The organism is Sphaerotilus mobilis (assembly GCF_004216565.1).
Taxonomy (GTDB): domain Bacteria; phylum Pseudomonadota; class Gammaproteobacteria; order Burkholderiales; family Burkholderiaceae_C; genus Sphaerotilus; species Sphaerotilus mobilis.
Genome location: NZ_SGWV01000011.1, coordinates 55415 through 112029 on the forward strand (window position 1 = coordinate 55415; position 56615 = coordinate 112029).

Below are 56615 nucleotides of genomic sequence, written 5' to 3' on the forward strand. Positions count from 1 at the left end.
CGCCAGAGCCTCGTCCAGCCGGACGACGGCTTCGACCTTCAGCAGCGTGTAGCCCGGGATGGACAGCTCGCCGCCGAGGTTGAACAACTCGTGCTGGATGACGACCAGCAGCTCGCGCACATCGGCCGGCAAGGGCTCGGCCAGCAGCACGCCAAGCTGCGAGTTCAGCTCGTCGACATCGCCCATCGCGGCGATGCGCAGGTGGTTCTTCGGCACGCGCTGGCCGTTGCCCAGGCCGGTGCTGCCATCGTCACCCGTGCGGGTGCTGATCTGTGTGAGTCGGTGTCCCATAGGCCGACATCGTAGCGCCGGCACAATGCCCGTTTTCTGGAGAGCTGGAGAGCACCCATGGCCACGATTGCCGACTTGACCGACGCCGAGATCGGCGAACTCGATGACCTGCTGGCCGCGATCCCGGAGCCTCTGGAGGCGCTGGACGTGGTCATGCTCGATGGCTACCTCTGCGGCGTGCTCGCCCAGCCCCGCGTGATCGATCCGGCGCAGTGGCAGCCGCCGGCCTTCGACTGGAACTTGCTCGGTGCGGCGGAAGCCGCTGCTGCCGATGCGCCGGCCGGCAGCGTGCTGACGCCCGACACCGCCGGCTGGCACAGCGCCAAGCACGAGCGCCTGCTGCAACTGGTGATGCGCCGGCACGATGCGCTCGCGCAAGGCCTGATCGACGGCTGGTTCGACCCGCTGGTGATGCAGCCGCTGGACGACGACGGCAACCCGCTCAAGGGCAAGGAAGCCATGACCGCCGCGCTCGCGCCGTGGGTGATCGGCTTCGAACACGCGCTGGAGCATTTCCACGACCTCGAATCGCTCGATGCGCCCGAACTGCCGGACCTGCTGGCCTGCCTGTGGCGGCACCTGCCCGAGCAGAGTGACGAGGAGCGCGCCGAGTCACAGGCGCTGGACCAGGAACATCCGCTGACCTCGCTGGACGCCGCCATCGATGACCTGGTGGGCAACGTCGTCGAACTGGCCGACCTGGCCCGCGCCGCGCGCGTCAAGGTCGAGACGGTGCGCCGCGAGCAGCCCAAGGTCGGCCGCAATGACCCGTGCCCCTGCGGCAGTGGCCGCAAGTTCAAGGTCTGCCACGGCAAGGACGGCACCTGAGCGTTCAGGCCATGCGGGGTTCCACGGATCCGGAGCCCCCCTTCAACTTGACGATCATCAGAACACCCGCTTGGGGTGATGACACACTGAGCACCTGGGCCACACCGGCGCTTTCCGCCTGCAAGGAGCACGTTCATGAAGATCCTGGTCGCCGTCGACGGCAGCGAGTTCACCCGCCGCATGGTCGCCTACTGGACCGCCCACGAAGAGTGGCTCGGCCCCAGCCACGACTACACCGTGTTGACCGTGGTGCCGACGATCCCGCCGCGCGCGGCGGCCGTGCTGGACCGCGAACTGCTGCATGCCTACTACGCCGATGAAGGCGAGAAGGTGTTCAAGCCGCTGCGCACCTTCCTGGACGGCCAGCGCATCCAGGCGACCTTCCTGAGCAAGACCGGCCACGTCGCCGACGTGATCGCCAAGACCGCCGAGGACGGCAAGTTCGACCTGCTGATGATGGGCTCGCACGGCCACTCGGAACTGGCCGGCCTCGTCATGGGCTCGGTCGCGACCCGGGTGCTGGCGGGCTGCAAGGTGCCGCTGCTCATCGTGCGGTGACCTTCGTGCGCTGAATCGATTGCAGCGCCAGATGTGACAAGGCCCGCGACTGCGGGCCTTTTTTCATGGCGACGTGTCAGCGGGCCGGGGCAGGCACCGCCGGCACGATGGCCTTGGGCGGTGGCGCCTCAGCGGCCGTCGGACGCAAGGGCGGCGTCTCGGGCGTCATGCTCAGGTCCAGCCCGAAGGCGGTGCCGTAGTCCGCGAAGTCCGGCACGCGGCGCTTGCGGCCGGCGGCGGTCGTGACGGTTTCCTTGCGTTTGAACCAACGGGTCCAGGCCATCCAAGTTCTCATGACGTTTTCTCCCTGGCCCTGTGCGTCGAGCCTCACGGAACACGATCTCGGTCCTTCTCAATCGCGACCGGGCTGGCTGGAAGACATCACATCACCCGCTTCGGGCCGCAGCAGCCGGTTCGTCTGAACCGTCCTTCTGAGGTCCTGCCCGGCCTGATTCAATCGTGAACCGAACCTGATCGGACAGTGTCGCCTGATCGCGTGACGGGAATGATGTCGCCCGTGCAACGAAGTGTAGCCAGCGGTCACCGAGCTCGATCTGCGCATAACCCCTGTCATCGCTGCAGGCGTGCAGGATGTCTGTGTTGCTTTCACGAATCAGGTCATTGAGCGGGCCCGTCAAGCCTCGGGTCGTCACCGAGGTGGTCACCAGCTCGCTGGCGACCACCTCGGACCGGGGATCGTTCGGCCGCACGCGCAGGTTGGCGACCACATGCCGGTGCACATCGCCGCCGAGCAGCACGACGTCCTTGATGCGCCGCTCGGCGATGCCCGCCAGCAAGCGTTCGCGGGCGCTCGGGTAGCCGTCCCAGCCGTCGCTGGAGACCAGCCGGCGGCCCATCAGGTCGATGCCGCTGGGTGACATCTGGCTGGCCTGGCCGATCAGCTTCCAGCGCCGCTGGCTGGTGACCAGACCGTCCGCCAGCCAACGTTCCTGGGCGCTGCCGAGCACGGTCCGGCGTGGATCGGCCTGGGCGACGCGGCGTGCGCTGACCAGTCCGCCGCCGGGGTCTGCCGGGTCCGAGCCGACCTGGGCGCTGCGGTGCTGGCGGCCGTCCAGCGTCCAGATCTCGGCCAGCCGGCCCCAGGTCCAGCGGTCATGCATGCGCATGCCTTGCGGGCCGGGCAACTGGTCCAGTGCCAGCGGCAGATGTTCGAAGTAGGCCTGATAAGCCGCTTGCCGGATCGCCAGGAAGGTGCGGGCCTCGTCGGCCTCGCCACCCTGCTCGCTGGCGTAGTCGTTGCGGACCTCGTGGTCGTCCCAGCACAGCAGCCACGGGTGCGCCGCGTGTGCTGCTTGCAGGTCGGCATCGAGCTTGTAGGTGGCGTGGCGGGCGCGGTACTCGTCCAGCGTCTGCGGCGGCGGGCCTTCATGTGCGCGCAGCAGGAAGGCCGGGTTGCTCGAGTCGTAGATGTAGTCGCCGACGAAGAGCACCAGGTCGATGTCGCTGGCCGCGATCTCTCGGTGGGCGATGAAGCGGCCCTGCTCATAGTGCTGGCAGGACGCCAGTGCCAGCCGCAGCCGGTCGGGCAGGGCGTCTGCCGCCGGAGCGGTGCGGGTGCGGCCGATCGGGCTGGTGGCCGCGTCCAGCAAGAAGCGGTAGTGGTAGGTGCGGCCGGGCGCCAGACCTCGCACCGGCACGCGCACGCTGTGGCCGACATCCGGGTGGGCGATCACCTCGCCGTCGCGCACGATGCGCCTGAAACTGTCGTCATCGGCCACCTCCCAGCGCAGCCGCACCGGCAGGGGTGGCATGCCGCCGCCGGGCGCGTGGGGCTGAGGCGCCAGCCGGGTCCACAGCAGGACCGAATCCGGGCGCGGCTGGCCACTGGCCACGCCCAGCGTGAAGGGGTCGTGCTCGAAGCGCGGACGCCAGTGCGGCAGGCGCGGCAGCGCCGCCTCCGTCGAACGCAGCCGGCCGGCGGCCAGCAGCAGGGCCAGCGCGGACAGGCGTTGCAGGGTCGAACGACGGGGGGCGTGCATGGGGTGGCAGATGCTAGTGGCTGGGCGTTCGTCGGCCCGTCGACGGCGTCAAGCTGGCGCGGATGCCGCCGCGACGAGCGCCGGCGGCGGTCTTCCGTCACGTGGCGCACCGTGCGCCAGCGCCGCACCGATGCGGTCCAGCAGCGACGGCCGCCCGGAACCGGCCGCCCCGGCCTCGTCACCCAACAGCTTCCACTGGTGCCAGTGCAGCGTGATCTCGATGCTGACCTGCGGGTGCAGCAAGGTGAGCGCGCCGCGCTCGACCGCGTCCTGCACCAGCGACCAGGCGGCCACGCCGACGCCCCAGCCGGCGGCCACCGCGCGCACATAGGCCTCGGCCGACGGCACATGGCGCTGCACCAGCCGGGGCTGGCGCACGCCGAAGGCCTTGGCGACCCATTGCGCCTGCACATCGTCCTTGCGGTTGAAGACCACGAAGGGCACTTGCGCGAAGTTGCCTCGGTGCAGGCCGCCGCTCAGGTGACGGGCGAGAAAGGCCGGGCTGGCGACCGCCACGTAGTGCATCACGCCCAACGGGCTGACGCGGCAGGCGCGCAGGGCCTCGTCCAGCGTCGTCACGCAGCCCAGCACCTGGCCTTGTCGCAGCCATTCGTGGGTGAAGTCCTGGTCGTCGACGATCAGCTCCAGCGACACGCCCTCGTCGACCAGCGGCTGCAGCGCCGGCAAGACCCAGGTGGCGAGGCTGTCAGCGTTGACCGCGATCGGCACGCGCTCATGTGTGCGGCCCGTTTCGCCCAGCTCGCGGTCCAGGTCCGCCTGCAGCGCCTGCACTTGGCGGGCGTGGCGCAGCAGCACCTGGCCGGACGCGGTCAGGCGCAGGGGCCGCGAGCGCACGACCAGCGGCTGCCCGACCCGGGTTTCCAGCGCACGCAGGCGCTGCGAGACGGCGCTTTGCGTCACCGCCAGCCGGCGTGCGGCGGCATCGAAGCTGCCTTCGTCGACCAGCGCGATCAGGGCGTCCAGGGCGGCGGGATCGAGTGGTTCCACGGCGTTTCCTTCATCAGAGCGACTAATGATTCGTGATGAATATTAATCGCGCTTCTCGAATCGGCCGGCCGATCGCAAGATGCCGTCCATTCCACGAAACCCGCAAGGAGTTCCTCATGCACGTGATCGTCCTGGGCGCCGGCATCATCGGCGTGAGCACCGCCTGGCACCTGATCGAGCGCGGCCACACGGTCACGATGGTCGACCGGCAGGAGGACGCCGCGCTCGAGACCTCGTTCGCCAACGGCGCGCAGATCTCGGTCAGCTTCTGCGAGCCTTGGGCGAGCGCCGACGCGCCGTTCAAGGTCGCCAAATGGCTGCTGCGTGACGACTCGCCACTGCTGTTCCGCCCGCGGCTGGACCCGCACCAGTGGCGCTGGGGCCTGTCCTTCCTGACGCAATGCAACGACGCCGCCTTCGAGCGCAACGTTGCTCAGTTGGTCGCACTGGGGCGCTACAGCCACCAGGCGCTCAAGCAGGTCGTGGCCTCGACCGGCATCGAATACCAGCGGCAAGAACGCGGCATCCTGCACTTCTTCTCGTCACAGGCGGACCTCGACGCCGGCGCCGCCGCCGCCGCGCTGATGCGCCGCCACGGTGTCGACCGCCAGGTGCTGGACCGCGCCGGTGTGCTGGCGGTGGAACCGGCCTTGGCGGCCCACGGCGAGCGCATCTTCGGTGGCACCTACACCCGCAGCGACGAGTCGGGCGATGCCCGCGTCTTCACCCAGGAGCTGGCCCGCCGGGCGATCGCCAAGGGTCTGCAGGCGCATTGGAAACACGAGGTGCTGGGACTGGAACAGGGATCGGACGGGGCGGTCAACGGCGTGCTGGTGCGCGACCTCGCCACCGCACAGCGCCGCACGCTGCGCGCCGATGCGGTCGTCGTTGCGATGGGCTCCTACAGCGCGCCGCTGCTGCGCCCGCTCGGCATCCACCTGAACATCTACCCGGCCAAGGGCTATTCAGCCACCTATGCGCTGCGTGAACCGGCCCGCGCCAGCGTCGTCAGCCTGCTGGACGACAGCCGCAAGATCGCCATCTCGCGCCTGGGCGACCGGCTGCGCGTGGCGGGCACCGCCGAGCTGGCCGGCTACGACACGAGCCTGGACTCGCCGACCGCGCGGGCGCGCTGCCAGGCGCTCACCCGGCGGGTCGAGGAGCTGTTCCCCGGTGTCGTCGACACCAGCGAGCCGAGCTACTGGACCGGCCTGCGCCCCAGCACGCCGGACAACATCCCGCTGATCGGCCGCACCCGCCTGCCGGGACTCTGGGTCAACGCCGGCCACGGCACGCTGGGCTGGACCCACGGCGCCGGATCGGGCCTGGCCTTGGCCGAGCTGATGGGCGGTCGACAGCCGGATCTGGCCTTCCGATTTCTGGGCGTCGATGCGACGACGTCGGGTGCGCGCATCGCCATGGCCTGAACCGGTGGTCGCCTGAAGACGCGCTGATCCCTCGGAGTTACGTCACTTTCGGGCCACAGCTTGTGACTTATTCACCGCTTGGGTTCCACCTTTATGGGGATGCTGATGGGGGGGGCCCCCCCCTACAGTTCCCTCCAACAGCTGTCACACGGCCACGGAGTTCCGGCGCCAGCGATCGCAGCAGTCACATCACCTACAACCACAGACTGCGCGGTCCGGATGCCCGGTACCCACCTCGTTCCCTCCAGGACGCCTGCGGGCCCACCTTCACCGGTGGGCCCGTTTTTTTTGAGCCTGACGGTGGTTGGCGGGTGCCGGATCAGGGCCGGAAGCCGTCCTTCAGGCTGGCGCGCAGGAATTCGACCAGTGCGTGCACCGCGCGGGGCACGTAGGGGCTGTAGGGGCGGATGGCGAACAGCGATTCGCCGAAGCTGCCGACCGGGCGCCAGTCCGGCAGGAGGGCCTGCAGCGTGCCGGCGCGCAGGGCGGCCTGGGCGCTGAAGTCGGGCAGCAGAGCGATGCCCAGGCCGTCGATGGCGGCTTCGCGCAGGGCCTCGCTGTTGTTGGCGCTGAATGGGCCGCGGATGGCGACCGTGAGCGGGGCGGACGCGCGCTCGTCGCCGGGCGTCGGCGTGGCTTCGAACTGCCAGGTCGGCGTCTCGCCGGGCCGGGCGTAGGAGAGGCAGTCGTGCCGTCCAAGATCGGCCGCCAGCTCGCCGGGATGGGCCGGCCGGCCGCGCCGTGCCAGGTAGTCGGCGCTGGCGACCAGGCAGGAGCGGGTCTCGCACAGCGTCCAGGCGACGTGGGTCTCGGGTGGCCGGGCGGTGTGGCGGATGGCCAGATCGAAGCCTTCCTGGGCCAGCGACAGCAGCTGATCGGTCAGCACCAGCTCGATGCGCACCTCGGGCACCTCGCGCAGGAAGCCCGCCAGTCGCGGCACGATCTGCTGGCGACCCAGCGCCACCGGCGCGGTCAGGCGCAACAGGCCGCTCGGCGCGGCGGCCAGGTCCTTGACCTGGGCCAGCTCGCGTTCGATCTGCGCGTAGGCGTCGCGTGTGCTGTCGGCCAGCTGCTGGCCAGCTTCGGTCAGGCGCACGCTGCGGGTGGTGCGGCGCACCAGCGGCACGCCAGCGGCGCGTTCCAGCTCGGCGATGCGCTGGCTCATGGCCGCCTTGCTGACACCCAGGCGCTGCGCCGCCGCCGTGTAGCTGCCCAGCGCGCCGAGCACGCCCAGCCAGTGGATGTGGGCCCAGAGCCCGTCGACGCGGCGTGTTTCCATGGTCGGCTCCGGCTGACGATCGCCCCGATGGGGGTGGCGCCTCAAGGCTGTCCGTCAGCGTGGGTGTTGCAGGGTTCCTGCTTTGTTCTTGTTTTCCACGGGGGATTGTTTTCCCTCGTGAACAGTGTAGTCAGCCTGCGGCCCTTTTTCAGCCCGACCCCGCTGCCTAGACTGCGCACACGTTCAGCACATGAACCTGGCAGACCGCGCTGTCGCAGCCTGCCCACCTCCAGGAGACCGACATGGGCGCACCCGACGCATTCACTTCCACCACCGACGTGGGCCACTACATCGGCGGCCAGGTCGTTGCTGGCCACAGCGGCCGCACGCAAGGCGTCTACAACCCGGCCACCGGCCAGGTCGCCCGCCAGGTCGCGCTGGCCTCGGTCGACGAGGTCAACGCCGCCGTCGCGTCCGCCAAGGCGGCTTTCCCGGCTTGGTCGGCGATGCCGGCGATCCGGCGGGCCCGCATCATGGACAAGTTCCTCGCTCTGCTCAACGAGCACCGCGACACGCTGGCCGCCATCATCGTGGCCGAGCACGGCAAGGTCTTCACCGACGCCCAGGGCGAGGTCACCCGCGGCATCGAGATCGTCGAGTTCGCCTGCGGCATTCCGCAGCTGCTCAAGGGCGACTACACCGAGCAGGTCTCCACCGGCATCGACAACTGGACGATGCGCCAGGCGCTTGGCGTCGTTGCCGGCATCACGCCGTTCAACTTCCCCTGCATGGTGCCGTGCTGGATGTTCCCGGTGGCCATCGCCTGCGGCAACACCTTCGTGCTCAAGCCCAGCGAACGCGACCCGTCGGCTTCGCTGTTCATGGCCGACCTGCTGACCCGGGCGGGCCTGCCTTCGGGCGTGTTCAACGTCGTCCAGGGCGACAAGGTGGCGGTCGACACGCTGCTGACCCATGTCGATGTGAAGGCGCTGTCCTTCGTGGGCTCGACCCCGATCGCGCAGTACATCTACGAGACCGGCGCCCACCACGGCAAGCGCGTGCAGGCCCTGGGTGGCGCCAAGAACCACATGGTCGTGATGCCCGATGCCGACGTCGACCAGGTCGTCGACGCGCTGATCGGCGCGGCCTACGGCTCGGCCGGTGAGCGCTGCATGGCGATCTCGGTGGCCGTGCTGGTCGGCGACATTGCCGATCAGGTGGTCCAGCGCGTGGCCGAACGCGCCCGCACGCTCAAGGTCAAGAACGGCATGGAACTCGACGCCGAGATGGGCCCGATCGTCACGGCCCAGGCCAAGGAACGCATCGAGAACTACATCGGCATCGGCGTGGAAGAGGGCGCCCAGCTCATCGTCGACGGCCGCAACTTCACGGTGCCCGGCTTCGAGGGCGGCTTCTTCACCGGCGGCACGCTGTTCGACCATGTGACGCCCGCGATGCGCATCTACCAGGAAGAGATCTTCGGCCCGGTGCTGGCCTGCGTGCGCGTACCCGACTTCGCCAGCGCGGTTGAACTGGTCAATGGCCATGAGTACGGCAACGGCGTGGCCTGCTACACCAGCGACGGCAACGTGGCGCGCGAGTTCGCCCGCCACATCCAGGTCGGCATGGTCGGCATCAATGTGCCGATCCCCGTGCCGATGGCCTGGCACGGCTTCGGCGGCTGGAAGAAGAGCCTGTTCGGCGACATGCACGCCTATGGCGAAGAGGGCGTTCGCTTCTACACCAAGCAGAAGTCGATCATGCAGCGCTGGCCGGCGAGCATCGCCAAGGGCGCCGAGTTCACGATGCCCACCGCCAAGTGATGTGGCGGTGATCGGCAGGCTCAGGGACTGAGCCTGTCGTCACGAAGACGGCCGCCGATGCATCGCGCATCGGCGGCCGCCTGTCTTTCCGGCGCGGTCTCAGCCGCTGTGCGAGCTGAGGGTCTCGTAGCGCAGGTCGTCCTGCTGCGCGAGCTGGCGGCCGATCAGCTCGCGGCGTTGCAGGGCCAGGTCCGAGACCAGCACGTCCAGGATCACCGTCTGCATCAGCCGGGAGACCATCGGCACGAGCGCGTGCCGGTCCTCTGGGTGATCGACGGGCAGCACGACATCGGCCAGCCGAGCCAGGTCGCTGCGTTGCGGGCACATGGCGATGACCTTGGCCGTGCCGCGCCGGGCCCGTGTCACGGCCTCGTTGATCGGCTCGATCGCACCGGAGTTGGAGATCACCAGCAGCACGTCCTCGGCGCCGATAAAGGCCGCCGTGATGCTCTGCAGCTGCGCATCGGTGCGGGCCACCGCACGCAGGCCGACGCGGCCGAACTTGTTCTGCGCCTCCTCGGCCACCAGCGCGGCGGTGCCGACGCCGTAGACCTCGATGTGGCGGGCGCTGGCCAGCAGCCGCACGGCCTGTTCGAAGGCCTCCGGATGCAGCCGGTCGCGCAGCGCCACCATCGCCGAGATCGAGTTGTTGAGGATGGTTGCCATGCGCTCGGCGGTGGGTGCCTCTGGCCGCACGCTGCGGTGGGTGACCTTGGTCGTGCCCGACAGGCCGGCGCCCAGGCGCAGCTTGAAGTCGGCCAGGCCCTTGAAGCCCATCGAGCGGCAGAAGCGCAGCACGGTGGGCGTGCTGACGCCGCAGCGCTCGGCGATGCGGGCGATCGGGTCGCTCATCCAGGCCCGTGGCGCGGACAGCAGGTCGCCGGCCACCAGACGCTCCGAGGTCGACAGCTTCTGCAGCGCCGCGCGCACGTCGTCGAGCAAGGGCTCGGCGCCATGGTCGGCGGTCAGGTGATCCTCCAGAAAGGCCGAGGCGCCGCGCAGCGCCGATCGCGGGGCCACCACCACCCAGGTCGGGATGGCCTGCAGCCAGCGCGAGAAGCGGCCCTTCTGCTCGAAGCGGGCGCGGAAGCTGGACTGCAGAAAGAAGGGCAGGATCTTGGGCACGATGCCGCCGCCGACATAGATGCCGCCGGTGCTGCCCAGCGTCAGCGCCAGGTTGCCGGCCACGGTGCCCAGCATGGCGCAGAACATCGCCAGCGCCTCGCGGGCGACCGGGCAGGCGGGTTCGCCCAGCGCCCGGGCCGACACCTCCGGCGCGCTCAGCATCGCCGGCACGCTGCCGCCGGTGCGGGCGGCGAGGGTTTCGTAGATCAGTTCCAGGCCGCTGGCCGAGATCAGCCGTTCGCCCGACGCATGGCCATAGCGGGTCTGCGCGGCGGCGACCACCAGCGCCTCCTGGGCATCCTGCGGCGCATAGCTGGCGTGGCCGCCCTCGCTGGGCAGGGTCACGTAGCGGTCCTGCACGGGGATCAGGGCTGACACGCCCAGGCCGCTGCCCGGGCCGATCACGCCTTGCACGCCGCCGGGCACCGACTCGCCGCCGCCGACCTGCACCCGTTCGGACGGCTCCAGCCGGGTCAGGCCCATCGCCAGCGCGCTGTAGTCGTTGACCGCCAGCAGCGTCTTGAAGCCCAGCGCCCGCCGCATGCCCTCGACCGAGAAGGACCAGGGGTGGTTGGTCAGCTGCACATGGTCGCCCGCGATCGGGTTGGGCAGGGAGAAGGCCGCGTGATGCACCACCGGGTTGCCCTGGCGGGCGAGGAAGACGCGCACCGCATCCTCCAGCGACTCATGGGCGATGCAGGGCAGCACGTCGCTGGCGCTGTGGTCGTCCGGGGCACGTTCGAGCGCGAAACGCACGTTGGACGCACCGACGTCGGCCAGCAGGCGCAGGCCATCGGGATAGACGGCGGTCAAGGCTTGGGGGTCCATGGAGCCAGTGTAATGAAATTACGTTGTAACTCTCATGTTGGCTGACGGATCTGGAAATCGGTGTTTGCCTGAGTCGTCATGTCGCAATCGATTGCGAATTGAACTTGTCGTGGACAAACTGGTGTTCAGGTCCCGAATGCTGTCAGCTAAAGTTCAGTGTTTACCCTGATTCGAACTTCGATGTATGGAAATTACATTGTCGACGTGGCGGCTTTTGCCACCCCTTTAGCGGAGACAACTTCCATGTCGATCACCTACAAGCAACTCGCTGCCGGGCTCGTCCTGGCTTTCGGCGGCCTCGCCAGCGCGCAAGCCGCCACCCTGACGATCTCTTGCGGCAACAACGCCGCTGACGTCGAGTTCTGCGGCAAGTTCGCCGAAGAGTGGGGTCAGAAGAACGGCCACACGGTCAAGATGTACACGCCGCCGGCCAGCACGACCGACAACCTGGCCCTGCTGCGCCAGCAGTTCGCTGCCAAGTCCTCGGACCTCGACGTCATCATGATTGACGTGGTCTGGCCGGGCGTCATCAAGGACCACCTGGTCGACCTGAAGAAGTACAGCAAGGGCGTCGAGAAGGATCACTTCCCGGCGATCGTTGCCAACAACACCGTCGACGGCAAGCTGCTGGGCATCCCCTGGTTCACCGACGCTGGCCTGCTGTTCTATCGCAAGGACCTGCTGGCCAAGCACGGCGTGAAGGTTCCCCAGACCTGGGAAGACCTGGCCGCTGGCGCCAAGAAGATCCAGGACGCCGAGCGCGCTTCGTCGCCGGACTTCCAGGGCTTCGTGTTCCAGGCCAAGGCGTATGAAGGCCTGACCTGCGACGCGCTCGAGTGGGTCGTCAGCTACGGCGGCGGCACCATCATCGACGGCAAGGGCAACATCACCATCAACAACCCGCAAGCTGCCAAGGCGCTCGACGCCGCTGCTTCGTGGATCGGCACCATCGCCCCGAGCGGCGTGCTGAACTACGGCGAGGAAGACTCGCGTGGCGTGTGGCAGAACGGCAAGGCTGCGTTCATGCGCAACTGGCCGTACGCCTGGTCGCTGGGCCAAGCCGCCGACAGCCCGATCAAGGACAAGATCGGCGTGGCCGCACTGCCCGCCGGCACCGGCCCGGGCGCCAAGAAGGCCGCCACGCTGGGTGGCTGGCAGCTGGCTGTCAACAAGTACTCGAAGAACGTGGACGCCGCCGCGTCGCTGGCCTTGTACATGGCCAGCGCCGAGATCCAGAAGAAGCGTGCCGTCGGTGGTTCGTACAACCCGACGATCCCGGCCCTGTACAAGGACGCCGACATCGCCAAGGCGAACCCGTTCATGGTCGAACTGCTGGACGTCTTCACCAACGCCGCAGCCCGCCCGGCCACCGCGACCGGCCTGAAGTACCCGGAAGTCTCGAACGCTTTCTGGGACGCGACCCACGACGTGCTGTCGAAGAAGTCGACCGGCGCCGAGTCCGTCAAGAAGCTCGAAGCCAAGCTCAAGCAGATCAAGAAGGCCAAGTGGTGATCTGTTGAGTGACGTTGCACCCTTCGGGGTGCAGCTCCGACGGGGCGCCTTCCTTCACAGGTTGCGCCCCGTTCCTGTCTTTGCAGTCGGGACCCTCCCATGAAAAACCGCTCGCGCATCGCCTGGACCTTCCTGACCCCGATGCTGATCCTGATGGTGCTGGTGGCTGGTTGGCCGCTTGCCCGTTCGATCTGGTTCAGCTTCACGGACACGAACATCAACAACATCGCCGAGTACAGCTATGTCGGCTTCGACAACTACTTCTCGGAGTACGGGCTGTTTGGCTTGTCGATGTTCTCGGCGGAATTCTGGGAGACCGACTGGGGCATCTCGATCAAGAACACCTTTCAGTTCTCGATCGTCTCGGTGGTCCTGGAGACGCTGGCGGGCCTGGGCGTGGCGATGCTGCTGAACCAGGAGTTCAAGGGTCGTGCGCTGGTGCGCACCGCCGTGCTGGTGCCCTGGGCGATCCCGACCATCGTGTCGGCCAAGATGTGGGGCTGGATCCTGCATGACCAGTTCGGCCTGATCAACCAGCTGCTGGTCGACTTCGGCTTCATCACGACCAAGATCGCGTTCACCGCCGATCCGGCCTATGCGCTGTGGACGGTCGTGGCGGTCGACGTCTGGAAGACCACCCCGTTCATGGCCCTGTTGTGCCTGGCCGCCCTGCAGACCCTGCCTAAGGACTGCTACGAGGCCGCCCGCGTCGACGGCGTGCACCCGCTGCGCCTGTTCTGGAAGGTGACGCTGCCGCTGATCAAGCATCCGCTGATGGTTGCGGTGATCTTCCGCCTGCTCGACGCGCTGCGCGTGTTCGACCTCATCTTCGTGCTGACGTCCAACAGCGGCAGCACCATCAGCATGTCGGGCTTCGTGCGCCGCGACATGGTCGACAACGGCAACCTGGGCTCCGGCTCGGCCGCCTCGACCTCGCTGACCCTGATCATCTTCCTGACTGCCGTGCTCTTCATGCGCGCCGCCCGGGTCAAGCTCAACGAGGAGTCCAACTGATGAACAAGCGTCCGCTGTGGGGCTCGATCGCGATCTACTTCTTCGCGTTCCTCGTTGTCGTCGTCTCGGTCTACCCTTTCCTGTACACCGTCACGACCTCGCTCAAGACCGGCACCGCGCTGTTCAGCACCAGCCTGCTGCCTGAGTCGCCGACCATCCAGAACTACATCACGCTGTTCCAGGGCAAGCAGCCCTTCGGCACCCAGCTGGGCAACTCCATCATGGTCGCCACCATCACGGTGGTGATCTCGATGTTCATGGCGATCACGGCGGCCTACGCGCTGGGCCGCATCAATTTCAAGGGCAAGAGCACTCTGCTGCTGGCGATCCTGGCGGTGTCGATGTTCCCGCAGGTGGCCGTGCTGTCGGGCATGTTCGAGCTGATGCAGTCGCTGGGCCTGTACAACCGGGCGATCGGCCTGGTCGTGCCCTACACCGTCTTCACGCTGCCCTTCACGGTCTGGATGCTGACCACCTTCATGCGCGGTCTGCCCAAGGAGCTGGAAGAGGCCGCGATCATGGACGGCTGCGGCCCGATGCGGATCATCTTCGAGGTCTTCATGCCGCTGCTCGCGCCGGCTCTGGTGTCGACCGGCCTGCTGGCCTTCATCGGCGCCTGGAACGAGTTCCTGTTCGCGCTGACCTTCGTGACCGACGACTTCCGCCGCACCGTGCCGGTGGGCATCTCGATGATCTCGGGTGCGACCGCCTATGAGATCCCCTGGGGCTCGATCATGGCGGCCTCGGTCATCGTGACCGTGCCGCTGGTGATCCTTGTGCTGATCTTCCAGCAGAAGATCGTCTCGGGCCTGACCGCTGGCGCCGTCAAGGGTTGAGGCCATGAAGGCAAGCAACAGCGGCTGGTGGCGTGGCGGGGTGATCTACCAGATTTACCCGCGCAGCTACCAGGACAGCAACGGCGACGGCATCGGCGACCTGCCCGGCATCACGCGCCGGCTGGATCACATCGCCGCGCTGGGGGCGGACGGCATCTGGCTGTCGCCCTTCTTCAAGTCGCCGATGAAGGACTTCGGCTACGACATCAGCGACTACTGCGATGTCGACCCGATGTTTGGCACGCTGGCCGACTTCAAGGCGCTGGTGGAGCGGGCCCACGAACTGGGCCTGAAGGTGATGATCGACCAGGTGTATTCGCACACCAGCGACCAGCACCCGTGGTTCAAGGAAAGCCGCTCCAGCCGCGACAACCCGAAGGCGGACTGGTACGTCTGGGCCGATGCCAAGGACGACGGCACCCCGCCCAACAACTGGCTCAGCATCTTCGGCGGCAGCGCCTGGCAGTGGGACACGCGGCGGCGCCAGTACTTCCTGCACAACTTCCTGACCAGCCAGCCGGACCTCAACTTCCACCATCCCGAGGTCCAGCAGGCCGTGCTGGACTCGGTGAAGTTCTGGCTCGACTTCGGCGTCGACGGCTACCGGCTCGACGTCGTCAACTTCTACTTCCACGACCGGCAGCTGCGCGACAACCCCGGTCGCGGCATGCCCGATGGCAGCGACCCGGCGGTCAGCCCGGTCAACCCCTATGCCTGGCAGTGGCACCACCACGACAAGAGCCAGCCGGAGAACCTGGCCTTCCTGCAGCGCCTGCGCGCGCTGGTCGACCAGTATCCGGACACGACCATGGTTGGCGAGATCGGCGACGACGACGGCCTGGCCCGCGTCGCGCAGTACACCGCCGCCGGTCCGGACGGCCTGCCGATGCTGCACATGGCCTACTGCTTCGACCTGCTGGGCGAACCGCACGGCTCGACCTACCTGCACGGCGTGTTCACCCGCTTCAACCAGATCGTCGGCAGCGGCTGGCCCTGCTGGGCCATCACCAACCACGACATCCCGCGGGTGGCCACGCGCTGGGGTGGCTCGAATCCGCCCGCCGGCCTGCTCAAGGCCGCCGCCGCGCTGCAACTGAGCCTGCGCGGTACGGCCTGTCTCTACCAGGGCGACGAGCTGGGTCTGCCCGAGGCCGACATCGCCTTCGAGGACCTGCAGGACCCCTACGGCATCGCGATGTGGCCCGAGTTCAAGGGCCGCGACGGTTGCCGCACGCCCATGGCCTGGGAGTCGGCCGCCCCGGACCTGGGCTTTGGTGCCGCCGGTGCGTCGACCGCGCCCTGGCTGCCGGTGGCCGAGTCACACCGCGCGCTCGCCGCTGACCGCCAGCGCGGCCAGGCCGGCTCGGTCTACGAGACCTACCGTGCGCTGCTGGCCTGGCGGCGCGGCGTGCCGGCGCTGATCCATGGCGAGATGGCCTTGCTGGACGTGCATCCGCAGGTGCTGGCCTTTGTGCGCGAGCACGCTGGCGAGCGCGTGCTGTGTGCCTTCAACCTGTCCGATGCCGCCGTGGTGTGGACGCCCCAGGCGTCATCCAGGTCGGCCGGCACCCTCGGCGCGGTCCTTGCTGACAGCGGCATGCACGGCGCCGCCGTGTCGGGCAACAGCGTTGCCTTCGAACCCTGGGGCGTGCTGTTTGCGCGCCTTGGTTGAACCGGGCCGCGCTGGCCTGAACCCACTCCTCGACACACCATGAGCAGTCTCTCGAACCCGTCGACCTCGGTCACCAAGGCCCCGAACAACGAGTGGTGGCGCAGCGGCGTCATCTACCAGATCTACCCGCGCAGCTGGCAGGACAGCAACGGCGACGGCATCGGCGACCTGCCGGGCATCACGCGTCGCCTGGCGCATGTGGCCAAGCTCGGCGCCGACGCGATCTGGCTGTCGCCGATCTTCAAGAGCCCGATGAAGGACTTCGGCTACGACGTCAGCGACTACAACGACGTCGACCCGATGTTTGGCACGCTGGCCGACTTCAAGGCGCTGGTCGACCGCGCCCATGAGCTGGGCCTGAAGGTCATCATCGACCAGGTGCTGTCGCACTGCTCGGACCAGCACCCGTGGTTCAAGGAAAGCCGCTCCAGCCGCGACAACCCGAAGGCCGACTGGTTCGTCTGGGCCGATGCCAAGGACGACGGCACGCCGCCCAACAACTGGCTCAGCGTGTTCGGTGGCAGCTCGTGGCAATGGGACACCCGGCGTCGCCAGTACTACCTGCACAACTTCCTGGCCAGCCAGCCGGACCTGAACTTCCACAACCCCGAGGTGCAGGACGCGCTGCTGGCCTCCGTGAAGTTCTGGCTCGAGTTCGGCGTCGACGGCTACCGGCTCGACGCGATCAACTTCTGCTTCCACGACGCCGAGCTGCGCAGCAACCCCGGCATCGGCGAGCCCGATGCGTCCAACCCGACGGTGGCCTCGACCAATCCCTACGCCTGGCAGCGGCACATCTATGACCGCAGCCGTCCGGACGCGCTGGGCTTCCTGCAGCGCGTCCGCTCGCTGGTCGACCAGTACCCCGACACGACCATGGTCGGCGAGATCGGCGACGAGTCCGGCATGTTGATGGTGGCCCAGTACACGGCCGACTTCGACAAGCTGCACATGGGCTATTGCTTCGACCTGCTCGCGCCCGATGGCAGCGCCACCTATGTGCGCGGCGTGATCGCCAAGTTCGAACGTGTCGCCCCGACCGCCGACAAGGGCTGGGCTTGCTGGGCCCTGTCCAACCACGACTGCGCCCGCCTGGCCTCGCGCTGGAGCACCGGCCTGGATGCCGCCGCGCAGACCGCCATGGTGCGTGCCGCCGCCGCGCTGCAGTTGTCGCTGCGCGGCAGCGTCTGCATCTACCAGGGCGACGAGCTGGGCCTGCCCGAAGCCGACATCGCCTTCGAGGACATGCAGGACCCCTACGGCATCACGATGTGGCCAGACTTCAAGGGCCGCGACGGCTGCCGCACGCCCTTCCCGTGGGAAGCGGCGGCTCAGGACCTGGGCTTCAGCCCGGCCGGCACGACGGTCAAGCCGTGGCTGCCCGTCAGCCCGGACCATCAGGCCCTGGCGGTCGACGTCCAGGAGGCCGACCCGGCCTCGACGCTGCAGGCCTACCGCCGCCTGTTGGCGTGGCGCAAGACCCAGCCGGCGCTGCTGCAGGGCACGCTGACGCTGGTCGGTGAGGACGCCCAGGTGCTGGCCTTTGTGCGCGAGCACGCCGGCGAGCGCCTGCTGTGCGCCTTCAACCTCAGCGCGCAGCCCGCCACGTTCGCGCTCGATGCCACGACGGCCGTGGCCGAGATCCTGTCCGACAGCGGCGCGCGTGGCGCGTCGCTGCAGGGCGCGACCCTGGCCTTCGAGCCCTTTGGCGTGCTCTTCGCCCGACTGGCCTCCAAGGCTGGCTGACCTTCGCAACCTCTCGTTCAACCCACCACGCTCGCCATGTCACGCATCGACTTCAAGCAGATCTGCAAGCGTTATGCCCCCGGCCTGCCGCTGACCATCAACAACGCCAACCTCACCATCGAGAAGGGCGAGTTCTGCGTCTTCGTCGGGCCTTCGGGTTGCGGCAAGTCGACGCTGCTGCGCATGGTTGCCGGCCTGGAGGACATCACCTCGGGTGACCTGTCCATCGGCGGGCGTCGTGTCAACGACCTCGAACCCGCCAAGCGCGGCGTCGCGATGGTCTTCCAGAGCTATGCGCTCTACCCGCACATGACGGTGGCCGAGAACATGGCCTTCGGTCTGCGCGTGCTGGGCTCCGACAAGATCGCGATCGAGAAGAAGGTCAAGCGTGCAGCCGAGATCCTGCAGCTCACGCACCTGCTGGACCGCCTGCCCAAGGCCCTGTCGGGCGGCCAGCGCCAGCGCGTGGCCATCGGCCGCGCCATCGTCAAGGAGCCCGAGGTCTTCCTGTTCGACGAGCCGCTGTCCAACCTGGATGCTGCCCTGCGTGTGCAGACCCGGCTGGAGATCGCCAAGCTGCACCACGACATCGGCACGGCCAGCATGATCTACGTGACCCACGACCAGGTCGAGGCCATGACGCTGGCCGACAAGATCGTGCTGCTGCGCGCGGGCAAGTCGGTCGAGGAAGAAGGCAGCGTGGCCCAGTTCGGCACGCCGATGGACCTCTACCACCGGCCGCAGAACCTGTTCGTGGCCGAGTTCATCGGCAGCCCGAAGATGAACGTGCTGCCCGGCAAGCTGGTGCGTGCCGAGGCCGACCACGCGGTCGTCGAGGTGCATGGCGAGCAGATCACCGCCGCCGTCGACGCCCGCGCCGCCAAGCCGGGTGATGCGGTCTCGCTGGGCATCCGTCCGGAACACCTGATGCTGGGCGACGACAGCGTCGGCGCGCCGCTGCACGCCTCGGTGCGCCAGCTCGAACGGCTGGGTGACTCGTCGATGCTCTACCTCGACATCGCCGCAGACGCGCCCATGGCCACGCTGCGGGTCGAAGGCCATTCCCACGCCAGCTCGGGCGACCGCCTGACCTTGCGCGTGCGCGCCGAACACTGCCACCTGTTCGACACCGCCGGCCAGGCCTTCCGCCGCACGGTCCAACTGCCGGCCTGAACCTCGGCACACCGGCCCGGGTGGCCGGTGCGTCGACCCACCTGTGCCGTCCCCGTCCACGCGCGGTCCGCCAGCCGGGCCGCGTGGGGACGCGGCTCGCCGCTTCTCGTCTCACACCGCAGCAGGAATCGCGTCATGAGCAACCCCTGGTGGAAATCCAGCGTCGTCTATCAGATCTACCCGCGCAGCTTTTGCGACAGCAATGGCGACGGCATCGGCGACCTCAAGGGCATCACCTCGAAGCTCGACCACCTGCAGGCGCTGGGCGTCGACGTGGTCTGGCTCTCGCCGGTCTACCGCTCGCCACAGGACGACAACGGCTACGACATCAGCGACTACCGCGACATCGCGCCCGAGTTCGGCACGCTGGCTGACTTCGACGAGATGCTGGCGGCGATGCACGCGCGCGGCATCAAGCTGGTGATGGACCTGGTCGTCAACCACAGCTCGGACGAACACGCCTGGTTCCAGCAGGCCCGCAGCAGCCGCGACAACCCCTTCCACGACCACTACATCTGGCGTGAGCCGAAGGCCGATGGCTCGCCGCCGACGAACTGGGAAGCCGCGTTCTCGGGCTCCGTCTGGGAATGGAACGAAGCGACCGGCGAGTACTACCTGCACATGTTCAGCCGCAAGCAGCCGGACCTGAACTGGGAGAACCCGGCGCTGCGCCAGGAGGTCTACGGCCTGATGCGCTTCTGGCTCGACCGCGGCGTCGACGGCTTCCGCATGGACGTCATCAACATGATCTCCAAGCCGTGGCAAGCCGACGGCGGCCTGCCCGACGCGCCGGTGGTGCGCGAGGGCTTCCTGCAGCCCGGCTTCGCCCTGACCTGCAATGGCCCGCGCCTGCTGGAGTTCCTGCGCGAGATGCGCCATGAGGTGCTGGACCACTACGACACCCTGACGGTGGGCGAAGCGCCGATGGCGACCACGCGACAGGGCCGCGAGATCTCCGACCCGGTCGACGGTGCGCTCAACATGCTGTTCCAGTTCGAGCACATGGACCTCGACAGCCAGCCCGGCGATCCGCGCGGCAAGTGGGCCCTGAAGACGCTGGACCTGCGCGACCTCAAGCGCACCATGGCGCGCTGGCAGGACGAGCTGCACGGCTGCGGCTGGAACAGCCTCTACCTGAGCAACCACGACCAGCCGCGCCCGGTCTCGCGCTTTGGCGACGACGGCGAACACCGCGTGCGCTCGGCCCAGATGCTCGGCACCTGGCTGCACCTGCACCAGGGCACGCCCTATGTCTACCAGGGCGAGGAACTGGGCCTGGGCAATGTGCGCTTCGAGCGCATCGAGGACTACCAGGACATCGAGACGCTCAACATGTACCGCGTCGCGACGAACGAACGCGGCGAGGACCCCGCCGAGCTGATGCGCGCCATCCATGCCAAGGGCCGCGACAACGCCCGCACGCCGATGCCGTGGTCGGACGGGCCGCATGCCGGCTTCACCACCGGCACGCCCTGGATCAAGCTCAACCCGACCTATCCGACGGTCAACGCCGCGCAGGCGCTGGCCGACGAAGGCTCGGTGTTCCATTACTACCGCCGCCTGATCGCCTTGCGCAAGGCACACCCCATCGTGGTCGACGGCCGCCATGACCTGCTGCTGGCCGAGCATCCGCAGATCTATGCCTACACCCGCACGCTGGGCGCCGAGCGCTGGCTGGTGGTCTGCAACTTCAGCGCCGCCAGCCCCGTCTTCGAGCTGCCGGCCGACATCCCCGCCGCGCGCTGGGAGACCGTCATCGCCAACATCGACGAGCCCGCCGGGGTCGATCTGCATGCGCTGCCGCTGCGACCATGGGAAGCCCGTGTGATCCGCCTGCTCGGCTGACCCGGCGCGGGACACACGCCCAGACCCAGGCCCAGACCCGGACTCCGAACACCCCCGATCCCCTCGATGTAGGAAGGACCCACCGTGGCCAAGAACACCTCATCCACCTTGAACGTCGCAGCCCCTGTCCCGGCCGCCGCCGCTCCTGTCGCCACCTTCGACCACCCGGATGTGCGTGTCCAGCGCGCCCACGCCGCCGTCGCCGCCGCCCATGCCCGCGATCCCCTGTGGCCCGACTTCGCCCGCCGCCTGCAACAGCACCTGGGCACGCTGGTGGGCGAGCTGGCGCCGCTGTACGGCCACCGGCCCGACTTCGAGGCCTTCCTGAGCCGCCTGCTGCTGACCTGCTGGACGTCCTGGCACGCCCGTGCGGCCGACCTGCGCTCGCTCGACGCCCGGCGCGAGGCCGAGCCGGACTGGTTCCAGTCGCACCGCATGGTCGGTGGGGTCTGTTATGCCGATCTGTATGGCGGCAACCTGCGCGGCATCGAGGCCCAGATCCCCTACTTCAAGTCGCTGGGACTGACCTATCTGCACCTGATGCCGCCCTTCCTGTGCCCCGAGCCGCACAACGATGGCGGCTATGCGGTCAGCAGCTACCGCGACGTCAAGCCCAGCCTGGGCCACATCGACGACCTGCGCCGGCTGGCGCAGAAGCTGCGCGACGAGGGCATCTCGCTGGTGCTGGACTTCGTCTTCAACCACACCAGCGACGAACATGAATGGGCCCGTGCGGCGCTGGCCGGTGACCCGCGCCACAAGGACTTCTTCTACATCTTCGAAGGCCGCGAGCAGCCCGACGCCTACGAGCGCACGCTGCGCGAGATATTCCCCGACGAGCACCCCGGCGCCTTCAGCCCGCTGCCCGACAACCGCTGGGTCTGGACCACCTTCCACAGCTACCAGTGGGACCTGAACTACGCCAACCCGGACGTCTTCGACGCCATGGCCGGCGAGATGCTGGCCATCGCCAACCTGGGCGTGGAGTTCCTGCGCATGGACGCGGTGGCCTTCATCTGGAAGCGCCTGGGCACCAGCTGCGAGAACCTGCCCGAGGCGCACCAGCTGCTGCGGGCCTACAACGCGGTCGCCCGCATCGCCGCGCCGGCCATGCTGTTCAAGAGCGAGGCCATCGTCCACCCGGATGACGTCGTCAAGTACATCGACCCGGCCGAGTGCCAGATCTCCTACAACCCGCTGCAAATGGCGCTGTTGTGGAACACGCTCGCGACCCGCGAGGTCAACATGCTGCAGAAGGCGCTGGCCGAGCGCCACCACCTGCCGGCACACACCGCCTGGGTCAACTACGTGCGCAGCCATGACGACATCGGCTGGACCTTCGCCGACGAGGACGCCATCCAGCTGGGCATCCACGGCTTTGACCACCGCACCTTCCTGAACCGCTTCTACGTCAACCGCTACCCCGGCAGCTTCGCCCGCGGCGTGCCCTTCCAGGACAACCCGGCCACGGGCGACTGCCGCATCAGCGGCACGGCGGCCTCCTTGTGCGGGCTGGAGCAGGGCGACCCGCACGCGGTCGCACGCATGCTGCTGCTCTACGGCGTGGCGCTGTCGTCCGGCGGCATCCCGCTGATCTACCTGGGCGACGAGTTCGGCGCGCTCAATGACATGGGCTACCTGCAGGACCCGGGCAAGGCCGGCGACAGCCGCTGGGTCCACCGTCCGGCGCGTGACCCGGTGCGCTTCGAGCAGCGGCTCGACCCGGCCACCGACGCCGGCCGCATCTTCGCGGGCCTGTCGCACCTGATCCGCCTGCGCCAGCACCTGCCGTCCTTCGGCGGCGGTCGTCTGACCCCGTTCTGGTCGGACAACCCGGCCGTGCTCGGCTACCTGCGCCATGGCGAGGGTCAGACCGGTGGCGGCAACATCCTCGTGCTGGCCAACTTCAGCGAGAAGGAACAGGTCGTCGCCGCGCGGGTGCTCTCGGGCATGCCCGGTGCGGCCGCCGACCTGATCGGGCAGAACGGCCATGACCTGCGCAGCGACCTGACCCTCGCGCCCTACCAGATGGTCTGGCTGGACTGCCGGCGCGGCTGAGGCGCTGGCCACCGCCTGTTGCTCGCCTGTCCCCACCTGCCCGTACCCTGAGCCCATACTGCGCGCCCCGCACAGACCCTCGCCGGAGACCCACATGCTCGATGCCGACACCCTTGCCGCCCTGATGCAGGGCGATCACGGCGATCCGTTCGCGGTGCTCGGCCTGCACCCGCTGGGCGCCGATCCGGCCCTCTCCGGCTGGGTCCTGCGCGTGCTGCTGCCCGGCGCCGCTGGCGTGCGGGCGCTGCGCCGCGAGGGCGGTGCGCTGCTGGCCGAACTGCCGCGCATCCCCGGCTCGGACGTCTTCGAAGCGACCTTGCCGCCGAGCGCCGAACGCGAGGTCTACGTGCTCGACGTCGACTGGGGCACCCACCGCCACACGATGGAGGACGCCTACCGATTCGGCTCGTTGCTGGGCGACACCGACCTGTGGCTGCTGGCCGAGGGCACGCACCACCGGCCCTATGAACAACTCGGCGCGCACCCGGTCGAGATCGGCGGCGTGGCCGGCACGCGCTTCGCGGTCTGGGCACCGAGCGCTCGGCGCGTCTCCATCGTCGGGGCCTTCAACAACTGGGACGGCCGCCGCCACATGATGCGGCTGCGCCGCGAGTGCGGCGTCTGGGAGATCTTCGTGCCGCATGCCGGCGTGGGCGACCTCTACAAGGTCGAGATCAAGGGCGCCGACGGCCAGCTGCACGTCAAGTCCGACCCGATGGGCTTCCGCGCCGAGATGCGGCCGCAGACCGCCTCGATGATCCACGGCCTGCCGGCGGTCGTGCCGTCCGACCCGGCCCGCCGCGCGGCCAACTCGCTCAAGGCGCCGATCTCGGTCTACGAGGTCCACCTGGGTTCCTGGCGCAGCAACGAGCGTGGCGAGTGGCTGACCTACCGCGAGATCGCCGACCAGCTGGTGCCCTATGCGCAGGACATGGGCTTCACCCACCTGGAGCTGCTGCCGGTGCACGAGCACCCCTTCGACGGCTCCTGGGGCTACCAGCCGACCGGCCTGTACGCGCCGACCTCGCGCTTCGGCTCACCGGAGGACTTCCGCTACTTCGTCGCCAAGGCGCACGAGGCCGGCATCGGCGTGATCCTCGACTGGGTCCCCGGCCACTTCCCGACCGATGCCCACGGCCTGGGCAAGTTCGACGGCAGCCACCTCTACGAACACGCCGACCCGCGCGAAGGCTTCCACCAGGACTGGCAGACGCTGATCTACAACTACGGCCGCACGGAGGTCCGCAACTTCCTCGTCGGCAACGCCCTGTACTGGCTGGAGCGCTTCGGCGTCGATGGCCTGCGCGTCGACGCGGTGGCCTCGATGCTCTACCGCGACTACAGCCGCAAGGACGGCGAGTGGATCCCCAACCGCTGGGGTGGCCGCGAGAACCTGGAGGCGATCGACTTCATGCGCCGCATGAACCACATCGTCGGCACCCAGCGCGAGGAGGCCATGACCGTGGCCGAGGAATCGACCGCCTTCCCCGGCGTGTCGCGCCCGCCCAGCCCCGACCTGCAGGCCGGCGGCCTGGGCTTCCACTTCAAGTGGAACATGGGCTGGATGAACGACACGCTGCGCTACATGCAGCAGGACCCGGTGCACCGCAAGTACCACCACGGCCAGATGACCTTCGGCCTGGTCTACGCCTTCAGCGAGAACTTCATGCTGCCGCTCTCGCACGACGAGGTGGTGCACGGCAAGGGCTCGATCCTGGCCCGCATGCCCGGCGACGAGTGGCAGCGCTTTGCCAACCTGCGCGCCTACTACGGCTTCATGTGGGGCCACCCCGGCAAGAAGCTGCTGTTCATGGGCTGCGAGTTCGGCCAGGGCACCGAGTGGAACGCCAACACCTCGCTGCCGTGGCACATGCTCGACCACCCCGCGCACCAGGGCGTGCAGCGCTGGGTGCGCGACCTCAACCGGGTCTACCGCCACCACGGCGCGCTGCACCAGCGCGACATCAGCCCGGACGGCTTCCAGTGGCTCAGCCACGACGACGCCGAGAACTCGGTGCTGTCCTTCGTGCGCTGGGGCGACGACGGCACGCATGTGGTCGTCGTCTGCAACTTCACCCCGGTGGTGCGCGAGAACTACCGCATCGGCGTGCCGCAGGCCGGGGCCTACCGCGAGCTGATCAACAGCGACGCGGCCGTCTACGGCGGCAGCGGTGTCCACAACCCCGTGCGGGCGACCGAGCCGAGCGCCTGCCATGGCTGCGCCCAGTCCCTCTCGCTGACCATCCCGCCGCTGGCGACGGTGATGTTCGTGGTCGAGGCCGGCTGAGGCCAGGACCCGGCCCGGGCCCAGTGCTTGCATGGGTCCGGGTTTGCGACCGTTCACGCGCTTGCAGATTCGAACCCCGCCTGTAACTGGAAGGATGTGACACTCCCGCGGTGAGGGTTAACCCTTAAACATCGGGAGACTTCCATGACGGCAAGACAAGCGGCAGCCAGCCGCAAGGCCAGCGCCGAGGCAGACCGCCAGACCGCCAAGGCCATCGCCGCGCAGGCCGCCCCGGCCGCCCCGGCCGCCCCGGCCGATCCCTTGGCCGGCTGGGTCGAACAGGCCCGTCAGATCATCCTGTCGCGCCAGGACCCGAACACCGGCCTGCTGCCGGCCAGCACCGCCATCACGGTGCACGGCGACTACACCCACGCCTGGGTGCGCGACAACGTCTACAGCATCCTCGCCATCTGGGCCCTGGAACTGGCCCACCGCGAGCGCGATCCGGGCCTGTCGGCCGAGCTGCGCGGGCGGGTCGAGGCGCTGATGCGCGGCCTGCTGGCGGCCATGCTCAAGCAGGCCCACAAGGTCGAACGCTTCAAGCACACCCAGCATCCGCTGGACGCCCTGCACGCCAAGTACGCGACGACCACCGGCGACCCGGTGGTGGGCGATGCCGAGTGGGGTCACCTGCAGATCGACGCGACCGCGATCTTCCTGCTGCAGCTCGCGCAGATGAGTGCGAGCGGCCTGTCCATCGTGCGCGAGCCGCACGAGGTGGCCTTCGTGCAGAACCTCGTGCACTACCTCGCCCGCGCCCACCGCACGCCCGACTACGGCATCTGGGAGCGTGGCCACAAGCAGAACCAGGGCCGCGCCGAGATCAACGCCAGTTCGGTGGGCATGGCCAAGGCCGCGCTGGAGGCCATCGCCGACGCCGACCTGCTACCCGGCCGGGCGCCGCGCATCCTCGTCCAGGGCGACGACATCGCCCACGCCCGCAGCACGCTGGCCGCGCTGCTGCCGCGCGAGTCCGAGAGCAAGGAGACCGATGGCGCGCTGCTGTCGGTGATCGGCTACCCGGCCTTCGCGGTCGACGACCCGGCGCTCATCGCGGCCACCCGCGAACGCATCGTCGCCAAGCTGCAGGGCCGTTACGGCTGCAAGCGTTTCCTGCGTGACGGACACCAGACGGTGGTCGAGGACCACAGCCGCCTGCACTACGAACAGGGCGAGCTGCAGCGCTTTCGGCGCATCGAGAGCGAGTGGCCGCTGTTCTTCACCTACCTGCTGATCGACGCCCGGCTGCGCGAGGACCAGGCCCAGGCGGCCGACTACCGGGCGCGGCTGGAGGCGCTGATGGTCGAACGCGACGGCCAGCGCCTGCTGCCCGAGCTCTATATCGTGCCGGCCGAGCACATTGAGGCCGAGCGCGAGCAGCCGCACAGCCAGGACCGCGTCCCCAACGACAACGTGCCGTTGGTCTGGGCCCAGAGCCTCTACCTCGTTGGCGCCCTGCTGCAGGAAGGCTGGGTGCGGCCCGAACAGCTCGACCCGCTGAACCGGCAACGTGCGCTCGATGCGCTCAAGGGCCCGGCGCCGGCCGTGGCGGTCGACGCCCCCGCGACGACGGCGCCGCAGGCCACCGTCCAGCTGGCGTTGCTCGCGACCGATCCGCTGGTCCAGGCACGGCTGGCGGTGCACGGCATCGCCGCCCAGACCTTGGCCGAGGTCCGCCCGCTGGCCGAGGTCCGCTACGCCGACGAGCTCGACCAGATGCTCACCGACCTGGGCCGCTGGAACGACCTGGGCCTGAGCGGCCGGCCGCCGCAGCGGCTGGGCGCGCTGGCCACCAGCAGGGTCTACCGGCAGGGCGGGCGCACGACCGTCTTCCTGCCTTCGCTGTTCAACCGGCAGGGCTTCTACCTTGGGTTGGACAACGGCCTGCTGATCGACGAGCTGCGCGCCGAGATCGCCTGGCTCGGTCGCCATGCCCGGCACCTGCCGTGGGCGGTCGACCTGCATGTGGCCGCCGACGATGCCACGCCCGCGCTGGTCTACCGCCGCGAACGGCGCCCGACCCGGCCGCTGATGGTTGTGCTGGTCACCCAGCCGATGCTGGACACGCGCGGCGCCGACGGCCTGCTGGCGTGGCTGCGTGGCCTGCAGGCGCCGGTCGAAGACAGCGAGCAGGGCCGCGCCGCAGCGGCCGCGCTGCGGGTCGGCACGCTGGCCGAGCTGCTGCCGCAGACGGCGGTCTGCAGCGTCGACCACCTGCCGGCCTTGCCGGCCCAGCCGCGTTCCGCGCCCGACACCGGCGCGGTCGCCGCCGCCGTCCTGCACTGGGAAGAGGCGGCCACCCGCGCGCTCAGCCCGGCGCGCGCGGCCACCTTGGAGCGCGAGCACGACCCGTCCTTCCACCAGCGCCTGCTGGCCCGCAGCCGCAATCCCTACGAGCAGATCGAGGTGCTGTCGCTGCTGTCGCAGCGCTGGGGGCTGGATGCGCGGTCCTCGCTGGGCGGCACGGTGCGTGAACTGGCCGAGGCCATCTACGCCCGCGCGGGCGCCGAACGCCGCTGGGGCGTGCTGCGCCGCGCGGCGGCCGTGCTCGACATCCAGGACCAGACGCTGGAGGAAGCCGCCGCGCAGATCGTCGGCCGCGGCAAGCAGGTCTCGCTGGGCCGCGCCTACGACGTCCAGGCCATCATCGCCTCGCCGCTGGGCAACGCCGAGCTGTTCGAGCGTCTGCGCCGCTTCGGCGGTGACGATGCCCGCGCCCGCCTGCTGATCCAGGAGCTTGTGCTGCTGCTGGGCACCATGATCAAGGCCGACCCTGGCCTGTTCAAGGGCACGCTGACCTTGCGGCCGTGGTACTTGCTGCTGCTGATCACCGGCCGGCTGGCGCTGGAACACGCGATCAGCCAGGCCGAGGCCTTCGACCACCTGCTCGACTGCAGCCCGCAAGCCCTGATGGCGCGGCTGCGCGAGGTCATCGCCCGCGAACAGGAAATGGGCCGTGACCTCGTGCGCCTGCAGTCGCTGCAGGTGCACGAGACCGGCGACGGCGAGACCGCGCTGGTGGCGGTCGACTTCTCGGCCTCGCACGACCCGGCACTGCCCGACGACGTGCCCGGCTGGCTGGCGTGGCGCGAGCTCAGCGGCGTGCTGACCCGCGTGCCGGGCGACTTCCACGAGCGCATCTGGGCCCTGCTGCGCCAGGTGCCCGGCCTCGTCATCGGCGACCAGCTCGACGCACGCAACCGGCTCGACAGCACGCTGGCCCGGGCCGACAGCACACCCGGCGAACGCGGCTTCGCGCTGCAGGTCGAAGAGCTGCTGGAGAAGATCCAGGCGCCCGAATACCGCCAGCTGACGATCGAGGCCCTGCTGGCCTTGAGCGACATCTTCCGCGCCAACGCCGAGCTGCGGCTGGGCAGCTGGCTGGTGATGGACGTGCTGATCGGCATCGCCGTGCGCCTGGGCTGGCAAGAACGCCGCATCGGCCACGTCGCCGCCGACTACAACGAACACCGCGCCCAGGCCTGGACCGAGTTCTACGCCAACCCACCCCACCGCGTCGCCAACCTCGTGATGGCCGCTGTGCGCTATCTGGTCGACCAGGCGAGGGCGGAGGCGGCTGAAGCGGCGGCTCAGGCCGAAAAAGCAGCGGCAGACGCGGCGGCCGAAGCCGCGCCGCCGGCGGAGCTTGTCGAGCCGCTTGCCGAGCCGGTCGCCGAGCCGCCCGAAGCCCCGGTCGCCATCGACGCCACGCCGGTCGAGGTGCAGGACGACGCCCGGTAGGGCGGGCGGGGCGCGTCCGCGACGGGCTGGTGCCGATGGGCCGCTGGATCGGCAAACTTCACACCGACAACGCTTACGCCACCTCACCCCGAACCGGATCCCCACCCATGATCATCACCACCGAAGCCGTCGACATCCCGACCGCCGACGGCGCCGCGATGCGCGGCCTGCTGACCCGCCCGGCCGCGCCGGGGCCCTGGCCCGGCATCGTCTTCTACTCGGACATCTTCCAGGTCACCGGCCCGATGCAGCGCGCCTGCGCCCGGCTGGCGGGCCACGGCTACACCGTGCTGGCGCCGGACATCTATCGCCGCCTCGAAGCCCCGGGCACGGCCATCCCCTTCGACGACGCCGGCCGCACACGCGGGCTGGACAACGCGCTGCGCACGCCGGTCGCGGCCTTCGACGCCGATTGCCGCGACGCGCTGTCCTGGCTGGGCCGCCACCCCGCGGTCGCGCCCGGGCAGATCGGCGCGGCCGGCTTCTGCATCGGCGGCCATCTGGCGATGCGCGCCGCGCTGCAGCCCGAGGTCCGCGCCACCGTCTGCTTCTACGCCACCGGCGTTCACAACGGCAAGCTCGGTCAGGACGACGATGCCGGCACGCTCGCGGCCATGCCGCGCATCGGCGGCCAGCTGCTGCTGGTCTGGGGCGAACACGACCCCCACATCCCGCCCGAAGGCCGCGCCACCGTCGAAGCCGGCTTGCGCGCCGCTGGCGTGCGCGTCGAGCAGCGACTGCACCCGGCCGAACATGCCTTCATGCGCGACGAGGGTCCGCGCTTCGACCCGGCCTGCACGGATGCGGCCTGGGGTCAGGCGCTGGGGTTCTTCGGGAGCGTGTTCGGGAACGCGTCCGACGACGGATCCGAAGGCACGCGCGCCGCGTGAGCCCGCCTCAGTCCTGCGCCACCGCCACCATCCGCCCGGACGCCGCCGCCTCGACCACCGCCTCGGTGATGCGCAGGTTGTTCAGGCCGTCGCGGGCGCTGACCAGCGGGGCGGTGGTGCCGCGCACGACCTCGATGTAGTGGGCCATCTGCAGGCGGATCGGGTCTTCGCGGACCGTCTCGACCGTGTCGCTGTGCAAAGGTTTCCACCAGGAGCGGTCCTCGGCACCCGGGTAGGACTTCAGCCGCATCGTTGGCACCGACAGGCTGCCGTCGGTGCCGCTGACGACGTAGCAGTCCTCGTCCGGGTGGTGGTCGTAGGCCTTGTTCTCTGCGCTGGTCTGTTCCCAACTGCGCGGGCTGGCGGCGCAGTCGCTGAGCAGGAAGGTGCCGAGCGCGCCGCTGGCGAAACGCAGGTTGATCGCCACGGTGTCCTCGACGACATGGCCGCGCACCGCATGGGAGGCGAAGGCCTGCACCGCGACGATCTCGCCGCACAACATCCGCAGGTTGTGGACCTCGTGGATCAGGTTGAGCAGGATCGGCCCGCCGCCTTTTTCGCGCCGCCAGGGGCCGGCGTCGAAGTACGCGTCGGGCTTGTAGAAGGTGGCGCTGCCGGTCAGGCCGACCACGCGGCCAAGCCGGCCGGCGGCGATCACCTCGCGGGCCTTGGCCATGATGGGGCTGTGCGCGCGGTGATGGCCGATCAGCACGCGGGCCGCGCGCGCCTCGACCTCGCGGACCAGCACGGCGGCTTCGGCCACGGTCGGCGCGATCGGCTTCTCCAGCAGGATGGGCAGGCCGGCCGCGAGGCAGCTCAGCGCCTGCGGCACATGCAGCGCGTTGGGTGTGGCCAGCACGATGCCGTCGGGGCGATCGCGCACGATCAGCTCGTCCAGCGATGCATACAGCGGCACGCCGCGCGCTTCGGCCACGGCCCGAGCGGCCGGTGACGGGTCGACGATGGCCGACAGCACGGCGCGGTCCGGCCACTGGCCCACGGCGTCAAGGTGGGCCTGTCCGATGTAGCCAGCGCCGGCGACGGCGATGCGGGTGAGGGTCATGGGGTTCGGGGGCCTGGACAGGCGTGTTGTTCAGGCTGTCACCTTAGCGCTGTGGAGCCCGCAATGGTCATCCCCCATGCCGGCTGTGCACAATCCCGCGCAAACCGAACCACACCCACGAGGAAGACACCATGAAGACCCAAGCCGCTGTCGCCTGGAAAGCCGGCGAACCCCTGACCATCGAGACCGTCGATCTGGACGGGCCGCGCTTTGGCGAGGTGCTGGTGGAGATCAAGGCCACGGGCATCTGCCACACCGACTACTACACGCTGTCGGGCGCGGACCCGGAAGGCATCTTCCCGGCCATCCTGGGTCATGAGGGTGCGGGCGTGGTGGTCGATGTGGGCCCTGGCGTGACGACGCTGAAGAAGGGCGACCACGTCATCCCGCTCTACACGCCGGAATGCCGGCAGTGCAAGTTCTGCCTGAGCCGCAAGACCAATCTGTGCCAGCTCATCCGCGGCACGCAGGGCAAGGGCCTGATGCCCGATGCGACGAGTCGCTTCAGCCTCGACGGCAAGCCGATCTTTCACTACATGGGCACGAGCACCTTCGCCAACCACACGGTGGTGCCGGAGATCGCGCTGGCCAAGATCCGGTCGGATGCGCCCTTCGACAAGGTCTGCTACATCGGCTGCGGCGTGACCACGGGCATCGGCGCGGTGCTGTTCACCGCCAAGGTGGAAGCGGGCGCGAACGTCGTGGTCTTCGGCCTTGGCGGTATCGGCCTGAACGTGATCCAGGGCGCCAAGATGGTCGGCGCCGGCAAGATCATCGGCGTGGACCTGAACCCGGGCCGCGAGGCCATGGCGCGCCAGTTCGGCATGACCGACTTCATCAACCCCAAGGACGTGGCCGCAGCGGGCGGCTCGCTGGTCGATGCCATCGTGCAGATGACCGATGGCGGAGCCGACTACAGCTTCGAGTGCATCGGCAACACCAAGGTCATGCGCGACGCGCTGGAGTGCACGCACAAGGGCTGGGGCCGCAGCATCATCATCGGCGTGGCCGAGGCGGGTGCGGAGATCAGCACCCGGCCGTTCCAGCTGGTGACCGGCCGCAAATGGGAAGGCTCGGCCTTCGGCGGCGCACGCGGGCGCACCGATGTGCCCAAGATCGTCGACTGGTACATGGACGGCAAGATCAACATCGACGACCTGATCACCCACAAGCTCAAGCTGGTCGACATCAACGAGGGCTTCGCGCTGATGAAGCGCGGCGAGTCGATCCGCGCGGTGGTGGAGTTCTGAGCATGAGCATGGCCTTCGACCGACTCGAACTCGTCAACGAACACGGCTGCTTCGGCGGCGTGCAGCGCTTCTACAAACATGCGTCGGGCGTCATCGGCCTGCCGATGAAGTTCGCGCTCTACCTGCCGCCGCAGGCCGTTGCCGGCGAGGCCGTGCCACTGCTGACCTTCCTGGCCGGCCTGACCTGCACCGAAGAGACCGCGACGATGAAGGCCGGCGCCCAACGCCTGGCCGCCGAGCTGGGCCTGGCGCTGCTGATGCCCGACACCAGCCCGCGCGGGGCCGGCGTCGACGGCGAGGACCACCACTGGGACTTCGGCGTCGGCGCGGGCTTCTACCTCGACGCCGAACACGCGCCCTGGGCCGGTCACTGGCGCATGGAGAGCTACCTGGTGGACGAACTCATCCCCGCCGTGGTGGCCGAGTTCGGGCTGGACGGCGAATGGCTCGGCCTGTTCGGCCACTCGATGGGCGGCCACGGCGCGCTCACGCTGGCGCTGCGTCATCCCGGCCTGTTCGCCAGCGTGTCGGCCTTCGCGCCGATCTGCGCGCCGACCCGCTGCCCGTGGGGCCGCAAGGCCTTCACCGGCTACCTGGGGCAGGACGAGTCGACCTGGGTGGCTCACGACGCGAGCCTGCTGATGGCCGCGCAAACTGCGGTGCCCTACCCGGGCGGCATCCTGGTCGACCAGGGCCTAGCCGACAAATTCCTGGCCGAGCAGTTGCACCCCGAAGCCCTTGAAGCCGCTTGCGCGGCCATCGGCCAGCCGCTGACGCTGCGCCGCCATGCCGGCTACGACCACGGCTACTACTTCATCGCCAGCTTCATCGACGACCACCTGAGGCACCACGCGGCGCAGCTGGTGGGGTGATGCCCGGGCCCGGGCCTGGGCTCGGGCGCGGGATCTTTATGCAGGCCTGGCTCGGTTCGTGAGCCACTCAGAGGAACTGCCGTGGCGAATGTCGCTGGGCGGCCGGGATCTGTTCGGCCTCGCGCACCGAACGGGTCAGGACCTGGTCGGCGTCGACCGGGCCAAGGGCCTCGCACAAGGCGACGTAGAACAGGTGGACCAGCTCGCCCAGCTCCGACGGGTTCAGCGGCAAGCGCCAGGCCCCGGGCTCGGCGTGGCGTTGCCAGGCCGCGCGGACCAGGTTGCGCGGCGTAGCGCCCAGGCGTGAGCCGTCGAGGCCGGCCACTGCGCTGTCACGCAGGTCGTGCAGCTCGGCGGGGTGACGTTGGCGGACCTCGGTCAGCGCGGCGGCGATCAGGGCCTCGAAGACCAGCACGGCCGGCGGCGCGTCCGGCAGGGCCGGGGCGGCGACGGGTTCGGGTGCGGCCGGGAGAGCTTGCATCGGGACCGGCGGCACCGCCTGAGGGAATGCCGGCTGCATCTGCGCGGCCATCGCGCTGGCCACCGGGGCCCAGGGCGTGGCGCCTGTGGCGGCCGGCCATGCGGGTGCGGCAGGTGGCCAGGCCGGGCCGGCGGCGGGGCGCATCGGCTGCGGTGCGGCCGCCGGGCGCAGCGACTGCATCACCGGCCAAGGGTCCAGCGGCAACTGGTCGTCGGCCAGGCTGAGGGCGCGGTAGAACTGCTCGTACAGGCGCTTGCAGGTCGGTGCGTCGATGCCGTGCCGAGCGGCGACGCGGTCGACCGCCGAGATGATCTCGCGCGCGGTGTGGCCGTGCAGGCTGTCCTGCAGCATCCACAGCGCGTCCATCAGGGCGTCTTCGCCCAGCACGGGCGTGAAGGTTGCCAGCGCGGCGCGGCGGCGGTGGGCGGCGGGATCAAGCGACATCGCGGGCCTCCGTGCGTGCGCCCATGCTCAGCTGACCGGGCGAGTCCTGGAACTCGGGGTAGGCGATCTCGTGGTGCTCGGTGTGGTCCAGGCCGCGTTGCTCATTGAGCGTCGGCGCGCGCAGCACCAGCAGGCGGTCGATCAGCTTGAAGGCTGCCCAGGCCATCGGGAAGGCCCACAGGAAGGCCGCGCCGGCGCCGATCAGCTGCACGCCCACGCGCTGCAGGTTGAACAGGTCGCCCTCGAAGAACAGGCCGGCGGCGATCAGGCCCCAGACACCGCCGATGCCGTGCACGGCGATCGCATCGACGGCATCGTCGACGCGCCACTGGCGAATCTTCTCGGCACCCCAGGTGCACAGGATGCCGCCGACCGCGCCAGCGATCACGGCGGTGGCCGGGTTCATCGTGCTGGCGCCGCCGGTGATGGACACCAGGCCGCACAGGCTGCCGTTGATCGAGGCGCTCATCAGCACCGGCTTGCCGCCGAGCTTCATGAAGGCCAGCGCACCCAGTCCACCGGCACAGGCGCCGAGGTAGGTGTTGAGCAGGACGATGCCGAGGTTGGCGCTGTCCAGGCCGCTGATGCTGCCGCCGTTGAAGCCGAACCAGCCCAGCCACAGGATGAAGCCACCGAGCGCCACCATCGGCAGGTTGTGGCCGGGGATGTCGCGCACCTCGCCCTGCTTGCTGTAGCGGCCCAGGCGCGGACCGACCACCAGCAGGCCGGCCAGCGAGCACCAGGCGCCGATCGAGTGCACGGCGCCGTCACCGGCAAAGTCGACGAAGCCCATCTGCTTGAGCCAGCCGTCGGGGTTCCAGGCCCAGTGGGCATAGACCGGGTAGATCACCAGCGCCATCACGACCGCGAAGGCGAGGTAGGCGCCATAGCGCATGCGCTCGGCCACAGCGCCCGAGACGATGGTCACGGCGGTGGTGCAGAACATCATCTGATAGAGCAGGCTGACGGCGGCCATGCTCTCGAGTTGCAGCGGCATGAAGCCGCTCATGCCGTAGAGGCCGCCGGCGCTGCTGCCGAAGGCCAGGCCGTAGCCGACCAGCCAGAAGCACAGGCCGATGAAGCAGGTACCCAGGTAGATCTTCATGATCACGTTGATCGAGTTCTTGGCGCGCGCGAAGCCGCCCTCGACCAGCGCGAAGCCGGCTTGCATGAAGAACACCAAAGCGGTGCATAAGGCCACCCAGGCAAGGTTGATGAGGTCGGTCATGGTGTTGGTACGTGAGGTGATCGAAGGCCACCCGATCGCCGCAGCGGCCGTGGTGGGCACTGCGATCACGGTAGGCAGCGGGGTCGACCGACGTCAATGAAGTGGACCTGCGCACCACCCCTCGGTTGAAGGGGATGAACGACCGGAAGACGGGGCGGGTGTCGATTTCGTCGCGTTGCCAGCGTGTTGTGCACGCGGTCATCGACGGTGCGAGGCTCAGGCGCTGAGCCTGTGCCGCCCTGCTGAGCGCGGCGCCGTCGCGTGTCCGTCTTGGTGCATGTGGCGCACCGATGTTGTGCGGCGCTTGCCAAGGACAGGCTCAGCGAGTGAGCCACTGGCCCGGTCGGGACGGTCGCTGGCGACCTATTCGAGCCAGCGCGGCTCGATGCCCTGGCTGCGCAGCCAGAGCGCCAGCGCCTGGCCGGTGCCGGCTGGCCAGCACAGCAGGTCGGCCGGTGCGATCAGCTTGACATCCACCAGCTCCGGCGACAGCCGGATCTCGCCGTGTGCGCGGGCGTGATAAGTGATCAGCACCTGGTTCATGCGCTGGAAGTCGTGCACGCCGACCAGCGCGAGCGACTCGACCTGCAGCGAGGTCTCTTCGGCGATCTCACGCCGGATGCCTTCTTCGGGCGACTCGCCCGCTTCCATGAAGCCGGTGATCAGGCCGTGGAAGGGACGCGTCCAGGCGGCGTTGCGAGCCAGCAGGATGCGGTCGTCGCGGTCGCTGCACTGGACGATGGCGGCCAGCACGGGGGTCGGGTTGTTCCAGTGCACGAACTCGCAGGCGCTGCAGCGAAGCCGGCGTGTCGGGCCGCCGTCTTCCTGTTCGACGCGCCACGCGAGCGCGCTGGCGCACAGCGGGCAATGGCGCCAGACGGGCGGCTCGGCGCTCATGGACGCAAGGGGTCGCCGCGATCAGGCCGGGAACACGCCGGTCGACAGATAGCGGTCGCCGCGGTCGCAGACGATGAAGACGATGGTCGCGTTCTCCAGCCGCTCGGCCAGCTGCAGCGCGACCCAGCAGGCACCGGCCGCCGAGATGCCACCGAACAGGCCTTCCTCGCGCGCCAGCCGGCGGGCCATGTCCTCGGCCTCGGGCTGGCCGACGAGGATCAGCTCGTCGACGCCGGCCGGGTCATAGATGCGCGGCAGGTACTCGGTCGGCCACTTGCGGATGCCAGGGATGCGTGAGCCCTCGGACGGCTGCGCGCCGACGATGCGGATCGCCGGGTTGCGCTCCTTCAGGTAGCGCGACACGCCGGTGATGGTGCCGGTGGTGCCCATCGCCGAGACGAAGTGGGTGACGCGGCCGGCGGTGTCGTTCCAGATCTCCGGCCCGGTGGTCTCGTAGTGGATGCGCGGGTTGTCGGCGTTGGCGAACTGGTCGAGCACACGGCCCTTGCCTTCGCGGGCCATCTGATCGGCCAGGTCGCGGGCGTATTCCATGCCGCCGGACTTGGGCGTCAGCACCAGTTCGGCGCCAAATGCCTTCATGGTCTGGGCCCGCTCGATCGACAGGTCCTCCGGCATGATCAGCACCATGCGGTAGCCCTTGATGGCAGCGGCCATGGCCAGCGCGATGCCGGTGTTGCCGGAGGTGGCCTCGATCAGGGTGTCGCCCGGCTGGATGTCGCCGCGCTGTTCGGCGCGCCGGATCATGCTGATCGCCGGGCGGTCCTTGACCGAGCCGGCCGGGTTGTTGCCTTCGAGCTTGCCCAGGATCACGTTGCCGCGCGCGGCGTTGGCCGCGCCGGGCACGCGCTGCAGCCTCACCAGCGGCGTGCGGCCGATGACGTCTTCGATGGTCGGGTAGTCGGGCGAAGGATGTGGCTGGCTCATGGTGTCTCCTGCGGAAATTGTCGCAGCAGGTCGCGCAGGCCGTCTGTGGCCGATTGCCAAGGTCAGCGCGCTGCAGGGCCGCCGCGCGCCGACCTGGGCCGATGGGGTCAGGGGCGCGTGCATAATCCGCCCCTTCAAGACGCATCGACCGACGCAGCCGGAGTGGCGAAATCGGTAGACGCAGGGGACTCAAAATCCCCCGCCGCAAGGTGTGCCGGTTCGAGTCCGGCCTCCGGCACCAGCCCGCGGTCGATGCCATCCGGCGCCTGTTCTGGCGCGCTTCCGGACCCACCCCCGTGCCGCCTCGAGCGGCATTGTTTTTACAGCCCCCTCCCAGACGCCGCGATGCCCCAGCTTCCTCCCGTCACCAAGGCGCTGCTGCTGATCTGCACGGCCGTGTTCTGCGTCCAGCTGCTGCTGGGTCCTTGGCTGGAAGGCTGGTTCGCGCTGTGGCCGGTGGCCAGCGGCCACTTCATGCCGTGGCAGTTGTTCACCTATGCCTTCCTGCACGGCGAGCCGCTGCACCTGTTCTTCAACATGTTCGGCCTGTACATGTTCGGTGCCGAGATCGAGATGATCTGGGGCCGTCGTCGTTACATGCAGTACCTCGCGGCCAGCTCGATCGCGGGTGGCCTGACGCAGCTGGTGTTCACCGCCGTGATCGGCCAGTTCGGCCCGACGCTCGGGGCTTCCGGGGCTCTGTTTGGCCTGCTGCTGGCCTTCGGGATGATGTTTCCGGAGCGGACCATCATGCCGCTCTTCCCGCCCATCCCGATGAAGGCCAAGGTCTTCGTCGCGGTCTTCGGTGGCCTGGAGCTGCTGTCGGGCGTGTTCAGCCCCTACGGCGGCGTGGCGCACTTCGCGCACCTCGGCGGCATGCTGGGTGGCTGGCTGATGGTGCGTTTCTGGCGCGGACAGCCGCCGTTCCCGCCGCGCCGCCGGCGTTGACGTTGGCGCTGACGCTGGCGCTGGCGCCCGCCACCGGGTCTTGCCGGTACGCGACCTGAGCGCTTCCACCTCCTGAAAAGTCCCCTGACCAGCAGGGGCCACGGGTCCGGTTCATGCTTGGTTACCCGGGCATCAGGACCTGGAAGGGGTGCACCATGAAGCTGGTCGTCTGCTCCGATCCCTTGAGCCGCTGGTGGCGCGCTCAGCTCTCGCCGGACGTCATCGCGCCCGTGGTCTGGCGCTGGGTCTGGCTGGCGGTGGTCGCCTTGTCCCTGGGGGCCGCGATGTGGACGCCGGCCGAGGCGGCGACGTCCGAGGCGCCACGCGCGTCGACTCAGCCGGTCTCCGAAGAGGAGCGCCGCACGATGGGCGAGGCCCTGCAGCGGGCCAGCGATGCCTCGATCGGCGTGCTGGTGCGGGTGGTGGACGGGTCGGCGTCGGCCGAAACGCTCGGCGCGATCCGCAAGGGTTCTGGCGTGGTGATCGGCGAGGACGGCGTCGTGCTGACGATCGGCTACCTGATCCTCGAGGCCGAGCAGATCGACCTGGTGCTGGACGACGGACGCATCGTGCCGGCCCGTCCGCTGGCCTATGACGTGGCGACCGGCTTCGGGTTGGTTCAGTCGCTGGTCCCGCTGCCGCTGCGGCCGGTGCCGTTGGGCGATTCGGCGGCGATCAGCGCCGACGAGACGCTGATGTTCGTCAGCGGTGGCCAGGGCGGGGCGGTCAGTCCGGCCCGGCTGCTGGCGCGCGGCCAGTTCGCCGGCTACTGGGAATACCTGATCGAAGGCGCGCTGTTCACCGCACCGGCCCGGCCGGATCACAGCGGCGCCGGCCTCTACAACCGGCACGGCGAGCTGGTGGGCATCGGCTCGCTGGTCCTCAACGACACCCGCGCCAGCCTGCGCCAGCCCGGTGCGTGGCTGCGCCCGGACGGTGCGCCGGGTGGGCGTCTGCCGGGCAACCTGTTCGTGCCGATCAACCTGTTCAAGCCCATCGTCGACGAACTGCGCCAGCGCGGTCGATCACAGGCCAGCGAACGTGCCTGGCTGGGCCTGAGCTGCGCCGAGTCCGATGGCCGCCTGACGGTGCTGCGCGTCAGCCGCGACAGTCCGGCCGAGCGGGCGGGTGTGCGCCAGGGCGATCGCATTTTGCGCATCGATGGCGCAGGTGTTGACGACCTGCCGGGCTTCTACCGCCACATCTGGCAAGGCGGCCAGGCCGAACGCGACGTGCAGATCGAGGTCAACCGCAGCGGCGAGGTGGTGCGCCTGATGCTGCACACGGTCGACCGGCAGATGACGCTCAAGCGGGCGACCGGGATCTGACGGCCCGCGCCCAGGTCAAGCGACCAGGCCGCTGCGCACATGCGGGTGCCGCAAGGCGACCCGCAGCTCGTCCTTCAGCCGCCGGTTGTCGAGCTGGCGCGATTCGGACATGAAGCTCAGCAACATGGGCGAGAGCTGCACGCGGGCCTGTTCGCGGCTGATGCGCGGTGGCCGAGGCAGACCGCACAGGTCGGCAGCGAGGTCGAAGTACGCGCCCATCTTCAGGGCCGAGTCGTCGCAGGCGTGGTAGACGCGCTGTGGCGCGCCGCGCCAGAGGGCGGCCCGGCAGATCCGCGCCAGGTCGTCGGCATGGATGTGGTTGGTGTGCACGTCGTCCTCATCGCGCAGGACCGGCGTGCCGCGTAGCAGGCGCTCGCGCGGATGGCCGCCGGGGCGGTCGAGCGCGTAGATGCCGGGGATGCGCAGCACCGAGGCAACGACCCCTTGCCGCAGCGCCCACGCGCGGATCGACTGTTCGGCCGCCACCCGGCGCTGGCCCCGCGAACTGGCGGGTGCGGTGGGCCGGGTCTCGTCGAAGCGCGCGCCGCCGGCATCGCCGTAGACGCCGGTTGTGCTCGCATAGACCAGCCGTTGCACGGCCTGGGCGCGCGACAAGGTCCGCAACAGGTTGAGCGTGCGCGGATCGCCCTCGCCGTGCTGCGGCGGCGGTGCCAGGTGCAGCACACGCGGGGCCAGTGCGGCCAGCCGGCGCAGGCTGGCGGCGTCGTCCAGGTTGCCGATCAAGGGCGTGATGCCGAGGGCCCGCAACGCCTCGCACCGGCTGGCTTGAGACGTCAGCGCATAGAGGCGCGTGCCAGCGTCGCCGCGCGAGCTCTGGCGCGCCACGCGCAGGCCGACATCGCCGCAGCCAATGATCAGCAGACGGGTCCGGCGCAGCCGGCGGGGCAGGGCGCCCAGCGGGGCGCGGGCAGGGCAGTTCAGGAGGGGCATCGAGCGGTGGCCAGGTGGGTCGGTCTGCCGTCGCGGGGCACAATTCCGCCCTTTTTGACGACCTGTCAGCCGAGGATAGCGAGATGAACCTGACCGTGACCGTGCAGCCCGCCGGCCGTTCCTTCGAGGTGGCGCGCGACGAGGCCATCCTGCCCGCCGCGATCCGCCAGGGCATCGGACTGCCCTATGGCTGCAAGGACGGCGCCTGCGGGTCCTGCAAGAGCCGGCTGCTCGAAGGCAGGGTGATCCACGGTGCGCACCAGCTCAAGGCCCTGAGCGTCGCCGAAGAGGATGCCGGCTACATCCTGACCTGCTGCGCGACGCCGCAGACCGACTGCGCGATCGAGCAGCGCCAGGTCACCGCCGTGGGCCAGTTCCCGATCGTCAAGATGCCGGCGCGCGTGTCGACCTTGCAGCGCATGGCGCCCGACGTGATGGTGGTGACGCTGCAACTGCCGGCCAACCAGGTCTTCCGCTACCACGCTGGGCAGTACGTCGAGTTCATCCTGCGCGACGGTGCGCGGCGCAGTTACTCGATGGCCAATGCGCCAGACGACCTGCCGACGTCGATGGAACTGCACATCCGCCACATGCCTGGCGGCAAGTTCACCGACCACGTCTTCGGGGCGATGAAGGAGAAGGAGATCCTGCGGCTCGAAGGCCCCTACGGCAGCTTCTTCCTGCGCGAGGACAACGACCGACCGATCGTGCTGCTGGCCTCGGGCACCGGCTTTGCGCCGATCAAGGCGCTGATCGAGCACATGCGCGCCAAGGGCATCGAGCACCGTCCGACGACGCTGTACTGGGGCGCGCGCCGGCCGGCCGATCTCTACCTGCACGGCTGGGCCGAGCAGGCCGCCGCCGAACTGCCGTGGTTGCGCTATGTGCCTGTCTTGTCGGACGTCACGTCCGAAGATGGCTGGCCCGGTCGGACCGGCTTCGTGCACCGCTCGGTGCTGGCCGACCTGCCGGACCTGTCGGGGCACGAGGTCTACGCCTGCGGCGTGCCGATCATGGTTGAGTCGGCCCGGCGCGATTTTGTTTCGCAAGCCGGCCTGCCTGAGGAGGCCTTCTACGCCGATGCCTTCACCAGCGAGGCCGACAAGCACGTGGCCTGATCAGGCCCGCAAACGACGAAGGGCCCGCCGTCGCGAGCCCTTCGTCGTCGATCATGCAAAGACAAAAGGCCCGCTCGCGCGGGCCTTTCGACGTCCACCCGGAATGGCTTCAGGCCGCGGGGGCCAGGGCCTTGACCTTGGCGGACAGGCGGCTCTTCAGGCGAGCGGCCTTGTTCTTGTGGAAGATGCCCTTGTCGGCGATCGAGTCGATCACGCCCTGAGCCGTCTTGAAAGTGTCGCCGGCCTTGGCCTTGTCACCGGTGGCAACGGCCTTCAGCACGCTCTTGACGGCGGTGCGAAAGCGCGAGCGCAGGGCGGTGTTGGCGGCGTTGAGCTTGACGTCCTGACGGGCGCGCTTGCGGCCCGACGCGATGCGGACCGTCTTTTTCTTGGCTTTGGAAGCGGTGGCCATGGTGTTTGGAGTCCGGGTGGAAAGCCTCAAAGTATAGCACTGGCATTCCGGGTCGTCCATGCCTGGGGCGGCAAACATCGGTCGGGACGCCGGCAGCGGCCCTGATAATCCGGCGCTCGGTCGCCGCTGCGGCTTCCACATGACCCTTGTCTGCCGCCCATGAGCTTGCTGCGCTCCGCCTCCGTTGTCTCGGCCTTCACGCTGCTGTCGCGCATCACCGGGCTGGTCCGCGAGCAGCTGATCGCCGCTTCCTTCGGGGCCAGCAGCTCGACCGACGCCTACCAGGTCGCCTTCCGCATCCCCAACCTGCTGCGGCGGCTGTTTGCCGAAGGTGCGTTCTCGCAGGCCTTCGTGCCCATCCTGGCGGCCAGCCGGGCGACCCACGGCGATGCGGCCACGCACACGCTGGTCGATGCCGTCGCCACCGTGCTGGCCTGGGTGCTGGTGGGGGTGTGTGCGCTGGGCGTGCTGGGCGCGCCAGTGCTGGTCTGGTTGATGGCGGCCGGTCTGCCCGATGCCGCACAGGCCGAGGCGGTGGTGATGACGCGCTGGATGTTTCCCTACATCGGCTGCATGTCACTGGTGGCGCTGTCGGCCGGCATCCTCAACACATGGAAGCGGTTTGCGGTGCCGGCGGCCACGCCGGTGCTGCTCAACCTCAGCGTCATCGGCGCGGCTTGGTGGCTCGCGCCGGTGTTCGGGCGGGCGGGCTGGCCGCCGATCCAGGCGTTGGCGGTTGGCGTGATGGTCGGTGGGGTGCTGCAGCTGCTGATTCAGGTGCCGGCGCTGCACCGGCTCGGCCTGTTGCCGCGCATCGGCGTCGGCCTGGCTGCCCTGCGTGCGGCCTGGCACCACGACGGCGTGCGACGCATCCTGCGGCAGATGGCGCCGGCGCTGCTGGGCGTGTCGGTCGCGCAGCTGTCCTTGCTGGTCAACACCCAGATCGCTTCGCACCTGCAGGCTGGTTCGGTGTCCTGGCTGACCTATGCCGACCGGCTGATGGAGTTCCCGACCGCCCTGCTGGGTGTCGCACTCGGCGTCGTGCTGCTGCCGCAGCTGTCGGCCGCCCAGGCCGGGGGCGAGACCGAACGCTATTCGGCCCTGCTCGACTGGGGTCTGCGCCTGGTGGTGATGCTGGCGCTGCCCTGCGCGCTGGCGCTGCTGGTGTTCGCCGAGCCGCTGGTGACGGTGCTGTATCACTACGGCCAGTTCCAGCCCGTCGACGTGCGCCAGACCGTGATCGCCCTGATGGGATACGGCGTCGGCCTGCTCGGCCTGATTGCCATCAAGGTGCTGGCGCCGGGTTTCTATGCCCGTCAGGACATCCGCACGCCGGTTCGCATCGCCATCACGGTGCTGGCGCTGACGCAGTTGTTCAACCTCGCGCTTGTGCCGCTGCTTGGCCATGCCGGGCTGGCCCTGTCGATCGGCCTGGCGGCGATGGTCAACGCGACCTGGCTGCTGATCGGCCTGCGCCGGCGCGGCAGCTACGTGCCCTCGGCCGGCTGGCGCGGCTTCTCGCTGCAGGTGCTGGCGGGTTGCATGGCGATGACGGCCTTGCTGCTGGCCGCCGCACGGCGCTGGGACTGGGTCGGGCTGGGCGCGACGCCCGGCCTGCGCGTCGCCCTGCTGGCCGGTGTGCTGGGGTCGGCCGCGCTGGTCTACTTTGGCGTGCTGCGGCTGGCTGGCGTCGACCTGAAGCAGTTCGCGCGGCGCGCCTGATCCACACGGGAACCCAGCCGAGAGGCGTGATCGATACACTGTTTGCATGCTCTGGACCGCGCCCACGCCCCTCGACTACTTCGCCTCGCTGGTGGCGGACGACGACCAGTTCGCGCTGACCGAAGCCGCCGTGTCGCTGGCTCAGGACGATGACCCGGCGCTGGACACCCAGGCCGTGCTGGCGACGCTGGATGCCCACGCGCAAGCCGCCCGCAAGCGCTTGTCGGCCAGCGCCGAGCCGCTGGAACGGGTCCGCGCGCTGCACCAGTACCTCTATGTCGAAATGGGCCTGGCCGGCAACGTCAACGACTTCTACAGCCCGGCCAACAGCTTTCTGCACGAGGTGCTGCGCACGCGCCGCGGCATCCCGATCTCATTGGCGGTGATCTACCTGGAGCTGGCCGGCCAGATCGGCCTGGACGCGCGTGGCGTGTCCTTCCCGGGCCACTTCCTGATCCGCCTGCGGCTGCCGTTGGGCGATGCGCTGATCGACCCGCTGAACGGCCAGTCGCTGTCGCGCCAGGAGCTGGAATCGCTGGTCGAACCCTATGCGCAACGCAGCCGCGAACACCGCGACTGGGGCATGGAGGGTGGGGGCCTGCCGGCCGACTGGCTGGCGCCGTTCATCGAGCCGACCGAGCCGCGCGAGATCGTCTCGCGCATGTTGCGCAACCTCGAAGCGCTGCACCGCACCGCCGAGGACTGGTCGCGCCTGCTGCAGGTCCAGCAGCGCCTCGTGACCCTGCTGCCCGATGACTGGAGCTGGCGGCGCGAGCGCGGCCAGACGCTGGCCCGGCTGGGCCAGAACGCCGCTGCCATCGAGGACCTGAGCTGCTATCTGCGCCACCAGCGCGGTGGCCGCGACCGGGCCCATGTGCAGGCGCAGCTGGAGGCGCTGCGCGAATCCGGCCCGCCGCGCTGGCATTGAGGCGGCGCGCTGCCTTGCGTGCGCTTTTCCTAGAATCGCGGGTTTTTGCCGCGTTGCGGCTGGCGTGATCGCACCGACATGAACCTCCACCCCGCTCAACGTCTGGCACTGGCCTGGCTCGGCCTGGCGCTGGGCTGCCTGGGCTTCGTGTGGCTGCTGGCGCCGGTGCTGATGCCCTTCGTGACCGCGTCGGTGCTGGCCTACGCGCTGGCGCCAGCGGTCGAGCGCCTGACCCGACGGCGCTGGCCGCGCCTGCTGTCGGTGATCGTCGTCGAGCTGATCGCCCTGGCGCTGGTGACCGGCGTGCTGCTGCTGATCGTGCCCATCCTGTCGCGCGAGCTGCCGCTGCTGCGCGAGCAGATCCCGCTGCTGGCCGCACGCATCAACGAGAGCGTGGTGCCGCTGCTGCGCGGCTGGGGCATCCAGGTCAGCCTGGACATCGCCAGCGTCAAGGCCTTCGTCGTCAAGTACCTCAATGCCAACGTCGACGACAGCCTGGCCACCTTGATCAGCTCGGCGCGCATCGGTGGCAGCTTCGTGCTGGCCCTGCTGGGCAATCTGGTCCTGCTGCCGGTCGTGCTGTTCTACCTGCTGCTGGACTGGCCGCGCCTGATCGCCTGGCTGCGCGAGCTGGTGCCGCTGCGCCAGCAGGATCGGGTCCAGGGTTTCCTGAGCGAATGCGACGAGGTCCTGGGCCAGTACCTGCGCGGCCAGATGCTGGTGATGGCCGTGCTGGCGGCCTACTACACCGTGGCGCTGGCGCTTGCCGGTTTCGACCTGGCCTTGCCGATCGGCGTCTTCACCGGGCTGGGCATCTTCGTGCCCTACCTCGGCTTCGGTCTGGGGGCGCTGCTGGCCACGCTGGCGGCCTTGCTGCAGTTCGCCAACCTCTACGGCCTGATGGCGGTGCTGCTGATCTACGGCATCGGCCAGTTGCTCGAGAGCTTCGTGCTGACGCCGCGGCTGGTCGGCGAACGCATCGGCCTGCACCCGATCGCGGTCATCTTTGCGCTGCTGGCCTTCGGACATCTGTTCGGCTTCGTGGGCGTGCTGATCGCGCTGCCGGCGGGCGCCTTGACGTTGGTGGCCTTGCGGCGGGCGCGTGTCGCCTACCTGGCCAGCCCGCTCTACCTGCGCTGACGCGACCGATGCCCGCGTCTTCCTGCTCCTGCTCATGATCGATCCGCGATCCACCCTCCCGATGCGCCAGGTGCCGCTGGCCCTGGTGCCGGAGCCCGCTTGGCGGCTCGACACCTTCGTGCCGGGCGCCAACACCCAGTGGCCGCAGGTCCAGGCCGCCTTGCTGACGCCGCAGCCAGCCACGCCCTTGTACCTGTGGGGGCCGGCCGGCTGCGGCAAGAGCCACCTGCTGCGCGCAGCAGCGTCGCTGGCTCAGGAGCAGGGCCTGAGCGTCTCGGCGCACGACCTGCTGTCGCCGCTGCCCTGGGAGTTCGACGAGCAATGCGGCCTGCTGCTGCTCGACGACTGCGACCGCTACGACGCCGAACGTCAGCGTGCCGCCTTCGCGCTGTTCGTCCAGGCCAGCACCTACGGCGTGCCGGTGCTGGCCGCCGGCCGCTTGCCGCCGGTCGACCTGACCTTGCGCGAGGACCTGCGCACCCGCCTGGGCTGGGGCCTCGTCTACGAGCTGGTGCCGCCCAGCGAGGAACAGGTCCGCGCGCTGCTGCGCCGCGAGGGCGACCGGCGCGGCGTGCTGCTCAACGACGACGTGATCGACTACCTGCTCAAGCGCTGTGCGCGCGACCTGAGCCACCTGATGCACCTGCTTGACCGCATCGACCGCCACGCCCTGTCGACCCAGCGCGCGGTCACGCTGCCGCTGCTGCGTCAGGTCCTGAATGAACCGGAGACCGCTTGACCCCAGCCACGACCGACGCAGCGCCGACCCCGGACGGGCGCCGCCACCTCTGCCTCTTCGACCTTGACGGCACGTTGTTGCCGATCGACTCGGACCACGCCTTTGGCGAGTTCATGGTCGCCATCGGCTGGACCGACGGCGACGAGTTCAAGCGCCGCAACGACGCCTTCTTTGCCCAGTACCAGGCCGGCACGCTGGACCTGCCGGCCTACATCGACTTCGCCACGTCGGCCTGGCGCCACCGCCCGCTGGCCGAGGCCGAGGCGGCCCATGCGCGCTACATGGCCGAGGTCATCACGCCGCAGATCCGGCCGGCCGCGCGCGAGCTGGTGCAGTTCCACCAGCAGCGCGGTGACCTGGTGGCCATCGTCACCGCGACCAATGCCTTCGTGACGACGCCGATCGCACGCGCCTTTGGCGTCGATCACCTGCTGGCGGTCGATCTGGAGCGCAGCAGCTCGGGCGATTGGCTCGGCTGCATCCGTGGTACACCCACCTTCCGAGAGGGCAAGGTCGTGCGTGTGCATGACTGGCTCGCCTCGCAGGGCCTGACGCTCGGGGAATTCGCCAGCGTCAGCGTCTACAGCGACTCACCCAACGACCTCGCGCTGCTCGAGATCGCCACCGAAGCGGTGGCCACCAACCCGAGTCCCGCGCTCGAAGCCATCGCCGTCGAACGCGGCTGGCGCATCCTGCGGCTCTTTCCATGATCAAGAACCTCATCCAGAAGCTGCTCGGCAAGAGCGAACGCGAGCAGCAGCGCCCGGCTGCGGCGGCCGTCCCGGCGGGCCAGCGCACGGAGGTCGGCCGTGCCGAGCACCAGATCGACCCGAGCCTGATCGACGCCCGGGCCGTCAAGGTCGTGACGACGCTGCAGGACGCCGGCTACGAGGCCTACATCGTCGGCGGTGCGGTGCGCGACCTGCTGCTGGGGCATCGGCCCAAGGACTTCGACGTCGCCACCAACGCCACGCCCGAACAGGTCAAGTCGCAGTTCAAGCGCGCCTTCATCATCGGCCGGCGCTTTCGCATCGTGCATGTGGTGCATGGCCGCGGCCGTGAGCACGAGGTGATCGAGGTCTCGACCTTCCGCGCCCTGGTCGAAGCCAACGCGTCCGAGGCGGTCGAAGGCAACGAGAAGACCTCGCGCGCCGAACTGCAAGGGCGCAGTCACGCGGTTGACGCCAGCGGGCGGGTGCTGCGCGACAACGTCTGGGGCTCGCAGACCGAAGACGCTGCGCGGCGCGACTTCACCGTCAACGCGCTGTATTACGACCCGCGCCGCGAGGTGGTGGTCGACTACCACGACGGCATCGCCGACGCCCGTCGCCGCGTGCTGCGCATGATCGGCGACCCGGAGACACGCTACCGCGAGGACCCGGTGCGCATCGTGCGTGTGGTGCGTTTTGCCGCCAAGCTGGGCTTCGAGATCGAGCCGGCCACCCGCACGCCCATCCTGCGCATGGCCGACCTGCTGGCCAACGTGCCGGCGTCGCGCTTGTTCGACGAGATGATCAAGCTGCTGCAGACCGGCCACGCGCTGGCCAGTCTGGAAGAGCTGCGCAAGCAGGGACTGCATCGCGGCGTCTTCCCGATCCTCGATGCGGTGCTCGATGACGCACACCGCCACGACGGCCACGAGAAGTTCATCCACATGGCCCTGTCCGACACCGACCGCCGGGTCGGCGAGGGCAAGCCGGTGGCGCCCAGTTTCATGCTGGCCTGCATGCTGTGGCATGAGGTGGTCAAGCGCGCCGACGCGTTGCGCCATCGTGGCGAAGGGCCGCTGCCGGCGCTGCAGCAGGCCATCGACGCGGTCTTCGATGCCCGCATCGGCGACATCTCCGGGCGCGGCAAGCTGGCCGCCGACATGCGCGAGATCTGGCTGATGCAGCCGCGCTTCGAGCGCCGCACGCCGTCGACCGCCGCCGGCCTGATCGCCCAGCCGCGCTTCCGCGCCGGCTTCGACTTCCTGCGCCTGCGGGCCGATGCCGGCGAGGTCGACGACGCGCTGGCCGGCTGGTGGGAGGACTACTCGCTGGCCGATGACGCCGAGCGCGGCGAGTTGCTCGACCAGGCCCGCCAGGAAGACCAGGCCCGCCGCAGCGGCGCCGTGGCTGCCGGAGGCTCGGCCAGCCCTGCGGCCGCTGGCGCGCCGGCCCGCAAGCGCCGTCGCCGCCGCAAGTCCAATGGCGCAGGAGCGTCCGGCGAAGGCGTGTCGACCGCGAGCGACGCCGGACCGGACGCCTGAGTCCCTGGCGCGGATGGACACGACCGTGCGCTGCCACGTCGCCCTGGGTGCCAACCTGGGTGACCTGCACGCCACGCTCGATGCCGCTTGCGCGGCCTTGCGCGAACAGCCCGGCTGCCGCTGGATCGGCGAGTCGGCGCGCTATCGCAGCGCGCCGATCGACTCGTCCGGACCCGAATACCTGAACTCGGTCGTCGCGCTGGACGTGCGCGACGACGACGCCCGCGCGCCCTGGCACCTGCTGGCCGCGCTGCAGGCGATCGAGGCGCGACACGGCCGCGAGCGCCCCTACCGCAACGCGCCGCGCACGCTCGACCTCGACCTGCTGCTGTGGGGCGACCGTGTCATCGACGATGCCGTGCTGACCGTGCCGCACCCGCGCCTGCACCTGCGGGCCTTCGTGCTCAGGCCGCTGCTGGACCTGGCGCCGGATCTCGTCCTGCCGGGCCTGGGTCGCGCGCGGGACCACCTCGACGCGGTGGCCAACCAGGCGATCGAGCGCTTGGCCTGAGGCCGTCCGGCGGCGCGGGTCCCGCGACCGCCTTCTTTCCGTCACGCCTTTTCGTCACGCGTTTGTCATGCTGCCCTGAGGCTGGATTGTTTCTGCCTGCCGACAGGGGCCGGATACACTCCCGCCCGCCAGAAATATGACTCGTTCGTGACTGTTTCCACCGACAACCCGTCGGAGCCGGACAGCACGGGCCGGAACCACGGAGCGTCCATGCTGTTCGGCAAATTGCTGCCCCGAGAGGGCAATTTCTTCGAGATGTTCAACGAGCACGGCCGGGCCATCGTCTCGGGCGCCCGCTCCTTCCAGGCCATGCTCAACGACTACGCCGACCCGATCCTGCGCGAGAAGTTTGCCGCCGAGGTCGACGGTGCCGAGCATGCGGCCGACAAGATCACGGCCGAGGTCAACCGGCTGCTGCACAAGACCTTCATCACGCCGATCGACCGCGAGCAGATCCACACGCTGATCAACACGATGGACGACATCCTCGACCTGCTGCAGGACACGACCGAGACGTTGTCGCTCTATGACGTGCGCCGCATCACCGAGGAAGTGATCCGCCTGGGCGACATCTCGGCCAAGTGCTGCGAGCGCGTCGCCCATGCGGTCAGCCTGCTGCCGCAGCTCTCCAAGAACGGCGTGGCCGAGGCCACGATCAAGACCTGCGAAGAGATCGACCGCCTGGAGTCGGACGCCGACCGGGTGATGCGCGCGGCCATGTCCAAGCTGTTCCGCGAGGAGCAGGACATCCGCGAGCTGATCAAGCTCAAGGCGATCTACGAGCAGCTCGAATCGATCTCCGACAAGTGCGAGGACGTCGCCAACCTGATCGAGGGCATCGTCCTCGAGAACTCCTGAGCGGCGGCACGCCATGGATGCTGTCCAGACCGGGTTCTGGGTCGTCGCGATGCTGGTGCTGCTGGCCATCGCGTTCGACTTCATGAACGGCTTCCACGACGCGGCGAACTCGATCGCCACCGTCGTGTCCACGGGGGTGCTCAAGCCCCAGCAGGCGGTGCTGTTCGCGGCCTTCTTCAACGTCATGGCGATCATGGTGTTCCAGCTCAAGGTCGCGGCGACCGTCGGCAAGGGCATCGTCGAACCGGGCATCGTTGACCAGCACGTGGTCTTCGGCGCGCTGGTCGGTGCGATCGTCTGGAACATCGTGACCTGGTGGTACGGCATCCCGTCGAGCTCGTCGCACGCGCTGATCGGCGGCATCGTCGGCGCCGTGATCGCCAAGGCGGGCGCGACGGCGTTGATCGGTGCGGGCATCTGGAAGACGGTGCTGTTCATCTTCGTCTCGCCCACGCTTGGCTTCCTGCTCGGCTCGCTGCTGATGGTGGCGGTGTCGTGGATCTTCAGGCGCATGCCGCCCAAACGCATCGACAAGTGGTTTCGCCGGCTGCAGCTGGTCTCGGCCGGCCTGTACAGCCTGGGTCACGGTGGCAACGATGCGCAGAAGACCATCGGCATCATCTGGATGCTGCTGCTGGCGACCGGTTATGCGTCGGCGAGCGACGCGATGCCGCCGTCCTGGGTGATCTGGTCGTGTTATCTCGCGATCGGCGCGGGCACCATGTTTGGCGGCTGGCGCATCGTCAAGACCATGGGCCAGAAGATCACCAAGCTCAAGCCGGTCGGCGGTTTCTGTGCCGAGACGGGCGGCGCGATGACGCTGTTCATCGCCACCGCGATGGGCGTGCCGGTGTCGACCACCCACACGATCACCGGCGCCATCGTCGGTGTCGGCTCGACACAACGCGCCTCGGCGGTGCGCTGGGGCGTGGCCGGCAACATCGTCTGGGCCTGGATCTTCACCATCCCCGCCTCGGCGGCGGTGGCGGCCGGCGCCTACCTCGTCAGCTTCAAGTTCTTCTGAGTAGGCCCAGCCCGCCGAGCCTCCTGCCGCCTCACTGGAGGTCGGCGGTGGCCTGCTCGGTGGCGCGGGTCGCCTCGCGCTCCAGTTCGAAGTAGCGCTGCAGGCTGAAGCTGATCACCGACAGCATGGCGGTCGCGCCGATCAGCAGCGCAGCAACGACGCCCATCACCGCCAGCCAGCCGGTGGGGCGGCTGCTTCCCGCGTCGGCGTTGTAGGTCGCGTTCCAGGCCTCGTCGGCGCGCAGGCCGTGGAAGATCGCGGTGCCCATCGCCACCACCAGCGACAGACCGCCCAGCGGCATCAGCACCCAGGCGAGGCGGTCATCCTGACCGAGTTCCATCACACGCTGCACGCCCAGCACGCCCAGGAACGTCAGCAGGGCGTGGACCCAGCCCCAGCTGTCGCGCAGGCTGCCGAGGTAGAAGCGGTGCAGCCCGAGCGGGCCACCGATGAGGGCAATCCAGGTGGCAAGGGTCTTGGACTTGGTGGGGATCATGGTCGGATGCACGGCTCGGTGGTTCCAGCAGAAGGTCCGTCAGTTTATAATCTTGGGTTTTCCGGTGACGGCTGATCGGTTCGTGTCGTGCAGACATGGTCCACGCAGCACGTATCTGACGGGGCCGGAAACGAGACGCACGAACGCACGGGTGACGCGCGACGGGTAACCGCCCGCCGAGCCCGATCGATGATCTGCTGGCCCGCGTGTCTCCCGGTCGAGCGGATCACCCCATGTAGACCCTGCAGGCTGCCTGTGCAGCCCTTGTCGCTCCGAAGCCTGCAGCCGGTCACTGACAGTCTGGACTACACCATGGTCGTGATTCGACTCTCTCGCGGCGGCTCCAAGCGTCGCCCGTTCTACAACCTCGTCGCCGCCAACAGCGCCAACCGCCGTGACGGCCGCTTCCTGGAGCGCGTGGGTTTCTACAACCCGGTCGCCCCCGAAGGCACCGAGGCCCTGCGCGTGGCGCTGGACCGTGTCGACCACTGGGTGGCCCACGGCGCTCAGCTGTCGCCCACGGTTGCCCGCCTGGTCAAGGAAGCCAAGGCCAAGGCCGCTCCGGCGGCCTGATCGGTCCGCTGTCGCCGCTGTCCTGAGCCGTTGCACGCCAGCCTTGCTGAACCCGTGACGCAGGACGACGACAGCACCCGCCCGGACGACCTCATCGAGGTCGCCCGGGTGATTGATGCCTGGGGCATCAAGGGCGCTTTCCGCGTCCAGACTTATGCAGCGGATCCGGAGGCGGTGTTTGCCTCGCGCCGCTGGTTCCTCGAACCGCCCGAAGGCAAGCCGGCCCGCCGCGATGGCCCGCCGCTGCCCCGCCTGCTGAAGATCACGCAGGCCCGCGAGCACGGCGAAGGCGTGGTCGCCAGCGCACAGGAAGTGCCCGACCGCAGCGCGGCCGAAGCCCTCAAGGGGGCGCGCATCTTCGTCTCGCGTTCGAGCTTTCCCGCCGCCCGCGAGGGCGAGTACTACTGGATCGACCTGATCGGCCTGGACGTCGTGAACCGCCAGGGCGAGTCGCTCGGCACCGTCGCCGACCTGCTCGACACCGGTCCGCACAGCGTGCTGCGGCTGCGCTACCCGTCCATCGACGAGAAGGGCGAGCCGGTCGACGGCGAGCGCCTGATTCCCTTCGTGGCCGCCTATGTCGATGCCGTCGAGATCGCCAACAGGCGCATCGTGGTCGACTGGGGCCTGGACTACTGACGCAGGACGCGTGACGCCGCCTCAAGGCGCCACATCCACCGCCATGCGCTTCGACGTCCTGACGCTGTTCCCCGAACTTTTCGAGCCCTTCCTGCACAGCGGCGTGACGCGTCGCGCCTACGAGAGCCGTCAGGTCGACGTGCGGCTGTGGCCATTGCGCGACTTTGCCGAGGACAACTACCGGCGCGTCGATGACCGGCCCTACGGTGGTGGACCTGGCATGGTGATGTTGGTCGAGCCGCTGGAGCGCGCGCTCGCGGCCGTCCGCGTCGACCAGGCCGAGCGTCTGCCCGTCATCCACTTCAGCCCGGCTGGCGCGCCGATGACGCAGGCCCGTGTGCGCGAGCTGGCCGAAGGGCCGGGCGCGGTGCTGCTCTGCGGTCGCTACGAAGGCATCGATCACCGCTTCATCGAACGCCACGTCGACGAAGAGATCAGCCTCGGTGACTTCGTGCTGTCGGGTGGCGAACTGCCGGCACTGGCCTTGCTGGATGCCGTCACGCGGCTGCAGCCGGGCGTCCTCAACGACGCCGCCTCGCACCAGCAGGACAGCTTCTCCGACGGCTTGCTCGACTGCCCGCACTACAGCCGTCCCGAGAAGCTGGGCGCGGCCGCCGCGGATGCCGTGCCCGAGGTGCTGATGTCGGGCCACCACGGCCGCATCGCCCGTTGGCGGCGGGAGCAGCAGCTGCTGGTCACCGCGCGCCGTCGCCCCGACCTGATCACCGCCGCGCGGGCCGCTGGCGGCTTGAGTGCGGCGGATGAGCGCTGGTTGCGCGAGAACGGGTTATAATTTTTGGCTTTGATCCTCTGCCGAGCTTTCCGTCCCGATTCCGGGACGCGCCGCTCGAAGGTGGGCCGGTTCCGAAAGTGTGGGCCGGCACGCTGCGGCCCCTTGTGTCGGCATGATCTTCTGGAGTGAACCCATGGATCTGATCCAACAACTTGAGCAAGAAGAGATTGCTCGCCTGAACAAGAACATCCCCGACTTCGCCCCGGGCGACACGGTGATCGTCAGCGTCAACGTCGTCGAAGGCACGCGCAAGCGCCTGCAGGCCTACGAAGGTGTCGTGATCGGCCGCCGCAACCGTGGCCTGAACAGCAACTTCATCGTCCGCAAGGTGTCGAGCGGTGAAGGCGTCGAGCGGACCTTCCAGCTCTACAGCCCGCTGATCGCCTCGATCGAAGTGAAGCGCCGCGGTGACGTCCGTCGCGCCAAGCTGTACTACCTGCGCCAGCGCAGCGGCAAGTCGGCACGCATCAAGGAAAAGCTGGCCTGATGCCGCCCACGCCGGCCCGTGGGTCGGCGTGCGATGTGCACGTGCCATGCTCACGTGGCATCGACCCCCTCCAAGACCGCCCACGGGCGGTCTTGTCACATCTGGCCTAAGCTTCCCGGATGTCTTCCCAGCCCCCCGGACTGATCCGCGACCCGCGCGGCATTCCCGTCATCGGCCATGACGACCACCTGCCGCCGGTTCCTGCAGACCGCCTCAGCGCCGATGCGCTGCGCCGTCGCCTTGCTTCCCCGCCGGCTTGGACCCCCGCCTTCGCCGGCGATGCAGCCCGCATCGGCCTGACGCGCGAACCTGCCCATGCCGCCGTGCTGGTCGCGCTGGTCGAGCGTGACGACGGCCTGCATGTGCTCCTGACGCGTCGCACCGATCACCTCAAGGACCACGCCGGCCAGATCAGCTTCCCCGGTGGCCGCACCGAGCCCGGCGAGCGCGATGCCGTCGAGACCGCTTTGCGTGAAGCCGAAGAAGAAGTCGGCCTGCAAGCGCGACACATCGAGGTGATCGGCCGCATGCCGGTCTACCGCACGGTCACGTCCTTCATCGTCACGCCGGTGATCGCGCTGGTGCGACCGACCTTCACCTTGCAGATCGACCCGCAGGAAGTGGCGGAGGCCTTCGAGGTGCCGCTGGCCTTCCTGATGACGCCGGCCCATCACCGCCGTCATCGCCATGAGGCTGATGGCCTGTCGCGCCAGTTCCTGTCCATGCCGTGGCAAGGGCGGGATGCCCAGGGCGAGGTGCGCGAGTACTTCATCTGGGGTGCGACCGCAGCCATGCTCCGCAACCTCTACCACCTGTTGTCGGCCTGAGACCTGCCGGAGGCCGCCGGTATCATTGCCGGATGAGTTTCCTCTCGGTCCTGCTCGCCCTCGTGATCGAACAACTGCGACCGTTGCCACAGGGCAATCCGGTCCATGAAGGTCTGGTGGCCTGGTCACGCTGGACCGGTCGCAACTTCGATGCTGGCCGTGAACACCACGCCTGGGTCGTCTGGGCCGTGACGGTTTCCGTGCCCGCCTTGCTGGTCTTCCTGGTGCATTGGGGCCTCTCGGAATTCAGCCTGCTGCTTGCGCTGGCCTGGGACCTGCTGGTGCTCTATCTGACACTGGGCTTCCGCCAGTTCAGCCACTACTTCACCGACATCCGCGACGCCCTCGAGGCTGGCCAGGAAGACCGCGCGCGTGAGCTGCTGCAGGCGTGGCGACACCTCGATGCCAGCGAGCTGCCACGCACCGAGCTGCTGCGCCACGTCATCGAACATGCGCTGATCGCGGCCCACCGCCATGTCTTCGGCGTGTTCTTCTGGTTCGTGCTCGGTTCGGCCCTGGGGCTGGGGCCGATGGGCGCGGTGCTCTATCGGATGTCGGCCTTCTGCGCGCGCTACTGGGCCTACAAGAGCCGCGTGCTCGGCGCGCCGACCAACGAGCGCTTGGCGCTGCGTTCGCAACAGGCGTTCGCGGTCATCGACCATGTGCCGACCCGCTTGACCGCTGCGGGTTTTGCGGTGGTCGGCAACTTCGAGGACGCCGTCGATTGTTGGCGCCGCCATGCCCGCCTCTGGCAGCAGGGCAACGATGGTGTGCTGCTGGCCGCCGCCGCTGGCGCGGTCGGCTTGTCGCTGGGTGGGCCGGCACCCGGCACCGGGGGACAGACGGCCGAGACCGCTCGCACGCTCGAGGCGGGCGCCGAACAGGTCATCGCCGAAGGCAGCACGCCCGGCGCGACGCCGCAGTTCCCGCACCTGCGCTCGGTCGTCGGCCTGGTCTGGCGCTCGGTCGTGTTGTGGATGCTGCTGCTGGCGCTGATGTCGCTGGCCAACCTGCTGGGCTGACCCAGCCGGCTGCGCAACGGCTCAAGGCGCTTGTGCGGCGTCCTTCAGCAGGGCGCGGATGTCGGAGTGGAACTCGCGCTGGTAGAGCACCCAGATCACCGTTGCGCTGCCCAGCGCAAACGCCAGCGGCGAGACGAACCACAGCACCGCCGCGAAGCTCAGGTAGATCGCCCGCAGGCCGTTGTTGAAGGTCTCCGCCGCCAACGCGACGATGCGTCCGGCGCGGTCGGCGAACTGCTTGCGCCGGGCGTCATCGGCCAGGTAGAGATCGCGGTCGGCCGCGGCGGCGATCACCAGCGCGACGAAGCCGTATTGCCGCATCGACCAGGTGAAGCGAAAGAAGGCGCTGACGAAGATGCCCGTCAGCAGCAACAGCTTGAGCTCGAACACCAGCGCGGTCGTGCGTGCCGCAAACGGCAGCTCGCGCACCAGGTCGCTGGCCTTGTCGGAGGTGCCCAGCGCCGCGATCAGGCCGCCGATGATGAAGATCGTTGTTGACGCGAAGAAGGCCGGCGAGCTCGACAGGTTCTGCAGCACCACGCCATCGAAGACGCGGTTCTCGCGCACGGCGGTCTGGTACATCCAGCGATGCCGGAACGCATCGGAGGCAGCCAGGAGCGAGCCGTCGATCTGGGCCCGGCGACGCGCGAACTGCACGTATCCGAGCCAGCAGGCGAAGAACCAGGCAAGCGCCAACCAGTCGGTCAGCGGCAAGAGGGCAAGGAAGTCGGCAGCGTGGGGCATGCGCTCACTCTAGCAAGGGCCATGCGCCAGACCCGTGCCTGCC

50 protein-coding genes and 1 tRNA gene (1 of these 51 cut by a window edge) are annotated in these 56615 nt (G+C 69.1%); 36 read left to right on the forward strand and 15 right to left on the reverse strand.

Going from position 1 to position 56615, the window contains the following annotated elements:
• Positions 1–291: the start of a cob(I)yrinic acid a,c-diamide adenosyltransferase gene (locus EV685_RS15500; RefSeq protein WP_130482960.1), read on the reverse strand. Its footprint begins 312 nt before the window's first position; only the first 291 of its 603 coding nucleotides appear in the window; the start codon lies at positions 289–291; its stop codon lies off the left edge, out of view.
• A 57-nt stretch (positions 292–348) separates the two neighbouring features.
• On the opposite strand from EV685_RS15500, the gene EV685_RS15505 reads away from it, so the two are divergent.
• Both EV685_RS15505 and EV685_RS15510 read left to right on the forward strand, forming a co-directional pair.
• Complete coding sequence (locus EV685_RS15505) at positions 349–1119, forward strand: YecA/YgfB family protein (protein WP_130482961.1); 771 nt, start codon at positions 349–351, stop codon at positions 1117–1119.
• Positions 1120–1254: 135 nt separating this feature from the next.
• Positions 1255–1677, forward strand: coding sequence for a universal stress protein (locus EV685_RS15510; protein WP_130482962.1), 423 nt, complete (start codon positions 1255–1257; stop codon positions 1675–1677).
• A gap of 76 nt (positions 1678–1753) precedes the next feature.
• Here EV685_RS15510 and EV685_RS15515 read toward each other — a convergent pair whose 3' ends face one another.
• The 3 genes from EV685_RS15515 to EV685_RS15525 form a co-directional block, all read right to left on the reverse strand.
• Positions 1754–1960 (reverse strand): hypothetical protein, encoded by a 207-nt coding sequence (locus EV685_RS15515; protein WP_130482963.1) that lies wholly within the window; start codon positions 1958–1960, stop codon positions 1754–1756.
• 103 nt (positions 1961–2063) lie between these two features.
• Entirely contained in the window at positions 2064–3677 is a 1614-nt protein-coding gene (locus EV685_RS15520) for an alkaline phosphatase D family protein (protein WP_130482964.1), read from the reverse strand.
• A gap of 48 nt (positions 3678–3725) precedes the next feature.
• Positions 3726–4685, reverse strand: coding sequence for a LysR family transcriptional regulator ArgP (locus tag EV685_RS15525; RefSeq protein ID WP_130482965.1), 960 nt, complete (start codon positions 4683–4685; stop codon positions 3726–3728).
• A 116-nt stretch (positions 4686–4801) separates the two neighbouring features.
• On the opposite strand from EV685_RS15525, the gene EV685_RS15530 reads away from it, so the two are divergent.
• A complete protein-coding gene (locus EV685_RS15530; protein WP_130482966.1) occupies positions 4802–6112 on the forward strand; it encodes a D-amino acid dehydrogenase in 1311 nt (436 codons plus the stop codon).
• A gap of 319 nt (positions 6113–6431) precedes the next feature.
• Here EV685_RS15530 and EV685_RS15535 read toward each other — a convergent pair whose 3' ends face one another.
• Positions 6432–7391: a LysR family transcriptional regulator gene (locus EV685_RS15535; RefSeq protein ID WP_130482967.1), complete on the reverse strand. Its 960-nt coding sequence runs from the start codon at positions 7389–7391 to the stop codon at positions 6432–6434.
• Positions 7392–7633: 242 nt separating this feature from the next.
• Here EV685_RS15535 and EV685_RS15540 point away from each other — a divergent pair, with 242 nt between their 5' ends.
• The gene (locus EV685_RS15540) at positions 7634–9154 is read left to right on the forward strand and encodes a CoA-acylating methylmalonate-semialdehyde dehydrogenase (RefSeq protein WP_130482968.1); all 1521 of its coding nucleotides are present in this window, start codon (positions 7634–7636) and stop codon (positions 9152–9154) included.
• Positions 9155–9253: 99 nt separating this feature from the next.
• Here EV685_RS15540 and glk read toward each other — a convergent pair whose 3' ends face one another.
• The gene (gene glk / locus EV685_RS15545; protein ID WP_130482969.1) at positions 9254–11107 is read right to left on the reverse strand and encodes a glucokinase; all 1854 of its coding nucleotides are present in this window, start codon (positions 11105–11107) and stop codon (positions 9254–9256) included.
• A gap of 243 nt (positions 11108–11350) precedes the next feature.
• Between glk and EV685_RS15550 the strand changes: the two genes are divergently transcribed.
• From EV685_RS15550 to EV685_RS15600, 11 genes are all read left to right on the forward strand, one after another.
• The gene (locus EV685_RS15550) at positions 11351–12619 is read left to right on the forward strand and encodes an ABC transporter substrate-binding protein (RefSeq protein WP_130482970.1); all 1269 of its coding nucleotides are present in this window, start codon (positions 11351–11353) and stop codon (positions 12617–12619) included.
• A gap of 99 nt (positions 12620–12718) precedes the next feature.
• The gene (locus tag EV685_RS15555) at positions 12719–13633 is read left to right on the forward strand and encodes a carbohydrate ABC transporter permease (protein WP_130482971.1); all 915 of its coding nucleotides are present in this window, start codon (positions 12719–12721) and stop codon (positions 13631–13633) included.
• A complete protein-coding gene (locus tag EV685_RS15560; RefSeq protein ID WP_130482972.1) occupies positions 13633–14469 on the forward strand; it encodes a carbohydrate ABC transporter permease in 837 nt (278 codons plus the stop codon). The genes EV685_RS15555 and EV685_RS15560 overlap by 1 nt, the downstream gene beginning before the upstream one ends.
• 4 nt (positions 14470–14473) lie before the next feature.
• A complete protein-coding gene (locus EV685_RS15565) occupies positions 14474–16141 on the forward strand; it encodes an alpha-glucosidase family protein (RefSeq protein ID WP_130482973.1) in 1668 nt (555 codons plus the stop codon).
• 39 nt (positions 16142–16180) lie between these two features.
• A complete protein-coding gene (locus EV685_RS15570) occupies positions 16181–17887 on the forward strand; it encodes an alpha-glucosidase family protein (protein ID WP_130482974.1) in 1707 nt (568 codons plus the stop codon).
• A gap of 36 nt (positions 17888–17923) precedes the next feature.
• Entirely contained in the window at positions 17924–19060 is a 1137-nt protein-coding gene (locus EV685_RS15575; RefSeq protein ID WP_130482975.1) for an ABC transporter ATP-binding protein, read from the forward strand.
• A 135-nt stretch (positions 19061–19195) separates the two neighbouring features.
• The gene (locus EV685_RS15580) at positions 19196–20905 is read left to right on the forward strand and encodes a glycoside hydrolase family 13 protein (protein ID WP_130482976.1); all 1710 of its coding nucleotides are present in this window, start codon (positions 19196–19198) and stop codon (positions 20903–20905) included.
• Between the two features lie 84 nt (positions 20906–20989).
• Positions 20990–22963 (forward strand): alpha-amylase family glycosyl hydrolase, encoded by a 1974-nt coding sequence (locus EV685_RS15585; RefSeq protein ID WP_207224846.1) that lies wholly within the window; start codon positions 20990–20992, stop codon positions 22961–22963.
• Between the two features lie 94 nt (positions 22964–23057).
• Complete coding sequence (gene glgB, locus EV685_RS15590) at positions 23058–25250, forward strand: 1,4-alpha-glucan branching protein GlgB (protein WP_130482977.1); 2193 nt, start codon at positions 23058–23060, stop codon at positions 25248–25250.
• Between the two features lie 144 nt (positions 25251–25394).
• The gene (locus EV685_RS15595; RefSeq protein ID WP_130482978.1) at positions 25395–28991 is read left to right on the forward strand and encodes a glycoside hydrolase family 15 protein; all 3597 of its coding nucleotides are present in this window, start codon (positions 25395–25397) and stop codon (positions 28989–28991) included.
• A 107-nt stretch (positions 28992–29098) separates the two neighbouring features.
• Entirely contained in the window at positions 29099–29881 is a 783-nt protein-coding gene (locus EV685_RS15600; RefSeq protein WP_130482979.1) for a dienelactone hydrolase family protein, read from the forward strand.
• Positions 29882–29888: 7 nt separating this feature from the next.
• Here EV685_RS15600 and EV685_RS15605 read toward each other — a convergent pair whose 3' ends face one another.
• On the reverse strand, positions 29889–30944 hold the full coding sequence (locus tag EV685_RS15605; protein WP_130482980.1) for a Gfo/Idh/MocA family protein: 1056 nt from the start codon (positions 30942–30944) through the stop codon (positions 29889–29891).
• Positions 30945–31075: 131 nt separating this feature from the next.
• Between EV685_RS15605 and EV685_RS15610 the strand changes: the two genes are divergently transcribed.
• Both EV685_RS15610 and fghA read left to right on the forward strand, forming a co-directional pair.
• Positions 31076–32194, forward strand: a complete 1119-nt coding sequence (locus EV685_RS15610) for an S-(hydroxymethyl)glutathione dehydrogenase/class III alcohol dehydrogenase (protein ID WP_130482981.1) — start codon at positions 31076–31078, stop codon at positions 32192–32194.
• 8 nt (positions 32195–32202) lie between these two features.
• Positions 32203–33066 carry an S-formylglutathione hydrolase gene (gene fghA, locus EV685_RS15615; protein WP_207224862.1) on the forward strand — a complete coding sequence of 288 codons (864 nt, stop codon included), beginning with the start codon at positions 32203–32205 and terminating at the stop codon, positions 33064–33066.
• 67 nt (positions 33067–33133) lie between these two features.
• Here fghA and EV685_RS15620 read toward each other — a convergent pair whose 3' ends face one another.
• The 4 genes from EV685_RS15620 to cysM form a co-directional block, all read right to left on the reverse strand.
• Positions 33134–33991, reverse strand: a complete 858-nt coding sequence (locus EV685_RS15620) for a hypothetical protein (RefSeq protein ID WP_130482983.1) — start codon at positions 33989–33991, stop codon at positions 33134–33136.
• Positions 33981–35219: an ammonium transporter gene (locus EV685_RS15625; protein WP_207224847.1), complete on the reverse strand. Its 1239-nt coding sequence runs from the start codon at positions 35217–35219 to the stop codon at positions 33981–33983. Before EV685_RS15625 ends, EV685_RS15620 begins: the two co-directional genes overlap by 11 nt.
• 363 nt (positions 35220–35582) lie before the next feature.
• On the reverse strand, positions 35583–36116 hold the full coding sequence (locus EV685_RS15630; RefSeq protein ID WP_130482985.1) for an NUDIX domain-containing protein: 534 nt from the start codon (positions 36114–36116) through the stop codon (positions 35583–35585).
• A gap of 21 nt (positions 36117–36137) precedes the next feature.
• Positions 36138–37061, reverse strand: coding sequence for a cysteine synthase CysM (gene cysM / locus EV685_RS15635; protein WP_130482986.1), 924 nt, complete (start codon positions 37059–37061; stop codon positions 36138–36140).
• A 156-nt stretch (positions 37062–37217) separates the two neighbouring features.
• Here cysM and EV685_RS15640 point away from each other — a divergent pair.
• From EV685_RS15640 to EV685_RS15650, 3 genes are all read left to right on the forward strand, one after another.
• Positions 37218–37302 (forward strand) — tRNA-Leu (locus EV685_RS15640).
• A gap of 104 nt (positions 37303–37406) precedes the next feature.
• Positions 37407–38009 carry a rhomboid family intramembrane serine protease gene (locus EV685_RS15645; protein ID WP_130482987.1) on the forward strand — a complete coding sequence of 201 codons (603 nt, stop codon included), beginning with the start codon at positions 37407–37409 and terminating at the stop codon, positions 38007–38009.
• Positions 38010–38164: 155 nt separating this feature from the next.
• Entirely contained in the window at positions 38165–39337 is a 1173-nt protein-coding gene (locus EV685_RS15650; protein WP_130482988.1) for a S1C family serine protease, read from the forward strand.
• 15 nt (positions 39338–39352) lie between these two features.
• On the opposite strand, the gene EV685_RS15655 is transcribed toward EV685_RS15650, so the two are convergent.
• A complete protein-coding gene (locus EV685_RS15655) occupies positions 39353–40288 on the reverse strand; it encodes an SDR family oxidoreductase (RefSeq protein ID WP_130482989.1) in 936 nt (311 codons plus the stop codon).
• Between the two features lie 83 nt (positions 40289–40371).
• Here EV685_RS15655 and EV685_RS15660 point away from each other — a divergent pair, with 83 nt between their 5' ends.
• Positions 40372–41406, forward strand: a complete 1035-nt coding sequence (locus EV685_RS15660) for a CDP-6-deoxy-delta-3,4-glucoseen reductase (protein ID WP_130482990.1) — start codon at positions 40372–40374, stop codon at positions 41404–41406.
• Between the two features lie 109 nt (positions 41407–41515).
• Here the strand turns inward: EV685_RS15660 and rpsT are convergent, their stop codons facing one another.
• On the reverse strand, positions 41516–41818 hold the full coding sequence (gene rpsT / locus EV685_RS15665) for a 30S ribosomal protein S20 (protein WP_130482991.1): 303 nt from the start codon (positions 41816–41818) through the stop codon (positions 41516–41518).
• Between the two features lie 159 nt (positions 41819–41977).
• Between rpsT and murJ the strand changes: the two genes are divergently transcribed.
• From murJ to EV685_RS15710, 9 genes are all read left to right on the forward strand, one after another.
• Complete coding sequence (gene murJ, locus EV685_RS15670; protein ID WP_130482992.1) at positions 41978–43540, forward strand: murein biosynthesis integral membrane protein MurJ; 1563 nt, start codon at positions 41978–41980, stop codon at positions 43538–43540.
• 46 nt (positions 43541–43586) lie between these two features.
• Positions 43587–44468, forward strand: a complete 882-nt coding sequence (locus EV685_RS15675) for a SirB1 family protein (protein WP_130482993.1) — start codon at positions 43587–43589, stop codon at positions 44466–44468.
• Between the two features lie 78 nt (positions 44469–44546).
• The gene (locus tag EV685_RS15680) at positions 44547–45608 is read left to right on the forward strand and encodes an AI-2E family transporter (RefSeq protein ID WP_130482994.1); all 1062 of its coding nucleotides are present in this window, start codon (positions 44547–44549) and stop codon (positions 45606–45608) included.
• 34 nt (positions 45609–45642) lie between these two features.
• Positions 45643–46347: an HdaA/DnaA family protein gene (locus tag EV685_RS15685; protein ID WP_242615624.1), complete on the forward strand. Its 705-nt coding sequence runs from the start codon at positions 45643–45645 to the stop codon at positions 46345–46347.
• The gene (locus EV685_RS15690; protein ID WP_130482995.1) at positions 46344–47057 is read left to right on the forward strand and encodes an HAD family hydrolase; all 714 of its coding nucleotides are present in this window, start codon (positions 46344–46346) and stop codon (positions 47055–47057) included. Before EV685_RS15685 ends, EV685_RS15690 begins: the two co-directional genes overlap by 4 nt.
• Entirely contained in the window at positions 47054–48598 is a 1545-nt protein-coding gene (gene pcnB, locus EV685_RS15695) for a polynucleotide adenylyltransferase PcnB (protein ID WP_130482996.1), read from the forward strand. The genes EV685_RS15690 and pcnB overlap by 4 nt, the downstream gene beginning before the upstream one ends.
• 13 nt (positions 48599–48611) lie before the next feature.
• Positions 48612–49109 carry a 2-amino-4-hydroxy-6-hydroxymethyldihydropteridine diphosphokinase gene (gene folK / locus EV685_RS15700; RefSeq protein ID WP_130482997.1) on the forward strand — a complete coding sequence of 166 codons (498 nt, stop codon included), beginning with the start codon at positions 48612–48614 and terminating at the stop codon, positions 49107–49109.
• A 210-nt stretch (positions 49110–49319) separates the two neighbouring features.
• Complete coding sequence (locus EV685_RS15705; RefSeq protein ID WP_130482998.1) at positions 49320–49967, forward strand: DUF47 domain-containing protein; 648 nt, start codon at positions 49320–49322, stop codon at positions 49965–49967.
• 13 nt (positions 49968–49980) lie between these two features.
• On the forward strand, positions 49981–50991 hold the full coding sequence (locus EV685_RS15710) for an inorganic phosphate transporter (protein WP_130482999.1): 1011 nt from the start codon (positions 49981–49983) through the stop codon (positions 50989–50991).
• A 31-nt stretch (positions 50992–51022) separates the two neighbouring features.
• On the opposite strand, the gene EV685_RS15715 is transcribed toward EV685_RS15710, so the two are convergent.
• A complete protein-coding gene (locus EV685_RS15715; protein WP_130483000.1) occupies positions 51023–51487 on the reverse strand; it encodes an NINE protein in 465 nt (154 codons plus the stop codon).
• Positions 51488–51799: 312 nt separating this feature from the next.
• On the opposite strand from EV685_RS15715, the gene rpsP reads away from it, so the two are divergent.
• From rpsP to EV685_RS15745, 6 genes are all read left to right on the forward strand, one after another.
• Complete coding sequence (rpsP, locus tag EV685_RS15720; RefSeq protein WP_130483001.1) at positions 51800–52060, forward strand: 30S ribosomal protein S16; 261 nt, start codon at positions 51800–51802, stop codon at positions 52058–52060.
• 54 nt (positions 52061–52114) lie between these two features.
• Positions 52115–52699 (forward strand): ribosome maturation factor RimM, encoded by a 585-nt coding sequence (rimM, locus tag EV685_RS15725; RefSeq protein ID WP_130483002.1) that lies wholly within the window; start codon positions 52115–52117, stop codon positions 52697–52699.
• A 43-nt stretch (positions 52700–52742) separates the two neighbouring features.
• The gene (gene trmD / locus EV685_RS15730) at positions 52743–53492 is read left to right on the forward strand and encodes a tRNA (guanosine(37)-N1)-methyltransferase TrmD (protein ID WP_130483003.1); all 750 of its coding nucleotides are present in this window, start codon (positions 52743–52745) and stop codon (positions 53490–53492) included.
• Positions 53493–53625: 133 nt separating this feature from the next.
• Positions 53626–53979: a 50S ribosomal protein L19 gene (rplS, locus tag EV685_RS15735; RefSeq protein ID WP_130483004.1), complete on the forward strand. Its 354-nt coding sequence runs from the start codon at positions 53626–53628 to the stop codon at positions 53977–53979.
• 119 nt (positions 53980–54098) lie between these two features.
• Entirely contained in the window at positions 54099–54806 is a 708-nt protein-coding gene (locus EV685_RS15740; protein ID WP_130483005.1) for an NUDIX hydrolase, read from the forward strand.
• 32 nt (positions 54807–54838) lie between these two features.
• Positions 54839–55828, forward strand: a complete 990-nt coding sequence (locus tag EV685_RS15745; RefSeq protein WP_130483006.1) for a CobD/CbiB family protein — start codon at positions 54839–54841, stop codon at positions 55826–55828.
• A gap of 21 nt (positions 55829–55849) precedes the next feature.
• Here the strand turns inward: EV685_RS15745 and EV685_RS15750 are convergent, their stop codons facing one another.
• A complete protein-coding gene (locus tag EV685_RS15750) occupies positions 55850–56572 on the reverse strand; it encodes a DUF599 domain-containing protein (RefSeq protein ID WP_130483007.1) in 723 nt (240 codons plus the stop codon).
• Positions 56573–56615 lie beyond the last annotated feature (43 nt).

Bases quoted from the DNA above. Each gene is read 5' to 3' on its own strand.
- EV685_RS15505 (WP_130482961.1), top strand. From the start codon at position 349: ATGGCCACGATTGCCGACTTGACCGACGCCGAGATCGGCGAACTCGAT.
- EV685_RS15510 (WP_130482962.1), top strand. From the start codon at position 1,255: ATGAAGATCCTGGTCGCCGTCGACGGCAGCGAGTTCACCCGCCGCATG.
- EV685_RS15515 (WP_130482963.1), bottom strand. From the start codon at position 1,960: ATGGCCTGGACCCGTTGGTTCAAACGCAAGGAAACCGTCACGACCGCC.
- EV685_RS15520 (WP_130482964.1), bottom strand. From the start codon at position 3,677: ATGCACGCCCCCCGTCGTTCGACCCTGCAACGCCTGTCCGCGCTGGCC.
- EV685_RS15530 (WP_130482966.1), top strand. From the start codon at position 4,802: ATGCACGTGATCGTCCTGGGCGCCGGCATCATCGGCGTGAGCACCGCC.
- EV685_RS15535 (WP_130482967.1), bottom strand. From the start codon at position 7,391: ATGGAAACACGCCGCGTCGACGGGCTCTGGGCCCACATCCACTGGCTG.
- EV685_RS15540 (WP_130482968.1), top strand. From the start codon at position 7,634: ATGGGCGCACCCGACGCATTCACTTCCACCACCGACGTGGGCCACTAC.
- glk (WP_130482969.1), bottom strand. From the start codon at position 11,107: ATGGACCCCCAAGCCTTGACCGCCGTCTATCCCGATGGCCTGCGCCTG.
- EV685_RS15550 (WP_130482970.1), top strand. From the start codon at position 11,351: ATGTCGATCACCTACAAGCAACTCGCTGCCGGGCTCGTCCTGGCTTTC.
- EV685_RS15555 (WP_130482971.1), top strand. From the start codon at position 12,719: ATGAAAAACCGCTCGCGCATCGCCTGGACCTTCCTGACCCCGATGCTG.
- EV685_RS15560 (WP_130482972.1), top strand. From the start codon at position 13,633: ATGAACAAGCGTCCGCTGTGGGGCTCGATCGCGATCTACTTCTTCGCG.
- EV685_RS15565 (WP_130482973.1), top strand. From the start codon at position 14,474: ATGAAGGCAAGCAACAGCGGCTGGTGGCGTGGCGGGGTGATCTACCAG.
- EV685_RS15570 (WP_130482974.1), top strand. From the start codon at position 16,181: ATGAGCAGTCTCTCGAACCCGTCGACCTCGGTCACCAAGGCCCCGAAC.
- EV685_RS15575 (WP_130482975.1), top strand. From the start codon at position 17,924: ATGTCACGCATCGACTTCAAGCAGATCTGCAAGCGTTATGCCCCCGGC.
- EV685_RS15580 (WP_130482976.1), top strand. From the start codon at position 19,196: ATGAGCAACCCCTGGTGGAAATCCAGCGTCGTCTATCAGATCTACCCG.
- glgB (WP_130482977.1), top strand. From the start codon at position 23,058: ATGCTCGATGCCGACACCCTTGCCGCCCTGATGCAGGGCGATCACGGC.
- EV685_RS15595 (WP_130482978.1), top strand. From the start codon at position 25,395: ATGACGGCAAGACAAGCGGCAGCCAGCCGCAAGGCCAGCGCCGAGGCA.
- EV685_RS15600 (WP_130482979.1), top strand. From the start codon at position 29,099: ATGATCATCACCACCGAAGCCGTCGACATCCCGACCGCCGACGGCGCC.
- EV685_RS15605 (WP_130482980.1), bottom strand. From the start codon at position 30,944: ATGACCCTCACCCGCATCGCCGTCGCCGGCGCTGGCTACATCGGACAG.
- EV685_RS15610 (WP_130482981.1), top strand. From the start codon at position 31,076: ATGAAGACCCAAGCCGCTGTCGCCTGGAAAGCCGGCGAACCCCTGACC.
- fghA (WP_207224862.1), top strand. From the start codon at position 32,203: ATGGCCTTCGACCGACTCGAACTCGTCAACGAACACGGCTGCTTCGGC.
- EV685_RS15620 (WP_130482983.1), bottom strand. From the start codon at position 33,991: ATGTCGCTTGATCCCGCCGCCCACCGCCGCCGCGCCGCGCTGGCAACC.
- EV685_RS15625 (WP_207224847.1), bottom strand. From the start codon at position 35,219: ATGACCGACCTCATCAACCTTGCCTGGGTGGCCTTATGCACCGCTTTG.
- EV685_RS15630 (WP_130482985.1), bottom strand. From the start codon at position 36,116: ATGAGCGCCGAGCCGCCCGTCTGGCGCCATTGCCCGCTGTGCGCCAGC.
- cysM (WP_130482986.1), bottom strand. From the start codon at position 37,061: ATGAGCCAGCCACATCCTTCGCCCGACTACCCGACCATCGAAGACGTC.
- EV685_RS15645 (WP_130482987.1), top strand. From the start codon at position 37,407: ATGCCCCAGCTTCCTCCCGTCACCAAGGCGCTGCTGCTGATCTGCACG.
- EV685_RS15650 (WP_130482988.1), top strand. From the start codon at position 38,165: ATGAAGCTGGTCGTCTGCTCCGATCCCTTGAGCCGCTGGTGGCGCGCT.
- EV685_RS15655 (WP_130482989.1), bottom strand. From the start codon at position 40,288: ATGCCCCTCCTGAACTGCCCTGCCCGCGCCCCGCTGGGCGCCCTGCCC.
- EV685_RS15660 (WP_130482990.1), top strand. From the start codon at position 40,372: ATGAACCTGACCGTGACCGTGCAGCCCGCCGGCCGTTCCTTCGAGGTG.
- rpsT (WP_130482991.1), bottom strand. From the start codon at position 41,818: ATGGCCACCGCTTCCAAAGCCAAGAAAAAGACGGTCCGCATCGCGTCG.
- murJ (WP_130482992.1), top strand. From the start codon at position 41,978: ATGAGCTTGCTGCGCTCCGCCTCCGTTGTCTCGGCCTTCACGCTGCTG.
- EV685_RS15675 (WP_130482993.1), top strand. From the start codon at position 43,587: ATGCTCTGGACCGCGCCCACGCCCCTCGACTACTTCGCCTCGCTGGTG.
- EV685_RS15680 (WP_130482994.1), top strand. From the start codon at position 44,547: ATGAACCTCCACCCCGCTCAACGTCTGGCACTGGCCTGGCTCGGCCTG.
- EV685_RS15685 (WP_242615624.1), top strand. From the start codon at position 45,643: ATGATCGATCCGCGATCCACCCTCCCGATGCGCCAGGTGCCGCTGGCC.
- pcnB (WP_130482996.1), top strand. From the start codon at position 47,054: ATGATCAAGAACCTCATCCAGAAGCTGCTCGGCAAGAGCGAACGCGAG.
- folK (WP_130482997.1), top strand. From the start codon at position 48,612: ATGGACACGACCGTGCGCTGCCACGTCGCCCTGGGTGCCAACCTGGGT.
- EV685_RS15705 (WP_130482998.1), top strand. From the start codon at position 49,320: ATGCTGTTCGGCAAATTGCTGCCCCGAGAGGGCAATTTCTTCGAGATG.
- EV685_RS15710 (WP_130482999.1), top strand. From the start codon at position 49,981: ATGGATGCTGTCCAGACCGGGTTCTGGGTCGTCGCGATGCTGGTGCTG.
- EV685_RS15715 (WP_130483000.1), bottom strand. From the start codon at position 51,487: ATGATCCCCACCAAGTCCAAGACCCTTGCCACCTGGATTGCCCTCATC.
- rpsP (WP_130483001.1), top strand. From the start codon at position 51,800: ATGGTCGTGATTCGACTCTCTCGCGGCGGCTCCAAGCGTCGCCCGTTC.
- trmD (WP_130483003.1), top strand. From the start codon at position 52,743: ATGCGCTTCGACGTCCTGACGCTGTTCCCCGAACTTTTCGAGCCCTTC.
- rplS (WP_130483004.1), top strand. From the start codon at position 53,626: ATGGATCTGATCCAACAACTTGAGCAAGAAGAGATTGCTCGCCTGAAC.
- EV685_RS15740 (WP_130483005.1), top strand. From the start codon at position 54,099: ATGTCTTCCCAGCCCCCCGGACTGATCCGCGACCCGCGCGGCATTCCC.
- EV685_RS15745 (WP_130483006.1), top strand. From the start codon at position 54,839: ATGAGTTTCCTCTCGGTCCTGCTCGCCCTCGTGATCGAACAACTGCGA.
- EV685_RS15750 (WP_130483007.1), bottom strand. From the start codon at position 56,572: ATGCCCCACGCTGCCGACTTCCTTGCCCTCTTGCCGCTGACCGACTGG.